The sequence below is a fragment of the Aliirhizobium sp. YIM B11859 genome (genome assembly GCF_057163345.1).
On record NZ_JBXHAY010000009.1, the window covers coordinates 115,344 to 173,014 of the forward strand.

50 protein-coding genes (2 of these 50 cut by a window edge) are annotated in these 57,671 nt (G+C 58.3%); 24 read left to right on the forward strand and 26 right to left on the reverse strand.

Features of this window, described 5'->3' with window-relative positions; genetic code table 11:
* The 3 genes from AC2GXZ_RS27055 to htpX all read right to left on the reverse strand — a co-directional run.
* Positions 1 to 266, reverse strand: partial view of a heparinase II/III family protein gene (locus AC2GXZ_RS27055; protein WP_483762416.1) — the beginning only. 1,417 nt of this gene lie to the left of the window's left edge; only the first 266 of its 1,683 coding nucleotides appear in the window; the start codon lies at positions 264 to 266; its stop codon lies beyond the left edge, outside the window.
* Between the two features lie 97 nt (positions 267 to 363).
* Complete coding sequence (locus AC2GXZ_RS27060) at positions 364 to 1,755, reverse strand: RsmB/NOP family class I SAM-dependent RNA methyltransferase (protein ID WP_483762338.1); 1,392 nt, start codon at positions 1,753 to 1,755, stop codon at positions 364 to 366.
* The gene (gene htpX / locus AC2GXZ_RS27065; protein ID WP_483762339.1) at positions 1,752 to 2,729 is read right to left on the reverse strand and encodes a zinc metalloprotease HtpX; all 978 of its coding nucleotides are present in this window, start codon (positions 2,727 to 2,729) and stop codon (positions 1,752 to 1,754) included. Before htpX ends, AC2GXZ_RS27060 begins: the two co-directional genes overlap by 4 nt.
* 134 nt (positions 2,730 to 2,863) lie before the next feature.
* Between htpX and AC2GXZ_RS27070 the strand changes: the two genes are divergently transcribed.
* Both AC2GXZ_RS27070 and AC2GXZ_RS27075 read left to right on the forward strand, forming a co-directional pair.
* Positions 2,864 to 3,082, forward strand: a complete 219-nt coding sequence (locus AC2GXZ_RS27070; RefSeq protein WP_483762417.1) for a DUF1674 domain-containing protein — start codon at positions 2,864 to 2,866, stop codon at positions 3,080 to 3,082.
* Positions 3,083 to 3,149: 67 nt separating this feature from the next.
* Complete coding sequence (locus tag AC2GXZ_RS27075) at positions 3,150 to 3,593, forward strand: thermonuclease family protein (RefSeq protein ID WP_483762340.1); 444 nt, start codon at positions 3,150 to 3,152, stop codon at positions 3,591 to 3,593.
* 12 nt (positions 3,594 to 3,605) lie between these two features.
* On the opposite strand, the gene acs is transcribed toward AC2GXZ_RS27075, so the two are convergent.
* Positions 3,606 to 5,561 (reverse strand): acetate--CoA ligase, encoded by a 1,956-nt coding sequence (gene acs / locus AC2GXZ_RS27080; protein ID WP_483762341.1) that lies wholly within the window; start codon positions 5,559 to 5,561, stop codon positions 3,606 to 3,608.
* A 250-nt stretch (positions 5,562 to 5,811) separates the two neighbouring features.
* Here acs and AC2GXZ_RS27085 point away from each other — a divergent pair, with 250 nt between their 5' ends.
* Complete coding sequence (locus AC2GXZ_RS27085) at positions 5,812 to 6,522, forward strand: DUF1013 domain-containing protein (RefSeq protein ID WP_483762342.1); 711 nt, start codon at positions 5,812 to 5,814, stop codon at positions 6,520 to 6,522.
* Positions 6,523 to 6,573: 51 nt separating this feature from the next.
* Here the strand turns inward: AC2GXZ_RS27085 and AC2GXZ_RS27090 are convergent, their stop codons facing one another.
* Both AC2GXZ_RS27090 and AC2GXZ_RS27095 read right to left on the reverse strand, forming a co-directional pair.
* The gene (locus AC2GXZ_RS27090) at positions 6,574 to 8,508 is read right to left on the reverse strand and encodes a propionyl-CoA synthetase (RefSeq protein WP_483762343.1); all 1,935 of its coding nucleotides are present in this window, start codon (positions 8,506 to 8,508) and stop codon (positions 6,574 to 6,576) included.
* 89 nt (positions 8,509 to 8,597) lie between these two features.
* Positions 8,598 to 9,257 (reverse strand): YggS family pyridoxal phosphate-dependent enzyme, encoded by a 660-nt coding sequence (locus AC2GXZ_RS27095; protein WP_483762344.1) that lies wholly within the window; start codon positions 9,255 to 9,257, stop codon positions 8,598 to 8,600.
* A gap of 181 nt (positions 9,258 to 9,438) precedes the next feature.
* Here AC2GXZ_RS27095 and leuS point away from each other — a divergent pair, with 181 nt between their 5' ends.
* The 3 genes from leuS to holA are packed head-to-tail and all read left to right on the forward strand — an operon-like array spanning position 9,439 to position 13,644.
* The gene (gene leuS, locus AC2GXZ_RS27100; RefSeq protein ID WP_483762345.1) at positions 9,439 to 12,072 is read left to right on the forward strand and encodes a leucine--tRNA ligase; all 2,634 of its coding nucleotides are present in this window, start codon (positions 9,439 to 9,441) and stop codon (positions 12,070 to 12,072) included.
* On the forward strand, positions 12,065 to 12,622 hold the full coding sequence (locus AC2GXZ_RS27105) for a hypothetical protein (protein ID WP_483762346.1): 558 nt from the start codon (positions 12,065 to 12,067) through the stop codon (positions 12,620 to 12,622). The genes leuS and AC2GXZ_RS27105 overlap by 8 nt, the downstream gene beginning before the upstream one ends.
* Positions 12,610 to 13,644, forward strand: coding sequence for a DNA polymerase III subunit delta (holA, locus tag AC2GXZ_RS27110; RefSeq protein ID WP_483762347.1), 1,035 nt, complete (start codon positions 12,610 to 12,612; stop codon positions 13,642 to 13,644). Before AC2GXZ_RS27105 ends, holA begins: the two co-directional genes overlap by 13 nt.
* Here the strand turns inward: holA and AC2GXZ_RS27115 are convergent, their stop codons facing one another.
* The 8 genes from AC2GXZ_RS27115 to hemE form a co-directional block, all read right to left on the reverse strand.
* Positions 13,645 to 14,523 carry a ParB/RepB/Spo0J family partition protein gene (locus AC2GXZ_RS27115; RefSeq protein WP_483762348.1) on the reverse strand — a complete coding sequence of 293 codons (879 nt, stop codon included), beginning with the start codon at positions 14,521 to 14,523 and terminating at the stop codon, positions 13,645 to 13,647.
* A gap of 28 nt (positions 14,524 to 14,551) precedes the next feature.
* Complete coding sequence (locus tag AC2GXZ_RS27120) at positions 14,552 to 15,346, reverse strand: ParA family protein (protein ID WP_483762349.1); 795 nt, start codon at positions 15,344 to 15,346, stop codon at positions 14,552 to 14,554.
* A gap of 13 nt (positions 15,347 to 15,359) precedes the next feature.
* The gene (gene rsmG, locus AC2GXZ_RS27125) at positions 15,360 to 15,977 is read right to left on the reverse strand and encodes a 16S rRNA (guanine(527)-N(7))-methyltransferase RsmG (RefSeq protein WP_483762418.1); all 618 of its coding nucleotides are present in this window, start codon (positions 15,975 to 15,977) and stop codon (positions 15,360 to 15,362) included.
* On the reverse strand, positions 15,977 to 17,854 hold the full coding sequence (gene mnmG / locus AC2GXZ_RS27130; RefSeq protein WP_483762350.1) for a tRNA uridine-5-carboxymethylaminomethyl(34) synthesis enzyme MnmG: 1,878 nt from the start codon (positions 17,852 to 17,854) through the stop codon (positions 15,977 to 15,979). Before mnmG ends, rsmG begins: the two co-directional genes overlap by 1 nt.
* A gap of 25 nt (positions 17,855 to 17,879) precedes the next feature.
* Positions 17,880 to 19,172, reverse strand: coding sequence for a tRNA uridine-5-carboxymethylaminomethyl(34) synthesis GTPase MnmE (gene mnmE, locus AC2GXZ_RS27135; protein WP_483762351.1), 1,293 nt, complete (start codon positions 19,170 to 19,172; stop codon positions 17,880 to 17,882).
* Positions 19,173 to 19,257: 85 nt separating this feature from the next.
* Positions 19,258 to 20,523 (reverse strand): transcription termination factor Rho, encoded by a 1,266-nt coding sequence (rho, locus tag AC2GXZ_RS27140; RefSeq protein ID WP_483762352.1) that lies wholly within the window; start codon positions 20,521 to 20,523, stop codon positions 19,258 to 19,260.
* A 181-nt stretch (positions 20,524 to 20,704) separates the two neighbouring features.
* Complete coding sequence (gene hemJ / locus AC2GXZ_RS27145; RefSeq protein WP_483762353.1) at positions 20,705 to 21,250, reverse strand: protoporphyrinogen oxidase HemJ; 546 nt, start codon at positions 21,248 to 21,250, stop codon at positions 20,705 to 20,707.
* Entirely contained in the window at positions 21,237 to 22,280 is a 1,044-nt protein-coding gene (hemE, locus tag AC2GXZ_RS27150) for a uroporphyrinogen decarboxylase (RefSeq protein WP_483762354.1), read from the reverse strand. Before hemE ends, hemJ begins: the two co-directional genes overlap by 14 nt.
* A gap of 401 nt (positions 22,281 to 22,681) precedes the next feature.
* On the opposite strand from hemE, the gene AC2GXZ_RS27155 reads away from it, so the two are divergent.
* The 5 genes from AC2GXZ_RS27155 to dnaQ are packed head-to-tail and all read left to right on the forward strand — an operon-like array spanning position 22,682 to position 26,288.
* Positions 22,682 to 23,503, forward strand: a complete 822-nt coding sequence (locus AC2GXZ_RS27155) for a pyruvate, water dikinase regulatory protein (protein ID WP_483762355.1) — start codon at positions 22,682 to 22,684, stop codon at positions 23,501 to 23,503.
* Positions 23,504 to 23,539: 36 nt separating this feature from the next.
* A complete protein-coding gene (locus AC2GXZ_RS27160; protein WP_483762356.1) occupies positions 23,540 to 24,127 on the forward strand; it encodes a Maf-like protein in 588 nt (195 codons plus the stop codon).
* Entirely contained in the window at positions 24,120 to 24,983 is an 864-nt protein-coding gene (locus AC2GXZ_RS27165; RefSeq protein ID WP_483762357.1) for a shikimate dehydrogenase, read from the forward strand. Before AC2GXZ_RS27160 ends, AC2GXZ_RS27165 begins: the two co-directional genes overlap by 8 nt.
* Positions 24,980 to 25,585 carry a dephospho-CoA kinase gene (gene coaE / locus AC2GXZ_RS27170; protein ID WP_483762358.1) on the forward strand — a complete coding sequence of 202 codons (606 nt, stop codon included), beginning with the start codon at positions 24,980 to 24,982 and terminating at the stop codon, positions 25,583 to 25,585. Before AC2GXZ_RS27165 ends, coaE begins: the two co-directional genes overlap by 4 nt.
* Complete coding sequence (gene dnaQ, locus AC2GXZ_RS27175) at positions 25,578 to 26,288, forward strand: DNA polymerase III subunit epsilon (protein WP_483762359.1); 711 nt, start codon at positions 25,578 to 25,580, stop codon at positions 26,286 to 26,288. Before coaE ends, dnaQ begins: the two co-directional genes overlap by 8 nt.
* Before the next feature lie 157 nt (positions 26,289 to 26,445).
* Here the strand turns inward: dnaQ and secB are convergent, their stop codons facing one another.
* Positions 26,446 to 26,922 carry a protein-export chaperone SecB gene (secB, locus tag AC2GXZ_RS27180; protein ID WP_483762360.1) on the reverse strand — a complete coding sequence of 159 codons (477 nt, stop codon included), beginning with the start codon at positions 26,920 to 26,922 and terminating at the stop codon, positions 26,446 to 26,448.
* Positions 26,923 to 27,000: 78 nt separating this feature from the next.
* A complete protein-coding gene (locus AC2GXZ_RS27185) occupies positions 27,001 to 27,537 on the reverse strand; it encodes an FxsA family protein (RefSeq protein WP_483762361.1) in 537 nt (178 codons plus the stop codon).
* A gap of 120 nt (positions 27,538 to 27,657) precedes the next feature.
* Here AC2GXZ_RS27185 and AC2GXZ_RS27190 point away from each other — a divergent pair, with 120 nt between their 5' ends.
* The 5 genes from AC2GXZ_RS27190 (at position 27,658) to gyrB (ending at position 32,971) form a co-directional block, all read left to right on the forward strand.
* A complete protein-coding gene (locus tag AC2GXZ_RS27190) occupies positions 27,658 to 28,362 on the forward strand; it encodes a Tim44/TimA family putative adaptor protein (RefSeq protein WP_483762362.1) in 705 nt (234 codons plus the stop codon).
* Positions 28,359 to 29,480, forward strand: coding sequence for a murein transglycosylase A (gene mltA / locus AC2GXZ_RS27195; protein WP_483762363.1), 1,122 nt, complete (start codon positions 28,359 to 28,361; stop codon positions 29,478 to 29,480). Before AC2GXZ_RS27190 ends, mltA begins: the two co-directional genes overlap by 4 nt.
* Entirely contained in the window at positions 29,477 to 30,037 is a 561-nt protein-coding gene (locus AC2GXZ_RS27200; RefSeq protein ID WP_483762364.1) for a Smr/MutS family protein, read from the forward strand. Before mltA ends, AC2GXZ_RS27200 begins: the two co-directional genes overlap by 4 nt.
* On the forward strand, positions 30,034 to 30,390 hold the full coding sequence (locus AC2GXZ_RS27205) for a helix-turn-helix domain-containing protein (RefSeq protein WP_483762365.1): 357 nt from the start codon (positions 30,034 to 30,036) through the stop codon (positions 30,388 to 30,390). The genes AC2GXZ_RS27200 and AC2GXZ_RS27205 overlap by 4 nt, the downstream gene beginning before the upstream one ends.
* Positions 30,391 to 30,535: 145 nt before the next feature.
* Positions 30,536 to 32,971, forward strand: coding sequence for a DNA topoisomerase (ATP-hydrolyzing) subunit B (gene gyrB, locus AC2GXZ_RS27210; RefSeq protein WP_483762366.1), 2,436 nt, complete (start codon positions 30,536 to 30,538; stop codon positions 32,969 to 32,971).
* A 222-nt stretch (positions 32,972 to 33,193) separates the two neighbouring features.
* On the opposite strand, the gene AC2GXZ_RS27215 is transcribed toward gyrB, so the two are convergent.
* Complete coding sequence (locus AC2GXZ_RS27215) at positions 33,194 to 33,793, reverse strand: nitroreductase family protein (RefSeq protein ID WP_483762367.1); 600 nt, start codon at positions 33,791 to 33,793, stop codon at positions 33,194 to 33,196.
* A 192-nt stretch (positions 33,794 to 33,985) separates the two neighbouring features.
* On the opposite strand from AC2GXZ_RS27215, the gene AC2GXZ_RS27220 reads away from it, so the two are divergent.
* From AC2GXZ_RS27220 to AC2GXZ_RS27230, 3 genes are all read left to right on the forward strand, one after another.
* Positions 33,986 to 35,284, forward strand: coding sequence for a polyhydroxyalkanoate depolymerase (locus tag AC2GXZ_RS27220; protein WP_483762419.1), 1,299 nt, complete (start codon positions 33,986 to 33,988; stop codon positions 35,282 to 35,284).
* A 135-nt stretch (positions 35,285 to 35,419) separates the two neighbouring features.
* Positions 35,420 to 35,839, forward strand: a complete 420-nt coding sequence (locus AC2GXZ_RS27225) for a DUF2852 domain-containing protein (protein ID WP_483762368.1) — start codon at positions 35,420 to 35,422, stop codon at positions 35,837 to 35,839.
* A 93-nt stretch (positions 35,840 to 35,932) separates the two neighbouring features.
* Entirely contained in the window at positions 35,933 to 36,694 is a 762-nt protein-coding gene (locus AC2GXZ_RS27230; RefSeq protein ID WP_483762369.1) for a M48 family metallopeptidase, read from the forward strand.
* Between the two features lie 32 nt (positions 36,695 to 36,726).
* Here the strand turns inward: AC2GXZ_RS27230 and AC2GXZ_RS27235 are convergent, their stop codons facing one another.
* The gene (locus AC2GXZ_RS27235) at positions 36,727 to 37,851 is read right to left on the reverse strand and encodes a cell wall hydrolase (RefSeq protein WP_483762370.1); all 1,125 of its coding nucleotides are present in this window, start codon (positions 37,849 to 37,851) and stop codon (positions 36,727 to 36,729) included.
* A gap of 228 nt (positions 37,852 to 38,079) precedes the next feature.
* Here AC2GXZ_RS27235 and AC2GXZ_RS27240 point away from each other — a divergent pair, with 228 nt between their 5' ends.
* The 5 genes from AC2GXZ_RS27240 (at position 38,080) to AC2GXZ_RS27260 (ending at position 43,233) form a co-directional block, all read left to right on the forward strand.
* A complete protein-coding gene (locus AC2GXZ_RS27240; RefSeq protein ID WP_483762371.1) occupies positions 38,080 to 38,736 on the forward strand; it encodes a phosphoribosylanthranilate isomerase in 657 nt (218 codons plus the stop codon).
* A gap of 11 nt (positions 38,737 to 38,747) precedes the next feature.
* Positions 38,748 to 39,968, forward strand: coding sequence for a tryptophan synthase subunit beta (gene trpB, locus AC2GXZ_RS27245; protein WP_483762372.1), 1,221 nt, complete (start codon positions 38,748 to 38,750; stop codon positions 39,966 to 39,968).
* Positions 39,969 to 39,970: 2 nt separating this feature from the next.
* A complete protein-coding gene (gene trpA, locus AC2GXZ_RS27250; protein WP_483762373.1) occupies positions 39,971 to 40,810 on the forward strand; it encodes a tryptophan synthase subunit alpha in 840 nt (279 codons plus the stop codon).
* 145 nt (positions 40,811 to 40,955) lie between these two features.
* Positions 40,956 to 41,852: an acetyl-CoA carboxylase, carboxyltransferase subunit beta gene (accD, locus tag AC2GXZ_RS27255; RefSeq protein ID WP_483762374.1), complete on the forward strand. Its 897-nt coding sequence runs from the start codon at positions 40,956 to 40,958 to the stop codon at positions 41,850 to 41,852.
* 37 nt (positions 41,853 to 41,889) lie between these two features.
* Positions 41,890 to 43,233, forward strand: coding sequence for a bifunctional folylpolyglutamate synthase/dihydrofolate synthase (locus tag AC2GXZ_RS27260; protein ID WP_483762375.1), 1,344 nt, complete (start codon positions 41,890 to 41,892; stop codon positions 43,231 to 43,233).
* Positions 43,234 to 43,754: 521 nt separating this feature from the next.
* On the opposite strand, the gene trxA is transcribed toward AC2GXZ_RS27260, so the two are convergent.
* From trxA to AC2GXZ_RS27300, 8 genes are all read right to left on the reverse strand, one after another.
* Positions 43,755 to 44,075 carry a thioredoxin gene (gene trxA / locus AC2GXZ_RS27265; RefSeq protein WP_483762376.1) on the reverse strand — a complete coding sequence of 107 codons (321 nt, stop codon included), beginning with the start codon at positions 44,073 to 44,075 and terminating at the stop codon, positions 43,755 to 43,757.
* 73 nt (positions 44,076 to 44,148) lie between these two features.
* Positions 44,149 to 47,706, reverse strand: a complete 3,558-nt coding sequence (addA, locus tag AC2GXZ_RS27270) for a double-strand break repair helicase AddA (RefSeq protein WP_483762420.1) — start codon at positions 47,704 to 47,706, stop codon at positions 44,149 to 44,151.
* A complete protein-coding gene (gene addB / locus AC2GXZ_RS27275; RefSeq protein ID WP_483762377.1) occupies positions 47,699 to 50,902 on the reverse strand; it encodes a double-strand break repair protein AddB in 3,204 nt (1,067 codons plus the stop codon). Before addB ends, addA begins: the two co-directional genes overlap by 8 nt.
* Before the next feature lie 3 nt (positions 50,903 to 50,905).
* The gene (locus tag AC2GXZ_RS27280; protein WP_483762378.1) at positions 50,906 to 51,652 is read right to left on the reverse strand and encodes a nucleotidyltransferase family protein; all 747 of its coding nucleotides are present in this window, start codon (positions 51,650 to 51,652) and stop codon (positions 50,906 to 50,908) included.
* 12 nt (positions 51,653 to 51,664) lie between these two features.
* Complete coding sequence (tsaE, locus tag AC2GXZ_RS27285; protein WP_483762379.1) at positions 51,665 to 53,176, reverse strand: tRNA (adenosine(37)-N6)-threonylcarbamoyltransferase complex ATPase subunit type 1 TsaE; 1,512 nt, start codon at positions 53,174 to 53,176, stop codon at positions 51,665 to 51,667.
* Complete coding sequence (locus tag AC2GXZ_RS27290; protein ID WP_483762380.1) at positions 53,173 to 55,740, reverse strand: ATP-binding protein; 2,568 nt, start codon at positions 55,738 to 55,740, stop codon at positions 53,173 to 53,175. Before AC2GXZ_RS27290 ends, tsaE begins: the two co-directional genes overlap by 4 nt.
* Positions 55,741 to 55,949: 209 nt before the next feature.
* Positions 55,950 to 57,350 (reverse strand): adenosylhomocysteinase, encoded by a 1,401-nt coding sequence (gene ahcY / locus AC2GXZ_RS27295; RefSeq protein ID WP_483762381.1) that lies wholly within the window; start codon positions 57,348 to 57,350, stop codon positions 55,950 to 55,952.
* Positions 57,351 to 57,500: 150 nt separating this feature from the next.
* Positions 57,501 to 57,671, reverse strand: partial view of an HPr family phosphocarrier protein gene (locus tag AC2GXZ_RS27300; RefSeq protein WP_483762382.1) — the 3' portion only. Its footprint extends 105 nt past the window's final position; 171 of the gene's 276 nt are visible here — the last part of the coding sequence; the start codon falls outside the window, past its right edge — the gene reads right to left on this strand; its stop codon occupies positions 57,501 to 57,503.

The window sequence follows — 57,671 nt, forward strand, 5'->3', positions numbered from 1 at the left end:
GAACGCGATGGCAATTCGAGCTCGAAGGGCGAATCGCCGAGCGTTTCGAGAACCCGGCCGGCCAAAGGAAACCGCCCGTCGAATATTTCGTGCGCGATAAACGGATCCACGGCGCGCAGATCTGTCGGAGCGACGATCAGGCGCTCAGGCACGGGAGATAGCGGCGCGGACAGCGCAACGCGATAGGGTGCCATGCGCAAGCGCAAGCGCCTCCGCATTTCCCGCATGCCGAAAGCCACAAGCCTTCGGCGATCGGCAAGCCGCATGGTCACCCTGGTTTCTCCGCCGGAATGGCTGTCTGCTGTATCAGCTGAATCAATTTTAGTTGAATCGCAATTATCGGTTGCGATGGTGAATAAAATCTTACTTTAGGATCAGCACGCTGGCAAAGAAACCATCCATGCCACCTGCAAAGCCGTCTGATGGGGGCAGCATTGCCGGGGTCGTGCGGAAGTCACCCTTGGCTGTAATTGCATCTTCGAGACCCGGCCAGGCTGCGGGGTTAATCGCCAATCGCGCAAGTGACGGGACATCGGCCAGAACGCGTTCCACAAGGTCCTCGCCTTCAAGCGGATCGAGCGAGCAATTTGAGAAAACGACGATGCCGCCGCTTTTCACCAGCGTCACCGCGTGACGCAGCATACGCTCCTGCAGGGCGGCAAGCTTCTCGATATCCTGCATGCCTTTGGTCCACAACACATCCGGATGCCGACGCGTCGTGCCGGTAGACGAGCATGGTGCATCCAGAAGCACGCCGTCGAACTTTTCCTCGGGCGAATATTGAAGGAGATCTCCACCCACCAGATCGGCCTTCATGTGCAAGCGCGCCAGATTTTCCTTGAGGCGCTCGATGCGATTGGATGATTGCTCGATCGCCGTCACCTCGGCACCGGCAGCGATCAACTGCGCGGTCTTTCCACCGGGAGCCGAGCAGAGGTCAGCGATACGCTTGCCCTTGAGATCACCGAAAAGTCTGGCTGGAATACTGGCAGCGACGTCCTGGACCCACCACTCGCCTTGGTCGAAACCGTCAAGCCCTGTCACCGAACCTTCGAATGAACCGAGCCGAATGCTTCCGGTCGGCAATAGCTTGCCGCCAAGCTTTTCTGCCCAGGCCTGCGGATCGCCTTTCACGGTCAGATCGATCGAAGGTGGCGTAAGTTGCGCCTCGGCAATACGCGCCGCCTCCGCTTCGCCATAGGCAATGCTCAGCCGTGCACGGAACCAGTCCGGCACAGGAGACACTGAAGCGGTAGCAGCAAGAACATCTTCCTTCTCACGAACCAGACGGCGCAACACCGCATTCACGAGCTTGGCAAAACGCCGATTGCGCGGATCGCGATTGGCCTGTTCGACGGCAAGATCGACAGCCGCGTGAGAGGGCACGTCAAGATGCAGGATTTGCGCAGCAGCGACAATCAACACATGATGAAGCGCACGTGCGCCATCCGGCAAGGGGGTATCGATCAGCGATGCGATCGCAGCCTCAAGCCGAGGCAGATGCCGCAAAGCCGTCGTGAGTATCGCTCTTGTCAGTGCACGATCGGCATCATTGAGCGCTTTGTAGGCCGGATTTCCGTGCTTGAGATCCAACATCCCATCAAGGGAGATCTTTCGATCGACGGTGGCACCAAGCAGCTTGGCCGCCGTTGCCCGGACTTCAAATCCGGGCTTCCTTGGCTCCCTGCTCGAGGAAGCAACGGCCTCCCCGTGGACAGGACGTTTGAAAGACTTCTTGTTTTTCGTCTCGTTCAAGACCAGGGACCTTTGCGCGGTTCATCCGATCCGCGACCCCATGGATTGTTTGCACCGGTATTTGGGACGGAGCGCGCGGTGCGGTGCGGTCTAGCAGCCGAAAACGATCCCGTCGACCCACCACCGCGGAACTCGCTCGCCATCTGCCGAAGCGCGGCGATCCGGTTTTCGGTATTCGGGTGAGTGGAGAACAGATTGTCCATCCGTTCGCCCGACAGTGGGTTGATGATGAACATATGTGCCGTTGCCGGATTACGCTCGGCTTCGTAGTTGGGGATTGCCTGAGCCGAACCAGCGATTTTGGCGAGAGCCGAGGCTAGCCACATCGGGTTGCCGCAAATCTCGGCACCCCGGCGGTCAGCCGAATATTCGCGCGTCCGGCTGATCGCCATCTGTACAACTGCTGCCGCAAGCGGTGCAACGATCATCGCTGCCAGAACCCCGATGAAACCGAGGGGATTGCTGTTGTTCTCGCGATTTCCGCCGAAGAAGAAGGCAAAATTGCCAAGCATGGAAATGGCACCGGCAAGCGTCGCGGTGATTGTCATCGTCAGCGTGTCGCGGTTCTGCACGTGTGCCAGTTCATGGGCCATGACGCCGGCGACCTCCTCATGCGAAAGACGCTGCAGCAGGCCGGTCGATGCTGCAACGGCGGCATTCTGCGGGTTACGACCTGTCGCAAAGGCATTCGGCTGCGGGTTGTCGTAGATATAAACCTTCGGCATCGGCAGCCCCGCATTGGCTGAAAGATCACGGATCATCAGATAGAATTCGGGTGCGCTGCGCTCATCCACCTCTTGGGCATGATAGGCCGAAAGCACCATCCTGTCTGAATTCCAGTAGGAAAAAAGGTTCATGCCGGCAGCGATGACCAGCGCGATCATCATGCCACCTTTACCACCGATCAGGAACCCGACCCCCATGAACAGAGCGGTCATGAAGGCCAGAAGCATGGCGGTGCGCATCACATTCATCGTCATCTCTCCATTGCCGTTTTCGTTCCTCTGACAAAACCAGGCATGTCCAAGGGTTTTCCAGCGGTTGCAAACAGCCTATCATGTGGTCAATTCAACCAGAGTTTTCAATAAACCTTCCGGTGATGCAAAAGATGCAAAGCGCTGACAACGATAATTCGGATTTCGCCTCCGAGAACGAGGCTGCAAAAAAGCCGCTTTCGGCGGCGGCACAACGAGCCTTGAAGGAGGCCGAAGACCGTCGGCAGGCGTCAGAAAAAGCGGATATGCCTGAAGAGTTTGGCGGTCGCGGTGGCGCCGACCCGGCTCGTTTTGGTGACTGGGAAATCAAGGGTCGGGCGATCGACTTCTGATCGACCATCTTCGAAATAAGATAAAATTCCTATTGACTTCAGCCCTTCTCCGGAATTTATTCCTTTCATGGCAAAGGCAATATTCCTCATTGCGGGTATGGTTTCGGTGTTCTCCACTGGAGCTGTCGCACGCGATGAAATATCTGGACCGGTCTCAGCCGAAATTATTCGCGTCGTTGACGGGGACACTATCCTTGTCGAAGCTCAACCTTGGCCGCAGCAGAAGATGGAAGTTTATGTCCGACTTCGCGGCATAGACGCGCCGGAACTGAAATCAAAATGCGCGGCGCTAAGGTCAGCAGGGCTGGATGCTCAGCACGCCCTGGAAGCGATGGCATCACAATCGCCGCAGATAAAACTTATCCGCATTTCGGGGGACAAATATTTCGGCAGGATCGTCGCTGACGTGATCCTGCCGAACGGTGAAAGCGCAGCAGACAATTTGCTGCTCGCAGGCTTGGTCCGGACCTACGACGGCGGCCGCAAGCCCAGGGAAGTATGCGCTAGTTGATACGGCAAAACTTCAGGCACCCGCCTTGTTCTGTCGGTTGGCAATCAGATCATCCACCACAGCTGGTTCGGCAAGCGTTGACGTATCGCCCAGTGACCCGAAATCGTCTTCGGCAATCTTGCGCAAGATGCGCCGCATGATCTTGCCGGATCGCGTCTTTGGCAGGCCTGGCGCAAACTGGATCTTGTCCGGTGCAGCGATCGGGCCGATTTCGTTACGGACGTGTTTGGTAAGTTCCTGACGCAACTCATCGGTGCCGGCATTTCCCGCCATCAAAGTCACGTAACAATAGATACCCTGGCCCTTGATGCCATGCGGATACCCCACGACGGCCGCTTCGGAGACCAGGTGATGCGACACCAGCGCGGACTCCACCTCCGCCGTGCCGAGCCGGTGACCGGACACGTTGAGGACGTCGTCGACCCGGCCGGTGATCCAGTAATAACCGTCCTCGTCACGCCGGCAGCCGTCGCCGGTGAAATATTTGCCCTTGTAGGTGGAGAAATACGCCTGCACGAAGCGATCGTGGTCGCCATAGAGCGTGCGCATCTGCCCCGGCCAGCTGTCGGTAATGCAGAGATTTCCGTCGGCCGCCCCTTCAAGCACATTACCCTCGTTGTCGACGAGCTGCGGTTTTACGCCAAAGAACGGTTTCGTCGCTGATCCCGGCTTCAGGTCCGTGGCGCCGGGCAAAGGCGTGATCATGTGGCCGCCGGTTTCCGTCTGCCACCAGGTATCGACGATCGGGCATCGCTTTTCGCCGACGACGTTGTAATACCATTCCCAGGCTTCCGGATTGATTGGCTCACCGACCGTCCCGAGCAAGCGAAGGCTTTCCCGCGACGAGCGCTTTACGAAATCGTCGCCGGCACCGATCAGCGAGCGAATAGCCGTCGGTGCAGTATAGAAGATATTGACCTTGTGCTTGTCGACAATTTCCCAGAACCGCCCCTGGTCTGGGAAATTCGGCACGCCCTCGAACATCAGCGTCGTTGCGCAATTCGCCAGCGGCCCATACACGAGATAGGAATGGCCGGTGACCCAACCGACATCGGCCGTGCACCAGTAGACGTCGCCATCCTGATAATCGAACGTGTATTCGTGCGTCATCGCCGCATAAACGAGATAACCGCCGGTCGTGTGCAGGACACCCTTGGGTTTGCCGGTCGACCCGGACGTGTAAAGGATGAAGAGTGGATCTTCAGCCTTCATCTTCACCGGTTCGCAATGTGGCTTAACGGTCGCAATTTCCTGATGATACCAGATATCGCGGCCCGGCGCCCAATTGGTCTTGCCCCCGGTGCGGCGCACGACGAGAACCTTGTTCACCGTCACATATTGGCGGGCTGCAATATGGATGGCCTTGTCGGTATTTTCCTTGAGCGGCACCGGTTTGCCGCCGCGCACGCCCTCATCGCAGGTGATCACGAACGTCGACTGGCAATCGACGATACGGCCAGCCAGCGCTTCCGGCGAAAAACCACCAAACACAACCGAATGCACCGCGCCGATGCGAGCGCAGGCGAGCATGGCATAGGCTGCCTCGGGGATCATCGGCATATAGATGGTGACCCGGTCACCTTTTTTGACACCGTGCTTCTTCAGCACATTGGCCATGCGGCAGACCTGATCATAGAGCTGGTTATAGGTGATTTTTTTGTCGATATAGGGATTGTCGCCTTCCCAGATGATGGCGGTACGTTCCCCATGTGTCTTCAGATGCCGGTCGATACAATTGTAGGAGACATTCGTCAGTCCGTCCTCGAACCACTTGATCGAGACCTTGCCCTTGAAGGAGGTGTTCTTGACCTTTGTATAGGGCTTGAACCAGTCGATTCGTCGACCATGCTTGCCCCAGAATTTGTCCGGATCCTCGACGCTTTCCTCATACCACTTTTCGTATTTTTCCTTGTCGATGAGCGCCTTAGCCTTGGTAGGCTTGAGAACCGGATAGATTTTTTCGGACATGTAATTCCTCCCTCACTGGCACCGCCGACCTGACGTTCATCGTCGGTGCGACATTTTGGCATTCATAACAATTGGGGCGGAGGCGGCAATTAGACAAATGGCTGTGAGGTCTGGGAAACGATCGACAGTGATGACGTTTCAAAGAATTGCATTTCTGTCCTAATTCGATTATACGGCGATAAATTCCCGGAAATTGTGGTTGATACCCACGCCCGCGACACCGGCGCGGACGGACAGAGGAACTATATCCATGGCTCAACAATTGCTCATGCCGAAGGCGACCGCAGTCTGGCTCGTCGACAATACCGCGCTTTCGTTCGACCAGATTGCCCAGTTCTGCAAACTGCATCCGCTGGAAGTGAAGGCGGTTGCCGATGGCGAAGCTGCACAGGGCATCAAGGGCCTCGATCCGATCGCAACCGGCCAGTTGTCCCGCGACGAAATCGAACGCGGCGAAAAAGACATCAACTACAAGCTGAAACTGTCCGAGCCCAAGGTTCGCGTCCCTGAATCGAAGCGCCGCGGTCCCCGTTACACGCCGGTCTCCAAGCGTCAGGACCGTCCGAATGCCATCCTCTGGCTGGTTCGCAACCACCCGGAACTGAAGGACGCACAGATTTCGCGCCTCGTCGGCACCACCAAGTCGACGATCGAGCAGATTCGCGAGCGCACCCACTGGAATGCCGCCAACCTGACGCCGATGGATCCGGTCACGCTTGGCCTCTGCTCGCAGATCGACCTCGATCTCGAAGTGGAAAAGGCATCCAAGGGCCGGCCGCTTCCGACCGCAGCCGAACTCGGCGCATCGCTTCAGCCAGCTTCCGAAACCGAAAACTTGGGCTTTGGCGATTATCGCAGCGAGCGCGAGGAAGAAAAGGAAATTGACGCGGACGCAGTCTTCGCCAAGCTCTCTTCGCTCAAGTCGACCCGTACCGAAGAAGACGAAGAAGACAACTTCTAAGCCGCTTCAAGCCGGATTTGATAAAGCCCCGTTTCGGGGCTTTATTTTTTCCTACGTGGCGGGCGTGGCCGTGCTCCTTTCATCATGAGCAAAGCCGTGTTTCCACAATGTCTCCCTGATCACATCCAAAGTCGCCGGATCTTCGATTGTGGCAGGCATTGTCCAGGGCAAGTCATCGGCAATCTTCTGCATCGTACCGCGGAGAATCTTACCCGAGCGCGTCTTCGGCAATTTCGGCACCACCATGACGGTCCTGAACGCAGCAACAGGGCCAATCTGCGCCCGAACCATATCAGCCACCTCACGGGCGATATCGGAGGTTTCCCGTGAAACATGGTTTTTCAAAACGAGAAAGCCGCAGGGTATCTGCCCCTTCACCCGATCTTTCACTCCGATCACTGCACATTCGGCAACATCCGGATGTCTGGCGCAGACTTCCTCCATTGAGCCGGTCGACAATCGATGTCCCGCGCAGTTGATGATGTCATCGGTGCGCGCCATCACGAATACATAACCATCTTCATCGATCAGACCCGCATCGGCCGTTTTGTAATAGCCTGGAAACGTGTCGAGGCAGGCTTCGCGAAAACGGGCATCGGCGTTCCAGAAGGTTGGCAGGCACCCTGGAGGCAAAGGGAGCTTGAGGACGATATTGCCAAGCGTGCCGCACGGCACCGGGTTGCCGTCATCGTCAAACACATCGGCTGCATAACCGGGCATCGGCCGCGTTGGGGAACCATGCTTGAACGGCATCAATCCCAACCCGACCGTATTGGCTGCGATCGGCCATCCGGTTTCCGTCTGCCACCAGTGATCGATCACCGGCACCTTCAGTTTCTGCTCCGCCCATTTCAGCGTTTCAGGATCAGCCCGTTCCCCCGCGAGAAACAGCGCCCTCAGGCCGAGCAGGTCATGATTGTCCACTAGCTCGCCATCGGGATCATCACGCCGAATGGCGCGAAATGCCGTCGGCGCAGTGAACAAAACCTTGACGTCATGGTCGGCGACCACCCGCCAGAAGGTTCCGGCATCGGGCGTCCCGACCGGCTTTCCTTCAAAAATGACGCTCGTATTGCCGTTCAGCAATGGCGCATAGACGATATAGGAATGCCCCACGACCCAGCCGATATCGGAAGCAGTCCAGAACACTTCGCCGGGCGCCATGCCGAAAATGTTCGGCATCGTCCATTGCAGGGCCACCATATGCCCGCCATTGTCACGCACGACGCCCTTCGGCTGTCCCGTCGTTCCGGATGTATAGAGGATGTAGAGCGGGTCGGTGGATCTGACCGGCACGCACGGAACGTCACGCCCGCGTGCTTTACCGACCAGCTCCTCGAAGTCTAATTCCCCGCGCTCTGGGCAAAGCGGCACGACAAGCTGCGGACGTTGCAGGATGAGGCAATGATCGGGCTTGGCATCTGTAAGTTCGATCGCCTTGTCGAGCAGCGGCTTGTAGGCCACCACCCGCCCCGGCTCCAGTCCACAGCTGGCCGAGATAATCAGTTTCGCTTGCGAATCGTTCAGCCGGGCTGCAAGTTCCTGTGCCGCAAAGCCACCGAAAACGACGGAGTGGACAGCTCCCAACCGTGCGCAGGCCAGCATGGAAAACACCGCTTCCGGCACCATCGGCATATAGACGATTACCCGGTCACCCTTGCCGATCCCCAGGTCCTGCAGCACGGCCGCAATCGCCTTCACCTCGGCAAGAACTTCAAAATAGCGAAAGCTTCTACGTTCGCCAGTCATCGCACTGTCGAAGATAAATGCGCGCTGGTCACCGCGTCCGGCAGCAATATGGCGATCGAGGCAGTTAAAACAGGTATTTGTCTCGCCACCGACAAACCACCGGCCATAAACACCCTGGTCCGGATCGAAAACCCTGTCCGGCGACTTGAACCAGTCGATCGCGCGGGCTGCCTCTCGCCAGAATTCTTCCGGGCGCTTTTCCCAGGCCTCGTAGATGTCGAAATAGCGGCTTTGCATATGCACCTCCCGTTACATGAGCCTAGCCTTATCAAAGCAATCTAGGTCGTGCAGGAAGACGCGGAAACCCCGACGAAGGGGTAAGTCGCTCAGCGCGTTCCGAAGATCGCCGAGCCCACCCGGACACTGGTCGCCCCGAACTCGACGGCTGTCTCGAAATCGCCGGACATGCCCATCGAGAGTTTTTCGACACCGCACTCTCGGGCGAGTTTGGCAAGCAACGCAAAATGCGGACCCGGATTTTCTCCCGAGGGAGGAATGCACATCAATCCGTCAATGACGAGGCCAAGTTGCTTTCGGCAGAGATCCACGAATGCCGCCGTTTCCTTTGGCGCGATGCCGGCCTTCTGCGGCTCAAGACCGGTATTGACTTGCACATACAGTTTAGGAGACCTGCCCTGTCTTTCCATCTCGGCAGCCAGCGCTCGCGCAATCTTCTCGCGATCCACCGTCTCGATTACGTCGAAAAGCGCCACAGCATCGGCCGCCTTGTTGGACTGCAGTGGACCGATGAGATGTAATTCGATACCGGATGTCTCCGCTTTCAGCTCCGGCCATTTGGTCTGGCTTTCCTGAACCCGGTTTTCGCCGAAAACGCGCTGGCCGGCAACGATCACAGGTCTGATATCATCAGCCTCGAAAGTCTTGGAAACGGCAACCAGCGTCACGCTGGCCGCCTGGCGCCTAGCATAGTGTTCGGCCTTGGCGATCTTGTCCTTGACGTCCTGCAATCGTTCTTCGACAGTCATGCCCGGCATCCTTTTCCGCATTTCTTGTGGGACTAGCGATTAATGCCCATATGAAGCTCTGCCAAGGGCATTCCGCATCAAAGTTTGGCAGCCGGCAGGCCTCAAAAACTTGACGCTTGCAGCCATTCATGATGAAGGTCTGCCCGACTCTTTTATCCTGATTTCCCGGAATATCATCCTGATGGCGACTGAACGTTATAACCCGCGCGATGCTGAACCTCGTTGGCAGCAGAAGTGGAACGAGACGAAGGTTTTCGAAACCGATAACGCCGATCCACGGGAAAAATATTACGTCCTCGAGATGTTCCCCTACCCATCCGGCCGCATCCATATGGGCCATGTGCGCAATTATGCCATGGGCGACGTCGTGGCGCGCTACAAGCGTGCGCGCGGATTCAATGTCCTCCATCCGATGGGATGGGATGCCTTTGGCATGCCGGCGGAAAATGCGGCGCGCGACAACAATGTGCATCCGAAGACCTGGACCTACCAGAACATCGCTTCGATGAAAAAGCAGCTGAAGGCCATGGGCCTGTCGCTGGACTGGTCGCGCGAATTTGCCACCTGCGACGTGGAATATTACCAGCAGCAGCAGCACCTTTTCCTCGACATGATGGAAAAGGGCTTGGTTTACCGCAAGCAGTCCAAGGTCAACTGGGACCCGGTCGACCAGACGGTTCTGGCCAACGAACAGGTTATTGAAGGGCGCGGCTGGCGTTCCGGCGCGCTGGTCCAGCAGCGCGAATTGGTTCAGTGGTTCTTCAAGATCACCGATTTCAGCCAGGATCTGCTGGATGAGCTGGATCATCTGGATCAGTGGCCGGAAAAGGTCCGGCTGATGCAGAAGAACTGGATCGGTCGCTCTGAAGGCATGGCATTGCGCTGGGAGATCGTCTCGTCAACGGCACCTGCGGGTGAGACGGAAGTCACGGTCTACACGACGCGCCCCGACACGCTGTTCGGCGCCTCCTTCCTTGCGATCGCCGCCGATCATCCGCTGGCCAAGGCGGCCGCGGCCAAGAATCCGGCTATCGAATCCTTCGCTGAAGAGTGCCGCCGCCAGGGAACCTCGCTCGCCGCATTGGAGACGGCCGAGAAGAAGGGCATCGACACCGGCGTCCGCGTCAAGCATCCATTTGATTCCAAATGGGAATTGCCGGTCTATGTGGCAAACTTCGTGTTGATGGAATATGGCACGGGCGCTATCTTCGGCTGCCCGGCCGGCGACCAGCGCGACCTCGACTTTGCCCGGAAGTATGACTTGCCGGTCGTTCCTGTCGTCATGCCGAAGGATGGCGATGCGGCAAGTTTCGCAATCGGAGACACGGCTTTCGTCGACGACGGTGTCATGATCAATTCACGCTTCCTTGACGGTAAGACCACCGACGAAGCCTTTCAGCTGGTCGCCGACAAGCTGTCTTCCGAGACCCTGGCTGGCGCGCCGCAAGGCGAGCTCAAGGTGAATTTCCGTCTGCGCGACTGGGGCATTTCCCGTCAGCGTTATTGGGGCTGCCCGATCCCGGTCATTCATTGCGAAGTCTGTGGCGTCGTTCCGGTGCCGAAAAAGGACCTGCCGGTCAAACTGCCCGACGATGTCACATTCGACCAGCCGGGCAACCCGCTCGACCGTCACCCGACATGGCGCCATGTCTCGTGCCCACAATGTGGACACGATGCCCGTCGCGAGACGGACACGATGGACACGTTCGTCGATTCAAGCTGGTATTTCACCCGCTTCACCGCACCATGGGAAGGCAATCCGACCGATCCGGCGGTCGCCAATCGCTGGCTGCCGGTGGATCAGTATATCGGCGGCATCGAGCATGCGATCCTGCATCTTCTCTACTCCCGCTTCTTCACACGTGCCATGCGCGAGACAGGCCATGTGAACGTCAAGGAACCTTTCAAGGGCCTGTTCACCCAGGGCATGGTGGTTCACGAGACCTATCGCTTGGGCGCCGGCGGTCAGAACGGCGAATGGGTTTCGCCGGCAGATATCCGCATTGAGGAGATTGACGGCAAGAGACAGGCAGCCCTGCTGAGGACCGGCGAAGAAGTAACCATCGGCTCCATCGAGAAAATGTCGAAGTCGAAGAAGAACGTTGTCGACCCGGACGATATTATCGCGTCCTATGGTGCCGATACTGCGCGCTTCTTCGTTCTGTCCGACTCGCCGCCGGATCGCGACGTGATCTGGTCCGAAGCAGGCGTCGAAGGCGCACATCGATTTACGCAGCGTCTGTGGCGGCTGATTTCGGAAGCCGCAGATAATCTGAAGGACATCGATCCGGCGCCGGCCAGGGAAGGAGACGCATTGGCGATCTCCCAGCTTGCTCACAAGACATTGCAGGCCGTTCAGGGCGATCTCGACAAGCTTTCCTTCAACAAGGCCGTGGCACGCATCTACGAGCTGGTAAACGCCCTGGCAGCGCCACTGACGGATGTTGCGGCAGGCAAGGGCGATAGTGCCTATCGCGCCGCTGTTCGCAATGCTGCAGAGATTCTCATCCAGATCGTCGCACCGATGACGCCGCATCTGGCCGAGGAATGCTGGACAGTGCTCGGCAATGACCAGATGATCTGCAAGACGGAATGGCCGAAATTCGATCCGGCCCTGGTCGTCGAAAATGATGTGACGCTGCCGGTCCAGATAAACGGCAAAAAACGCGCCGAATTGACAATCTCGCGCGACGCGGATCAAACTGCCGTCGAAGCTGCGGTTTTGGCACTGGATGCAGTCAAGGCGGCTCTTGATGGCCGCGCGCCGAAGAAAGTCATCGTCGTCCCACAGAGGATCGTGAACATTGTTGCCTGACCGCTCATCTCTGCCGCGCCGCACCGCTCTCCTGCTCGGACTGGCGCTTTGCGCCGGTCTCGCCGGATGCCAGGTTCGCCCACTTTATTCCGAGGCCGGTGGCGTTCTGCCAAAACTGGCGTCGGTAGGCTTTGCCGACCCCACAAACCGGATTGAGCAGGTGGTGCGCAACGAGCTTGTGTTCCTCGCTGCAGGCGGCGCTGGCGAGCCGTTGAAGCCGGCCTATGACGTGACCTTGCATGTATCCAGCACCGCGTCGAACGTCCTCGACGATGACGGGCTGGTTGAAGCAAGCGTCCCGGTAGCCGGCCGCGTGCAGGTGACAGGCTCCTATACGATTACCCGCATGAGCGACAGCAGGGTTCTCAAGCGTGGCGAACATTCCAGCGTCTCGTTGATCGACGTATCGCGCCAGAGTTACGCTAAACTTCGCGCCATCAGAGATGCCGAGAACCGCGCCTCGCGTGAACTGGCCGAGTTCATTCGCGCCGACATCGCCATCGTGCTGGCCAAGGAACCGCCACAACAGCAAACCGTATGGCAGAAATAAAGTCCCATGAGTTCGAGCGCTTTCTGGACAAGGGGGCGGAACTCTACCGGTTCTACGTCATATACGGGCCTGACCGCGGCCTGGTGTCCGAGCGTGCCGGTCTCCTCGCCAAGCGTAGCGGCGTGCCGTTGGACGATCCCTTCGCGCTTCTGAAACTTGATGTCGCAGACCTCCAGGGATCACCCGGACGTCTTCTCGACGAGGTGAACGCGCTCGGCCTTTTCGGCGGCGACAAGCTCGTCTGGTTACGTGGTGTCAACAACGAAAAACCGGTACTGGATGCGGTTCAGGCCATCCTGGAGCAGGGCGCTCCCGCCAACACGCTTCTCATAGAAGCCGGCGATCTGAAAAAAGGCAGCGGCCTTCGCAAGATCGTCGAGCCCTCCAGGTCCGTCGCGGTCATTCCCTGCTATGCGGATGACATACGGGCTCTCAACGCCCTGATAGACGCCGAACTGGCACTGGAGCAGCTCACCATCGCCAGCGACGCGAGGAAACAGCTTCTCGATCAGCTGGGCGGCGACCGTGTGGCGTCCCGCAATGAGATCCGCAAGCTTGCTCTCTACTGCCGCGGCGTGGGCAGGATAGAGGAGAGCCACGTCAGCGATATCATTGGTGATGCAAGCAGCGTCTCTGCGGATGATGCCGTGGACGCGATCCTGATCGGCGATCTGCCGGCCTTCCATAAGGCGTTTCAGAAAATCCTGACATCCAAGACGCCGCTTTTCCTCATCCTGCAATCATGTCTGAAACAGTTTCAGCTTCTCGACTCGATGAAAATCGAGATGGAGGAAAAGCGGACATCATCAAGCCAGGTCATGCTCACGCTCGGGCGACATATTCACTTCAAAAGAAAGCCGATATTCGAAAGAGCACTCAATGCCTGGCGGCCAGAGGCCGTCACGCGGGAGGCAGAACGGATACAATCGACCGTTCTCATGTCACGCCAAAGGCAAAGCCTGGAACCAAGCATCGTCTTCCACGCCCTGCTTGCTGCAGCCGTTCAAGCCGCCCGGCGCTGATTACCGCCTTTCAAGAAGTCTGCAGATCTCCTCAAGCTGCTCGAGGCTCTTGTAGGAAATTTTGATCTGGCCGGGGCCGCCCTTGTGGCTGATCTTGACCTCAAGTCCAAGCGAATCCGTCAGTGTGCGCTCCAGGGCCAGCGTGTCAGAATCCTTTTCCGGCTTGGCGGCAGCCTGTGGCTCCGTTTGCGCGCGGATATCGCTTTGCGCCAGACGCTCGGCGTCGCGAACGGACATTCCCTTGGCGATCACGGCCTTCGCGAGCGCCGTTGGATCCGAAGTCGGAATAAGTGCCCGCGCATGCCCGGCGGACAAGGTACCGGACGACAGCATGTCACGAACCGGGGAGGGCAACTTCAACAAACGCAGACTGTTCGCCACATGGCTGCGGCTTTTGCCGATAATGTCGCCAAGATCGTTCTGGGTATATCCATGTTCAGCAATAAGCTGCTCGTAGCCCAGCGCTTCTTCAAGTGGGTTGAGATCCGACCGCTGGACATTCTCGACGATGGCGATTTCAAGCGCAGTCCTGTCGTCGACATTGCGAACGATGACCGGAACTTCCACCAACCCCGCCAGCTGAGCGGCACGCCAGCGCCGCTCGCCGGCGATGATCTCGAATTGACCTTCAGCCAGAAGCCGCGTGACGACGGGTTGGACGATGCCATGCTGGCGGATAGAGCTGGCAAGATCCTGCAACTCGCTCTCATCGAAGTGACGACGCGGGTTGCGTGGGTTGCGCGTAATGTTTTCGATCGGTACCAACCGATCGGCACTGACGCTGGCCGACGTAGTCTCGCTTGGCATCGGCTGATCCATCTCGCCGATCAGTGCTGCAAGACCCCGCCCAAGGCGCCGCTTTGAAATATCATCACTCATACGCTTCTACCCTCGCTTGGCCTGCGCCCTACGCAGCGATCTTCCGCATTCGTTCCCGCTGTATTACTTCCGAGGCCAGCTGAAGATAAGCTTGGCTGCCTGCGCATTTCAGATCATAAAGAATAGCCGGCTTACCATACGACGGCGCCTCCGACACGCGAACATTTCGGGGAATGAGAGTCTGATAGACCTTTTCCCCCAGATAGGTTCTGACATCGTTGACGACCTGTTGCGCCAGATTGTTGCGCGCATCGAACATGGTCAGCACAATTCCCTGGATATCCAGATGAGGATTGACTGTGCGCCGAACCTGATCAACCGTTTCGAGCAACTGGCTCAATCCTTCAAGCGCGAAAAATTCGCATTGAAGGGGAACGAGCACGGAATCCGCGGCCGCCATAGCATTCATAGTCAGCAGGTTGAATGATGGTGGGCAATCAACGAGGATATAGCTAAATTCCTCCGCGCCGGACGTTACAAGCGCCTTTTTGAGCCGGTAGGCCCGATCGGGAGCCTGCGAAATCTCCATCTCAAAGCCCAGCAGGTCCATCGTTGAAGGTACGATGGAAAGGTTGGGAACGGCGGTTTGAACAGCAGCCTCTCCAACCGACATAGCATCGATGAGAATGTCGTAGGACGAGATCTTGCGGTTGCGCCGGTCGATACCGAGCCCCGTGCTCGCATTGCCCTGAGGATCAAGGTCGATGATCAGCACACGCTCGCCGATCGCCGCCAACGCCGTAGCAAGATTTATCGCAGTCGTCGTTTTTCCAACGCCGCCTTTTTGATTTGCGATTGTAATGATCCGACGTTTGCCAAGCATCTTGCACCCGATCCTACAGTGACCTCCGTCGGAGGTTTCCGATCTCGAGGATTACCGAATCCGTCTGAATTGAACTCTGGTGTTTTACCAAATCAAAATCCCAACCGCCATGCGCTTTCCGCAATTCCGTCTCGTAATCCCGGCCTTTATGAAAAAAAGCCGTTGACGGGCGATCGATCATCCACGGTGACGCGTAATTCAGAAGCTTGTCGAGGTCGGCCAGAGCCCTCGCCGAGACGTAATCACAGTCGGCAACTATCTCTGGCGCTTCCTCAATCCTCACCGGATGTACGGATCCACGCGCACCGGTTGACGCAAGGGCAACACGCAGAAATGACGCTTTTTTCTGATTGCTTTCGATCAGATGCACCCAGCCTGTCTCGAACTCGGCGAGCATAATCGCGGTAATGATACCAGGAAAACCACCACCAGAGCCCAAATCGACCCAGCGACCTGGTTTGGCAGCCAGGTTAAATAGCTGTGCGCTATCCCATATATGCCGATTCCACACATCCTGTTTGGTGGAGGGAGCGACCAGATTAATGGCTTTAGCCCATTTGAGAAACAGCTCCGCAAAGATATCGAGGCGCTCGCGCGTTTCACGTGAAACGTTGTGGATGCTCATATGGATTATGACGCCTCACTCAGAATACGGCTGGATTTTCTAACCAGAACAAGCAGCAAGGTAACCGCTGCCGGAGTCATGCCTTCAATCTTCGCAGCTTGGGCGATACTACGCGGCTGAAGACGGACAAGCTTCTGCTTCAGTTCGTTGGAAAGCCCGGATATCGATTGAAAATCAAAGCCTTCGGGGATTTCCAAGGCCTCGTCACGTTGGGCCGAACGAATATCATTGGATTGCCGATCCATATAGACGGCATATCCTGCTTCGATTTCCAGCGCTTCGGTGATCAAAGGCGATAGCGAGGCCAGTTCCGGCCAGACATGATAAAGACCGTTTAAGGAAGCTTTGGGGTAGGAAAGAAGTTCATAGGCGGAACGCCTTTGGCCATCCTTGTTCAGCTTCAATCCGCGACCCTCTGCCTCGTTCGGCGTCAATGTAAGAGACTGCAATAGGGCGCGCCCGATTTCCATTTCGTTCCTGAAAGCGTGAAATTTGGCGGATCGCGCTGTGCCGACCAGACCGAGAGATTCACCCAATCCAGTCAAACGCATATCGGCATTGTCCGCACGCAGCGACAGCCGGAATTCGGCGCGCGAGGTAAACATCCGGTACGGCTCAGTTACACCTCGAGTGACCAGATCATCGATCATCACCCCGATATAGGAATCTGTCCGGCTGAAAATGTGGGGATCAAGTCCCTGCGCTCTTCTTGCAGCATTCAACCCACCGACCAGACCTTGCGCACCGGCTTCCTCATAACCAGTCGTTCCATTGATCTGCCCCACCAGGAACAGCCCCTTGATAGCCCTTGTCTCAAGCCACGGCCTCAACTCTCGGGGATCAACATGGTCATATTCGATGGCATAACCGGGATGAAGAATTTCGACCTGTTCCAGGCCGGGTATGGTTCTGATGAACTCTTCCTGCACTTCCGCCGGCAGCGAAGTCGAGATACCGTTCGGGTAGACCGTCGCATCGTCCAGTCCTTCTGGCTCAAGGAAAATCTGATGCCCGTCGCGCTCGCCGAACCGGACGATCTTATCCTCGATCGACGGGCAATAACGCGGACCAACGCCCTCTATCTGACCGGAATACATCGCAGAGCGGTGAATGTTATCCGCAATGATCTGATGTGTTCTGGCAGTCGTGCGGGTCACCCCGCAGGCAATCTGCGGATTTGTGATCCTGTCGGTCATGAAGGAGAAAGGCGAAGGGACCTCATCTGCTTCCTGCCGATCGATCGACGACCAATCGATCGTCTTCCCGTTCAGTCGCGCCGGGGTCCCGGTCTTGAGACGGCCCAGAGACAGGCCAAACCGTTTGAGCGTGGCTGACAAGCCCAGTGAAGGAGCTTCACCTGTTCTGCCAGCCGGTATCTTCTGGTCACCGATATGGATCAGGCCTCGGAGAAACGTGCCGGTAGCCAAAACAACCGATCTGCAGACGATGTGACGGCCATCAGCGAGGATTATTCCGGTAAGCTCGGAACTGCCGTCCACGCTGATATCGAAAGCGTCGCCTTCGATAACTGTCAACCCGGCATGCTCAAAGATCTCAGCTTGCATCGCTTCACGATAAAGCCGACGGTCAGCCTGTGTGCGAGGTCCGCGAACGGCGGGTCCTTTTTTGCGGTTCAGCAACCGGAACTGGATACCCGCAGCGTCGGCAACACGGCCCATCAAGCCATCAAGCGCATCGATCTCTCGCACAAGATGACCTTTTCCCAAGCCGCCAATAGCGGGGTTGCAGGACATTACGCCGATCGTATCGCGTCTATGGGTAATCAGGGCAACTGTCGCACCGGCTCTGGCGGCCGCGCTCGCAGCTTCACATCCGGCGTGACCCCCGCCAACTACGACGACATCGAAACTCATTCCAGCCATTGTAACCCCGGATGTTTCACGTGAATCATTTACCGATGCAGAACTTGGAGAAGATCACATCAAGCAGATCTTCGACATCGACGCGTCCGGTGATCCTGCCCAGCTCGTCGCCCGCAGCACGCAAGGCGTCGGCCTTCAGTTCTAATCGAGTTTCGTCTATTGCATTTTCAATGAATTTGGAAGTCGATCTTATATACGCAAGATGCCGTTCTTTGCCGGCAATGTCGACCATGCCGGCCGCGGCACCTGCTCTCGCCACAATGGCCGCACGCAGATCATCGAGACCAAGACCGCTTTCGCTCGATATGCACAGGTCATAATCGTCTCTTGCGCCATAGACATCAATCTTTGTGCCGATCGTCAATGTCGTTACCGGAATGTCGGTATATCGTTCCGGAAGCGAATCGGATTGCGTCAGGTGAAGAACGAGATCTGCGTCCAATGCCGCCGAGCGGGCTCTACGAATGCCCTCACGCTCAACAACATCTTCAGCCTCGCGAATTCCGGCCGTATCATGGATACGAACCAGATACCCTCCCATATCCACGTCAACCGACAGAACATCACGGGTGGTCCCTGCTATATCTGTCACGATAGCGACTTCACGCGCGGCTATTGCATTCATCAGGCTCGATTTTCCCGCATTCGGCGCACCGATGATCGCTACTTTGAAGCCGTTACGAATAATCTCTGCCGAAACGGTAGCTTTCGTGGCTTTGGCCATCTCTTCAAGAAGAGCCTCGAGATCATTGGAAATCAAATCGGCTGCCGAAGACGGCGCGTCCTCCTCGTCGGCGAAATCCAGCTCTGCCTCTATCATTGCCCTGGCATAGGTGAGCCTCTCGGCCCAGCTGGAATAACGCTGTGAGAGCGCACCCAGCCCGGTCTGCAATGCCAGCTTTCGCTGCATCTCGGTTTCGGCAGCCACAAGGTCCGCAAGTCCCTCCACCTCGACCAGATCGAGGCGACCATTTTCGAATGCGCGCCGGGAGAACTCACCTGGTTCAGCGTGTTGCAGTCCAAGGTCCAGAAGATTGCGGCTTATTGCATCGATAACGGCGCGACTGCCATGCACCTGCAATTCCGCACAATCCTCGCCGGTAAACGAGAAGGGACCAGGGAAGTGGAAGACCAGCCCCTCATCCATAAGCTCGCCATCGCGTGCGCGAATCTTCCTTAGAGCCGCCTGCCTCGGTTCGGGCAGAACAGTCACCAGCGATGTCAGCGCACTGATCGTTTCGGGACCGCTCAGACGGATGACCGCAATACCAGCAGGAACGTTCCCGCTTGAAAGCGCAAATATCGTCCGCTGTGTCATCGGCTTTACGTCCAGTAGTTTCAAAGACAAAAGGCGCCCGACAAATCGGACGCCTCAAAATTCATGTGATGAATCCGGCTAAGGATCACGTATTCATCGAATCGAAGAAATCGCCGTTGCTTTTCGTCTGCTTCAGCTTGTCGATCAGGAACTCGATGGCGTCGGTCGTGCCCATCGGTGCAAGGATGCGGCGAAGCACGAATATCTTCTGAAGATCCTGACGCGGCACGAGCAGGTCTTCCTTGCGTGTTCCGGACTTGAGGATATCCATGGCCGGGAAGATACGCTTGTCGGCCACCTTGCGGTCCAGCACGATTTCCGAGTTGCCGGTACCCTTGAATTCTTCGAAGATGACTTCGTCCATACGGCTGCCGGTATCGATAAGCGCCGTGGCTATGATCGTCAGCGATCCGCCTTCCTCGATGTTACGGGCAGCACCGAAGAAGCGCTTCGGGCGCTGCAGCGCGTTTGCATCGACACCACCGGTCAGGACCTTACCGGAGGAAGGAACGACGGTGTTATAGGCCCGGCCAAGGCGGGTAATGGAATCAAGCAGGATGACAACGTCACGTCCGTGTTCCACGAGACGCTTGGCCTTTTCGATGACGATTTCCGCGACCTGGACGTGGCGAACAGCCGGCTCGTCGAAGGTCGAGGATACCACTTCACCCTTCACCGAACGCTGCATGTCCGTCACTTCTTCCGGACGCTCGTCGATCAGCAGAACGATCAGATAGCATTCGGGATGATTGTTGGTGATGGAGTGGGCAATATTCTGCAAGAGCACGGTCTTACCCGTGCGCGGCGGCGCAACGATCAGACCGCGTTGACCTTTGCCCAGCGGGGCAACAAGATCGATGACACGAGACGACAAGTCTTTCGACGTAGGAATTTCGAGCTCCATCTTGAAGCGCTCATTCGGATAAAGCGGCGTCAGGTTGTCGAAATGAACCTTGTGCCTGATCTTTTCCGGATCATCGAAGTTGATCGTATTGACTTTCAGCAGAGCGAAATAGCGCTCGCCTTCCTTCGGCCCGCGGATGGGACCTTCCACCGTATCGCCGGTCTTCAACGAGAAACGTCGGATCTGCGATGGGGAAATATAGATATCGTCGGGGCCGGGAAGATAGTTGGCATTCGCCGATCTCAGAAACCCGAAACCGTCCTGCAGCACTTCCACGACACCTTCGCCGATGATTTCCACATCCTGGCTTGCCAGAACCTTCAGGATTGCGAACATCAACTCCTGCTTGCGCATGGTGCTGGCGTTCTCGACCTCCAGCGACTCTGCGAAGGTCAGCAAATCAGTCGGAGATTTGCTTTTGAGTTCTTGAAGCTTCATTTCAGACATGAAGGGGAGACCACTTGAGAAAATAATGGGAAATGGGCGTGTCGGTGAGAAGTTCGTTACCGCGGAGCAAAATCCGGGGAAAACGACAGATTACACGCATGCCACGAGATGGAGCTGAACTGAAAATAGCGATTCCCTTATCTGCCCGCAAGGGGCATCTGCAGAAAAAGCAGGATGCGGATCAGAACGGCTTCACGATGACCAGGATGACGATGACGATCATCAATACGGTCGGCACTTCGTTCCATATGCGCCAGTGCCTTGCGGGCTTTCTCGGCCGGTCTGCGGCAAAATCGCGAACCGCCCGGCTGAAAAGAACATGCACCAGGGTCAGCCCGACCACCATGGCGATCTTCAGATGCAGCCACCCACCTTGAAATCCGTAAATATCCCAGGCGAGGTAGAGCCCCAGCACCCAGCTGACCATCATTGCCGGGTTCATGATGACCTTGAGCAGGCGCCGTTCCATCATTTTGAACGTTTCAGACCGATCGGATCCGATCGGCGCATCGGAGTGATAGATAAACAACCGTGGCAGATAGAGCAGGCCAGCCATCCAGGACATCACGGCGATGACGTGAAAGGCCTTCACATAGAGGAAGAAATCGTCCGGACGAAGCACATAGGTGCCGGCAAGGATGAACAGGAAAATCGAAAGCGCGACGAAGGCACGCGCCTTTGCCTTCGCACCCGCATCCTCGGGCCGAGATCCGTCATGCGGCGCCATCAGTGTCTCCCCTCACACGCCTGACCAGTGCCGCGACATGTTCCGGATCCGCATTAGGGGTGATGCCGTGACCGAGATTGAAGATCAGCGGCCCGTTGCCCAAAGCCTGCAAAATCGCGTCGATCCCCTCGGAAAGCGCCTTTCCTCCGGCAACAACCCGCATCGGATCGAGATTGCCCTGCACCGGGCCATCCTTCTGCAAGTCGGCAGCAAATGACAGAGGTACGCTCCAGTCCAATCCGATCGCATCCGCACCCGTTCTCTGCCGATAGTGCCGAAGATTGAAGCCAGCCCCCTTGGCAAAGGCGATGATGCGCGCCTGAGGCCGCTTGTTACGGACGATATCGATCATTCTGGCAACCGGCTTGATAGCAAATGCCTCGAACTCTTCCTCACCGAGCACACCCGCCCATGAATCGAAGATCTGCACCGCATCCGCGCCGGCATCGATCTGCGAAATAAGATAATCCGCTGAAATCTCGGCCAGAAAAGCCAGCAGGTGTTCAAGCGCCTTACGATGACGATAGCCGAACAGGCGAGCCGGTGCCTGATCTGGCGTCCCGTGTCCCGCAATCATGTAGGTCGCAACGGTCCACGGCGCCCCACAGAAGCCCAGCAGAGCTGTTTCCGCAGGAAGTTCGGCCCGCAACCGCGTCACTGTCTCGATGACGGGAGACAGATGCTGGAGAGCGCCTGTGGCATCCAGAGCGTAGATCCCTGCTTCGTCGATGGGATCCATCTGTGGGCCTTCGCCGGGTGTGAAGCGTACCCCTCTTTTCAGGGCATCGGGAATGACCAGGATATCGGAAAACAGAATGGCAGCGTCAAACCCGTAGCGCCTGATTGGCTGGAGTGTAACCTCAACTGCCAGATCAGGCCTGTAACAGAGATCGAGGAAACCACCCGCCTCCGCGCGTATCGCTCTGTACTCCGGCAGATAACGTCCTGCCTGTCTCATGAGCCATAGAGGTGGAGGGGTTATCGTCTTGCCTTCCAGCACCTCAACGATCTTGCGTCGCATGGCCGCCAATATCATTTCCTCATCTAAAAAATCTATTTCTATAAGGTTTCTATTTCTTAGACTCGGTGAGTATCAAGGATTAAAGTCGACCCACAGATTAACCAGATCGTCCTGCGCCTTCCGCCAGATAGTGGACAACAAGAAAACGAGGACTGGGATTTCTCTAAAAAATCTATTTTTCTCGTTAAAAATCAATATTTTAATTGATTGTTTTGTTGAATCCCATCGGTGGACAACATGTGGATAAGTTTTGAAACAATGATCTTTATCCACGCAACTCACAGCTTCGTCGGGCGACAATCAGATCAAACGCCTTTTGTGGAAAACTCGGCAGTTTTCCCAGACCCTGCTAGCCTCGGGTATCGCGTCGATCGGCTGTCCCGACTTATCAACAAACGGTGAAGAATAACGTGGAGAATCGAAAAAACTTCTTCCACTTGCATCTCGTTTCTGACTCGACCGGCGAAACATTGATCTCGGCCGGAAGGGCCGCCGCCGCACAGTTCCAAAACAGCTATGCGCTGGAGCATGTCTATCCGCTGATCAGGAATCGTAAGCAGCTGGCAGCGGTTCTTGATGCGATCGACGCCGAACCTGGGATCGTTCTTTATACCATTGTCGATCAGGATCTCGCCTCGCTCATCGATCTCCGCTGCCGCGAGATGAGTGTTCCATGCGTCAATGTCCTGGAACCGGTGATCACCTTGTTTCAGGCTTTCCTTGGCGCGCCATCGCGCCGTCGGGTCGGCGCACAGCATGCCTTGAACGAGGATTATTTCGCCAGAATAGAGGCGTTGAACTTCGCGATGGATCATGACGATGGCCAGATGACGGAAACCTACGACGAAGCCGACGTGGTTCTGGTCGGCATCAGCCGCACGTCCAAAACCCCGACCAGTATTTATCTGGCAAATCGCGGAATAAAGACGGCGAATATCCCGATCGTTCCCGGTGTCGAACTCCCCGCTGCGCTTTATCTCGCCACACATCCGCTGATCGTCGGGCTGATCGCCACCACCGATCGGATTTCGCAAGTGCGTGAAAACCGTGAACTCGGCAGTTCCCAGGGCCTCGATCACAACACCTATACAGACCGCGCGAGCATCAATGAGGAACTGAAATACGCCAGGGCGCTTTGCGCGCGAAACAACTGGCCGATTATCGATGTGTCCAGGCGATCCATAGAGGAGACCGCGGCCGCAATTCTTGCACTGCGCCCAAGGCTCAGATAAGCCCGGCCTCAGCAAAATCTGGAGATCGTACCCGACGTGCCCCTTGTCCTTGCCTCGTCTAGCCCGTTTCGCCGCATGCTGCTGGAAAACGCCGGCCTGACGTTTGAATGGCGCGCCGCAGATATCGACGAGCGGCAGATCGAAGCCTCGATCGATGGCGCAAGCCCGGATAAGGTGGCTGCTGTCCTTGCCGGAGCCAAAGCACTGGATGTATCGCGACACTTCCCTTCGACCTTGGTCATCGGTTCGGATCAGACCATGTCATTGGGCGACAGGGTCTATCATAAGGCGCGAAACCGGGCTGAAGCCAAAGAGACACTTCTGTCGCTTTCCGGCCGGACCCATCGATTGAACAGCGCTGTCGCGATTGTGGTGGACGGAGAGATAGTCTGGGAACATGTATCCCACGCTCAACTCACTGCCAGGATCCTCGATGAGGGTTTTGTCGAAAGATACCTTGATAAGGTGGGGGAGAAGGCAATGACGAGCGTCGGCGCCTATCAGCTGGAAGGCGAAGGGATCCATCTTTTTTCCGAAATTGACGGTGATTATTTTACCATCCTCGGCCTGCCCATGCTGCCGCTGTTGCGGGAACTGCGTCACCTGGGAGCGATCGATGGCTGATTTACTTCAAACAACGGCGCCGGCAGCCTTTGTTACCGGCTGGCCCATCAAGCATTCACGCTCGCCGATGATCCATCGACATTGGTTGAAACACCATGGGCTCGATGGCCGGTATGAGCCCATCGCAATTGCCCCGGAAGATTTCGCGTCCTTCATCACCTCGCTGAAGGATGGCGATGGCGGTTTCCGCGGTGGCAACGTCACCATCCCTCATAAGGAAGCCGCCTATATCATGTCCGATCGCGCCGATGCATTGGCGCAGGAACTGGGCGCGGCCAATACGCTCTGGCGCGATGATGACGGCCAGATCCATGCCACCAACACGGATGGTTATGGCTTTGTGGCCAATCTGGATGATCGCAGCCCGGGCTGGGACCGGGTTGATCGGGCGGTGATATTGGGTGCCGGCGGGGCAAGCCGCGCCGTAATCCAGGCCGTCCGCAACCGCGGGATCGGCGAGATTCATGTCGTCAACCGGACCTTCGCACGTGCCCGGGAGCTGGCAGACCGTTTCGGCCCTAAGGTTCACGCTCACGGTCTGGACGCGCTGAGTGAAGTCATGAACGGAGCAGGCCTGTTTATCAACACGACGTCGCTTGGCATGGATGGCCAGCAATCCGTCGAGATCGATTTCTCCGGAATGCATACGGACGCTCTGGTGACCGACATCGTTTATGTTCCGCTTGAAACCCCGATTTTGAAGAAGGCCAGCGAACAGGGCTACAAAACCGCCGATGGCCTCGGAATGCTCCTGCATCAGGCGGCACCCGGCTTCGAGAAATGGTTTGGTTATCGCCCTTCTGTCGATGAAACGCTGCGTGACCTCATCGTTAAAGACATCCAGGCGGCGCCATGATCGTGATCGGTCTGACTGGCTCGATTGGAATGGGCAAGTCGACGACGGCCGGCATGTTTAAAGCACTCGACATTCCGGTCAATGATTCCGACGCCGTCGTGCATGACCTCTACCGCAACGAGGCAGTTGAACCTGTCGGCGCTGCGTTCCCGGGGACAATCCGTGATGGTGCAATCGACCGGGCGGAACTATCCCGCCAGCTGGCCGGTCGGCCGGATGGTTTCAGGCTTCTTGAGACAATCGTTCACCCGCTGGTTCGCGAGCGCGAAAGACGGTTTATCGAAACGCAGCGCGCGGCTGGCGCCGATATCGTGTTGCTGGATATACCCCTGCTTTTCGAAACGGGTGGGGAAGACCGCGTCGATGCTGTTGTGGTTGTAACCTGCGATGCGCGGATACAGAGAGAACGTGTCCTTGCCAGACCGGGCATGACCGAGGAAAAATTCGAATTGATCCTCAGCCGCCAGATGCCTGACGAGCAGAAGCGGAAACGGGCGGACTTTCTGATTGACACTAGCGATGGTTTGGACGCGGCAAACGAAAGGGTCGGGCAGGTTGTCGGCCTTCTGCGTTCAGGAATACGGAGCGAGAAACATGCGTGAAATCATCTTTGATACGGAAACGACGGGACTTGAATCCAAGCAGGACCGGATCATCGAAATCGGTGGGGTGGAGCTGATAAATCACTTCCCGACCGGTCGGACGCTGCATCTCTATATCAATCCGGGCGACCGCAAGGTTCATCCGGATGCTCTGGCGGTGCATGGCATTACCGATGAATCCCTGAAGGACAAACCTCCGTTTGCCGATGTCGTTCAACAGATCCTGGAATTTTTCGACGGGGCGAAGTGGATCGCCCACAACGCCACATTCGATATGGGCTTCATCAACGCTGAACTTGATCGCTTGGGCCTGCCGCCTATCCCGGGCGATCAGGTGGTGGACACACTTTCGATGGCCCGCCGCAAGCATCCCATGGGCCCGAACTCGCTCGATGCGCTCTGCCGCAGATATGGGATAGACAACGGGCATCGTACCAAGCACGGCGCCCTGCTCGACTCCGAACTTCTGGCGGAAGTTTATATCGAGATGAACGGTGGCCGCCAGGCCGCGCTTGGCCTCGGTGGTGTCGAGCAGACGGTGGCGGTTGAGGATGTGGAAGATGACGTGATTGTCACCAATCAGACGAGGCCTCGGGCATTGCCCAGTCGTGTCAGCGATGATGACGCTACGGCTCATGCCTCGATGGTCGAGTCCATGAGAGGCAAGGCGATCTGGCAGAAATATCGCCCGGAAGACGCCTAGAGCAATTCCAGCAAAAGTGGGAACCGGTTTCGCGTCCGGAATTGCGTTGCAACAGACAAATAGTGAAGTTTCGCGTTTCGAAGAAAGGCGGAAATGCTCCAGCAAGCAGGATACATTTAATAAAAAGCCCGGGAGACCCGGGCTTTTCAGATTGCTATCAGCTGTTCAGCGGCTGGACCTGAGCGCGTGTCTGCTCTTCCGCCATGCGCTGGGAAAACATCTGCGCGAAATCGATCGGGTCGATCATCAGTGGCGGGAAGCCGCCGTTACGGGTCACGTCTGCGACGATCTGGCGCGCGAACGGGAACAGCAGGCGCGGGCATTCGATGAACAGCACCGGCAGCATGTGTTCCTGTGGGAAGCCGGTGATACGGAAGACGCCACCATAAACGAGCTCGGTAGCGAAGACGACCTTATCGCCTTCCTTCGCTTCGGCATTCAGAGACAGAACAACATCGAAATCGTTGTCCGACAGCGGGTTGGCGTTGACGTTCACGCCGATATTGATGTTCGGAGCCTTGTCACGAGCTTGCAGCGAGCGCGGTGCGCCCGGATTTTCGAATGAAAGGTCCTTGGTGTACTGGGCGAGAATGTTGATCGAAGGGCTCGCCGACTGCGTGTTTTCGTCTGCCATGGAATATCCTCGGAACTTGTGTGTTGAGGCCGTCTAACATCTAGCCATTTCGCTTACAACCCGTACCAGCCGGCAGGATCAAGACGGATCGCGATCGATACCTTTTGACCAGGGTGAGGACGGCCTGTCATCCGGCGTGCGTCGAAACTCGTCCTCATCGAGATCGACAACCTTGGTTCCGGCGTCGGAGCGGTTTTGCGAAGGCCCGCCTTTATTGTCCGATGGCCGGCTGCGGTTGTTCCGCCCCCTCGATCCGACAATCACGACGCGCTTGCCGATCATCGACCAAAGAAATTGCCTGACGAGGGGGATGAACAGCGCCATTCCGACGAGGTCGGTGATGAAACCGGGCAGGAGCAACAATATACCGGCAACAACGATCATCGCGCCGTCGACCAGTGAACTTGGCGGAATCTGGCCGCCCCGGCTTTGTTGGGAAAGCGTTCTCAGGAGATGCAGACCCTGCTGCCTCAAGAGATAGGCCCCGAGAAGCCCGGTGAGAATGACCAGGGCTAAAGTCCACCAGAGACCGAGCACACTTCCGACAACGACGAAACCTGCGATTTCGGCCAGGGGCCAGGCAAGCAATATGACAAGGGCAAAAATCGGGCGCATGATCCAATCATCGATAAACGAGGCAGCTTCGCAGTCTCACACCTTCGCTATTTGAAGATGCCTGAATGCAGACTATATGATGAAGAGCATTCAACTTTTAAACGGTAATCGCGGGTTAAAATGGGTTCCAACGACTTCATTACACTCTTTTTCCTTGTTGCCGCAGTCCTGATCTTTCTGCAATTGCGCAGCGTTCTGGGCCGGCGGACGGGAAATGAGAAGCCGCCTGTGGATTCTTACAGCCCGCGGGATGTGGCAAAGAACCCTGCTCCGGGGACGGACGACGGCAAGGTCGTGACCTTGCCTCGGCGTGAGGCAGCGGAAGAGGACCAGCGTTTCGCTGATGCGGATACGTTGGCTCCGGCCGGCAGCGACTTGAACGAATCGCTCAAGGCTTTGATCAAGGCCGACCTGTCCTTCAACCCGAAGGAATTTCTGAATGGCGCCAAGATGGCCTACGAGATGATCGTCATGGCCTTTGCCGATGGCGACCGCAAGACGCTGAAGGGCCTGCTTTCCAAGGAAGTCTTCGACGGTTTCGATGCGGCTATTCGCGAACGGGAAACAAGAGGTGAGGTGATAAAATCCACCTTTGTCGGTATCGGCAAGGCTGCAATCACTCACGCGGCACTCAAGCAGTCCGAAGCGCAGGTGACCATCCGCATCGTCAGCCAGCTTATCTCCGCCACGTTCGACAAGGATGGCAAGCTGATTGACGGAGACCAGGAAACGGTTGCCGAAGTGACGGATATATGGACCTATGCCAGGGACGTTCGATCCAAGGATCCAAACTGGAAACTGATCGCGACCGAATCCGAACAATGACCTCGTCTTCGCCGGGATTCCGCCTGTCACCAGTATCCTTCGGCGATCTTCCGGGCTGGAAGACTGATGATCCTCGACCTTTGTTCGAGGGAATGTCGCGATGTCTCTCTTATATTCGCGGTGTAAAACCTTATCGAACCGGGGCACTGGGCCTTTCCGCCGAGGATCTTGAACCGCTGCTGGAGATGGTTGCCGACAGGCAGCCATCGACTGCCGTTGAAGCGCGAACCTTCTTCGAAGACAATTGTGTTCCGTTTCTCATCACCCGCGACGATGGCGGACGTGGGATGGTGACCGCTTTTTATGAACCGGAGGTCGACGTTTCGGCCCAACCTGACGGGAATTTTGCACACCCGTTCTATTATCGGCCTGACGATCTCATCGATCTTGACGACGCCAACAGGCCGGCCGATCTCGACTCCGGCTACATGTTTGGTCGGCAGACACCGTCCGGGATTGAAGGTTATGTCGACCGGCGGGCTATCGACCAAGGGTTCCTGCAGGGCCGGGGTCTGGAAATCGCCTGGGCACGGTCCAAGGTCGACGTCTTCTTCGCTCACGTCCAGGGGGCCGCAAGACTGCGTTATCCTGATGGCAGTATTCGCAGAATTACCTATGCAGCCAAGGCGGGTCATCCGTTTTCGCCGATAGGAAAGCTCCTCATCGACATCGGCGAGATCGAGCGAGAAAAAATCTCGATGCAGTCAATCAGGGAATGGTTGGCGAGGAATCCGGCTAAGGTTGATGAAATCCTCTGGCATAACCGTTCCTACATATTCTTCCGCGATGCCGATGTGTCGGAAGACAGCCTTGGCCCGATCGCTGCGGCAAAAGTTCCGCTGATGGCCGGCCGGTCGCTGGCCGTCGATCGGTTGATCCATACATTCGGCTATCCGTTTTTTGTCCACGCGCCCACACTGACCCATCTCGATGCGGGTGCGCCCTTTTCAAGATTGATGCTTGCGCTGGATACCGGGTCTGCAATCGTCGGCCCGAGCCGTGGCGATATCTTTACCGGCTCGGGTTATCACGCCGGCGAACTTGCCGGCACGGTGAGGAATGAGGCGGATTTCTACATCCTGGTTCCCAGAGCGGCGGCGGGCAGGTATGGGCCATGAGCGGCGGGCGCAAACTTAATCCCGAGGAGCGGATGTTGTGGGGAAAGGTCGCGACGTCGACCCGTGCCCTTCCCGATCGCCGGCGTGATCTTTTGCAGTTCGAAGCAGAGGAAACGGCAAGACAGGCGGAAACACTGTCCAGGCCGGCGCCGAAGGACGTTACCGAGAAGCAGGTCGTTGGACATGTGCCGGTCGGACGAAAGTCGAGCGGTCTCCACCACCCGTTGGAGCGCCCGACGAAACAGAAGCTGGCAAAGGGCAAGCTCGCGATCGAGGCGCGGCTTGATCTTCACGGTCTTTTTCAGTCCGAGGCGCACGACCTTTTGCTTGATTTCATCTACCGGGCCCATGAGCGGGGACTTCGTCACGTTCTGGTCATCACCGGCAAGGGCAGTTCCATGGGAAGTGAGGGGGTTTTGCGTCGGGCGGTTCCTCTCTGGTTTTCCAAGGCGGAGTTTCGCTTCCTGATCTCGTCCTACGAATGGGCCGCGCGCCATCATGGTGGTGACGGTGCACTTTACGTGAGACTGGCTCGCGGTGAGAGGATCGGCTTGTGACCCCTTTTGGGCGGGCGATGCGCGAACTGCGCGAGCGTAGGGGCATTACCCAGCGCGCCCTGGCGCAGGCAATCGGCGTGACGCCGGCCTATCTTTCTGCGCTGGAACACGGCCGGCGTGGACGCCCGACCTTCGAGCTTCTTCAGCGCATTGCCGGTTATTTCAATATCATCTGGGATGAGGCCGAGGATCTGTTTCGCCTGGCCGATGCGTCGGATCCTCGTGTAGTGGTTGATACCGCCGGTCTCGCCCCCGAATACACGTTGTTGGCCAACGAACTGTCCAAACGGATTAGCACTTTGCCACCGGACGTGGTAGATGAGATCATCAAGCTCTTGAAGCGTCCACAATAGCCGCTTTTTCTGGGAAACATCCACGGCTTTTGCTGCCATTTTGGCCTGCCCAACCTTTAGGATCAGCCCGGTATTTCCTATATTCACATCGGAAACAGCGGTGATTCGTGCGTCACTGACAAAGAACCAACCTGGAAGAAACTGAATGACCGATATACCCGCAAGCGAAAACGGTGCGAGTGCAGAATATGGTGCCGATTCGATCAAGGTACTGAAGGGCCTGGATGCGGTCCGCAAGCGCCCCGGCATGTATATCGGCGATACCGATGATGGATCCGGTCTCCACCACATGGTCTACGAAGTGGTGGACAACGCGATCGATGAAGCGCTTGCCGGCCATGCGGATATCGTGACAGTCACACTCAACGCTGACGGATCCGTGACCGTTACCGACAACGGCCGCGGCATCCCGACCGACATCCACAAGGAAGAAGGCGTCTCTGCAGCGGAGGTCATCATGACCCAGCTGCATGCCGGCGGTAAGTTCGATCAGAATTCCTACAAGGTCTCTGGCGGTCTGCACGGCGTCGGCGTCTCTGTCGTGAACGCGCTTTCGGTCTGGCTTAAGCTCAGGATCCGCCGCAATGGCAAGCTTCACGAGATTTCGTTCACCCATGGCGTTGCCGATGGTCCGCTGAAAATTGTCGGCGAATATGAAGGCCGCTCCGGCACGGAAGTCACATTCCTTGCCAGCACTGAAACCTTCACCATGACGCAGTTCGATTACAATACGCTCGAACACCGCTTGCGCGAACTGGCCTTCCTGAATTCCGGTGTCCGAATTCGGCTCACCGATCGCCGCAAGCCGGACGTCAAGGAAGAGGAAATGATCTATGATGGCGGCCTCGAAGCCTTCGTCAGCTATCTGGATCGCGCGAAGAAGCCGCTCGTTGAAAAACCTGTTGCCATCAAGGGCGAGAAGGATGGCATGACGGTCGAAGTGGCAATGTGGTGGAATGACAGCTACCACGAGAACGTCCTCTGCTTCACCAACAACATCCCGCAGCGCGACGGCGGCACCCATATGGCCGGTTTCCGTGGTGCATTGACCAGACAGATCACCTCCTATGCCGATACGTCAGGCATCATGAAGCGTGAAAAGGTCTCCTTGACCGGTGACGACTGCCGTGAGGGTCTGACGGCGGTCCTGTCGGTGAAGGTTCCCGATCCGAAATTTTCATCGCAGACGAAGGATAAGCTGGTTTCCTCGGAAGTCCGTCCGGTTGTTGAAAGCCTCGTCAACGAAGCGCTGAGCTCGTGGCTGGAGGAACATCCTGCGGAAGCCAAGGTTCTTGTCGGCAAGGTCGTCGAGGCCGCGGTTGCCCGCGAGGCAGCCCGCAAGGCCCGCGAACTCACCCGACGCAAAGGGGTACTCGATATAGCATCGCTGCCGGGCAAGCTTGCAGATTGCTCCGAGCGTGACCCGTCCAAGTCCGAAGTTTTCCTCGTCGAAGGTGACTCCGCCGGCGGTTCGGCCAAGCAGGGCCGTTCGCGCGAGAACCAGGCAATCCTTCCGCTGCGCGGCAAGATCTTGAACGTCGAACGCGCACGCTTCGACAAGATGTTGTCCAGCCAGGAAATCGGTACACTGATTACCGCGCTCGGCACATCGATCGGCAAGGACGAGTTCAACGCTGACAAGCTGCGTTATCACAAGATCATCATCATGACGGACGCTGACGTGGATGGCGCGCATATTCGCACGCTCCTCCTCACATTCTTCTTCCGTCAGATGCCCGAACTGATCGAACGCGGCCATATCTATATCGCCCAGCCGCCGCTCTATAAGGTCGCTCGAGGCAAATCCGTGCAATACCTCAAGAACGAGGTCGCTCTGGAAGAGTACCTGATCAGCATGGGTATCGAGGAAGCCACCCTGACGCTCGGCTCCGGCGAAGTGCGCGCTGGCCAGGACATGCGCGAGGTCATCCATGATGCCCAACGCATTCGTTCTCTGATCGATGGCCTCCATTCCCGTTACAGCCGGTCGATCATCGAGCAGGCGGCGATCGCCGGGGCTCTCAATCCGGAACTCACGGACAATCGCGAGCGTGCTCAGCAAACCGCGGACGTGGTCGCCCAGCGTCTGGACATGATCGCGGAGGAGACTGAACGTGGCTGGTCCGGCCATGTGACGGCTGAAGGCGGCCTGAGCTTCGAACGCATGGTTCGTGGCGTTCGTGAAGTTGCCTTCCTCGATAACGCGCTGATCGGCTCGGCAGATGCACGCTATATCGCCCAGATGTCGACGCGACTGCAGGAAATCTACAGCACGTCGCCGGTTCTCGCCCGCAAGGAAGGTTCGCAGGAGATTTCCGGACCCCGCGCGCTTCTCGACGCGATCTTCGCTGCAGGCCGAAAGGGTTTGTCGATGCAGCGTTACAAGGGCCTGGGCGAAATGAATGCCGAACAGCTCTGGGAAACCACGCTCGATCCGAACGTTCGCACACTTCTGCAGGTCAAGGTCAATGACGCGACGGATGCGGACGGGCTCTTCTCCCGCCTGATGGGTGACGAAGTCGAACCCCGGCGCGAATTCATCCAGGATAACGCCTTGAGCGTGGCCAACCTCGATATCTGAGGTCGGGCATTCGGGATCCTGTTAGAACCGACACGGGGCCGATTGGCCCCGTTGTCTTGTCCGGCTAATGGTTCACGTGAAACGCTTGTTCGCAGAGTGTTTCCGGCGAAGGTGTCAGACCGCTCCACGTACGCAATCGGCTGGAAACCGGAAGCCGGATTAGGTTATCGCATTCATTGGCATATTAAATCAGCGAGCGGCTTTTGTGAGTTGGTAAACCCGTTACGGCTCACCGGAGAACTTTCCTTCAAACGCAATCTCCGACACCGGCTTGCGGCCGCTTGGCACTTCCCGCTCCTGCAAATCAGCAGGTAACGTGCTTTTGTGCGCGATACGCCCGATGGCCGCCGCCGCCTCGACGCGGAAACCTTTCGGTAATCCCATAACGTTGATCGCCTTTTCCTTGTCGAAACCTTCCATTCCATGAGCATGGTAGCCGAGCTTCATTGCCTGGCAAATCACCGAAAACCATGCCGCTCCGGTATCGAAGGAATGGGTATAGGCCGGTCTGTCTTCGCCCTTCGAGGAAACACGATGAGTCTTGGAGGTTATGATCATCAGTGCCGCTGCATTTTTCGCCCATCGCCGGTTTCCCTCCACGAGAAGATCCAGAATTGCGTCGAATGCCGGAGTGCCGCGCAGACCGTAGATGAACCGCCATGGCTGGTTGTTGCCGGAAGAGGGTGCCCAGTGAGCGGCATCGAGTATGGTAAGCAGCGTGTCCTGATCCATGGTTTCGTCTGTGAAGGCGCGTGGTGACCAGCGGTCGAGGAAGACGGCGTCAATGGGGAATTCTGATGTTCTGGAATTGCTGCTGGTCATCGCCGATCTCCTTTTCGTGTCACGAATAAGATAGGTGCTGCAGCGCCTGTGGCAATCGAGGAACTCGGGCGCGCAGGTGACAAGTGGACATTCGTAGGTCATAGATGGCTGGGGAGGCGCGTATGGCGAATGTCATGCGCGAAGGACGCTTTAAATGGCAGGAGGAGCGCGGCCATGAAGGGCAGCTCGATCATGTTCTACCAGTTCTATGAGTTGAACCACGCCGCCATGGCGCCATTTCGTGCCGGCGCCGAGGCGCTGCGGTTTGTTTCGGGCAATCCGCTCAATCCGCTTTCCCAGACAGTGTTGGGTCGAACGCTGACAGCCAGCCTTGAGGTATTCGAACGGGCGACGCGTCGTTACGCCAAACCCACTTTTGGTTTGAGCGAAACAAGAGTCGATGGCGAGCATGTTGCCGTGACCGAGGAAGTCGTATGGGGAAAACCCTTCTGCGATCTCCTGCATTTCAAACGCGATCTACCGGTATCTCGGCCGCCGGATCAGAAGATATTGCTCGTCGCGCCGATGTCCGGCCACTATGCGACATTGCTGCGTGGCACGGTGGAAGCCTTGCTGCCGAATGCCGATCTCTACATCACAGATTGGATCGACGCCCGGATGGTGCCGGTCACCGAGGGCAATTTCGATCTGGATGACTATATCGACTATATCATCGAGATGCTGCACCACCTCGGTTCAGGGGCACACGTGATTGCCGTCTGCCAGCCGTCAGTGCCGGTTCTTGCGGCCGTTGCGCTGATGGAGCAGAAGCGGGATCCGACTCTCCCCGCCTCCATGATCCTGATGGGCGGTCCGATCGACACGCGCATCAACCCGACGGCGGTCAACAAGCTGGCCAAGGAACATTCGCTCGATTGGTTCAAGGACAACGTCATCATGACGGTACCTTTTCCGCAGCCGGGTTTCATGCGGCCTGTCTATCCGGGTTTTCTTCAGCTCTCCGGCTTCATGTCGATGAACATGGACCGGCATATGCTGGCACACCGGGAGTTTTTCGAACACCTGGTCAAAAATGATGGAGAGCCGGCGGAAAGACATCGCGACTTCTATGACGAATATCTGGCCGTCATGGACCTGACGGAGGAGTTCTATCTCCAGACGGTAGATACCGTTTTCATTCGCCATGCGTTGCCGAAAGGTGAGATGATGCATCGTGATACTCCAGTCGACACAGGCGCTATCCGTAACGTTGCCCTAATGACGGTTGAGGGAGAAAATGACGACATTTCGGGTCTGGGCCAGACCCAGGCGGCCCATACGATCTGCCCCAACATTCCCGGCAAGCTGCGCCTCCATTACGTGCAGCCGGACGTGGGCCATTATGGCGTTTTCAACGGAACTCGTTTTCGCAAGGAGATCGCTCCGCGCATATTGGAGTTCACCACTTTGCACGCCCAGGTTCAGACCGCTGACACTCCGGCACCCAAACCCAAACGGACGAGAAAGAGCAGCTCAACCGGAGCCAGGTAGATTGAATTCTCCCATATATGTCAGTGCCTTGTAGAATTTAATCTTTGATCTTCTTGAAGGCGCAACCGGGGCTCACCAAATCGATTCCGTCGGGTCGGCATGTGGCCTCCCGCTGCAACCTTAAGGGTGTGACCCATGAATCAGTCTGCCTTGATCCGTCCTGGTTGGACGCCGGCCACCATCGCTCTCATGGTACTCGGTTTTATCGTCTTCTGGCCTCTCGGCCTGGCAATGCTCGCCTATATCATTTTCGGAGATCGGCTGAACGGCTTGAGGAGCGATGCCGATGGCCCGGGCAAATGGTTTGCCAGCTGCCGGCGCGGCGGGCGTCATTACAAGACGACTTTCTCTACCGGCAACGTTGCCTTTGACGACTGGCGTCGTGCCGAACTGGACCGACTGGAAGAAGAGCGTCGCCGGCTTGATGAGATGCGGGAAGATTTTGACACTTACGCGCGCGAACTCCGCCGTGCCAAGGATCAGGAAGAATTCGATCGCTTCATGCGCGATCGGAAGAACCGGCCTTCCGGCGGTGAGCCTGTCGTCGACGTCTGATTTTCCCATCAGTCAATCAAATAGAAGCTGATGTCTCGCCGACATCAGCTTTTTTCGTGCCGAAAATCCAAGGGAATCGGGTAAGGAACATGCATGTTCGCGCTTCTGAAAAAGCCTGTCCGCCGTTCGACGAAACCGCTCGAGACGGTCAAGCGAACCCTCGACGTCGGTAATCGCACGATACCGCTGACGATCAGGGAGAACAGCCGCGCGACACGCATCACGCTCAGGATCGAGCCAGGCGGCAGGGCGCTTAACCTCACCATCCCGGTCGGTCTCAGGCACTATGAGGTGGATGACTTTCTCGCGCGGCACGAGGGCTGGCTCGAAACCAAGCTGGCAAAATTTTCGCTCGACAATCCTATTCGGCCCGGCGGCCTGATCTCCATCCGCGGCGTTGAGCACCGTATCGAGCATACCGGATCCCTGCGTGGCGTTACTGAGGCGTTGGTGATCGATGGTCAGCCCGTCTTGAAAGTAAGCGGGCTCGACGACCATATGGGCCGGAGGATTTCGACCTTCCTCAAGAAGGAAGCCCGCCGCGATCTCGAATCACTGGCCCGGCAGCATGCTGCATCGATCCGCAAGCCCATCGCGTCTGTCTCGATGAAGGATACGCGCAGCCGCTGGGGCTCCTGTTCCTGGGATGGAAACCTGAGCTTTTCCTGGCGCATCGTCATGGCGCCGCCCGTTGTGATCGATTATCTGGCGGCACACGAGGTGGCCCACCTAAGCGAAATGAACCACGGACCGAAGTTCTGGTCATTGTGCAAGCAACTCTGCCCGAGAATGGAAGAAGCGCGTCGTTGGCTGAAGCTGCATGGCTCACAGCTTCACGCGATCGATTTCAGCTGATTATTTTGGTTTGGCTGACGGGCCCCGGCCGTTTATTGCCAGTCGCTCGTTCGCATCGTCCAGTTTTCCTGGCTCGGCACGGACACAGGCTCGGCCATGGCCATTCCGGCTCCGGGGCGTTTCTGGATATTCGGACGTGCCGCGGGCACGGGAACGCTCACGCCGTTCGCAAGGCTTGCCTGATAAAGGTGCGCCTGCGTGTATGACGAGTTCTGAGGAACTGAATAGGCTGTGTCAAACGCTTCCGCCATGCTGGCATGGGCGATAGCTGCCGTGATAACGGGCGCAAGCGGCGGCCTGGAAACAGGCGAGGCCTGCTGCGGCTGTGCGGCGCTGCTTACTACTGCTGTTGCCGGCGAGGCGACGAGGGCCTGGGCGGAGACAGCCGGCGTGGATGCCATTGCGACCTGCGTGCCCGCGGATGCCGCGGCACTTGCAGCCTCGGCGATAACCGAAGACGACAGGGCAGGGTTCTGTTCGGGATCATTGGACGCGTAGGCGAGAATATAGCTGTTGGCGGATTTCGGTTCTGCCGTTTCCAGATTACCGTCTTCGTCACGCTTTTCGTAAAAAACGTTGCCACCGGCAGCAGCCACGTAATGCATGTTGTTGTAAGGGAACTTATACCCCTGGGTATGGAAGAACATTGCGCTCTTCACATCCGGATGACGGGCACCCTTCAGCACTGCGTCCGCTGCTTCATTGAGATCAGGTGCCGTCGCCTCATCCATCTTGCGGGTCATCACACCCGGAGCGAACTGGTTCTTCTGTGCCACCACACCGCAGATCGTCGGCGCATAGATGCCAGAGGTCAGGCGGTTCATGATCACGCTTCCGACGGCAAGGAAGCCTTTTTCGCTGGAGCGCTCGGATTCGAAATACATCGCGCGCTTAAGGCATTCACGATCTTTGTTCGTGTAGCTGTATACAGCCTTCTGGGGACCGGCTTGCGCAGCAGCCAGCTTCGTCGACTTGGCCTTGGAATCCACGGAGGAAACCGTCTGTGTGCTGGTGCACGCCGAGAGCAGGCCTCCAGCAGCCAGACATAGAGCTGCGCGCGAAACAGCTACCGTTATCCTCGTCATCATACCCCGCCAAAAAATTCCAAAAAACACTGCGGCACGGAATAAGCTACCCCAATTCGCTGCTTTAATCAATTATCTTTCACGATGCTGCAACCTGCGGAAATTCCATTCCTTTTTCTGTTTGCGAATGCAAAAACGTTCATGAGCGTATATTCATATATCAGCCATTTATGAACCGTGAGCGGATCGCGATTCGGAGGCTTGGCGCGGCTTCTGGCGATCCTTCCTCACGCTTACGCAATCTGCGTATCAATGCAAAAGAGCCTCGACTCTGCCGACATTTCGTGTCACTTCGCCGTCATGAAACTCGACGTCAAGATCTGTGGATTGAAGACTGCTGATGCCGTGGACCTGGCGGTCGCGCGCGGCGCCAGCCATATCGGATTCATCTTTTTCGAAAAGAGCCCGCGCAACATTTCGCCAGAGGTTGCCGGCGAGCTTGCGGACAGGGTTCGCGGTCGTGCCAAGATCGTTGCCGTCACCGTCGATGCGGGCGATGAGGAACTCGACGATATAATTTCTTTTCTGAAGCCGGACATATTGCAGCTTCATGGCCACGAGAGCCCGGAGCGCATCCTTCATATCAAGGCATTATACGGTCTGCCGGTCATGAAGGTTTTTTCAGTCCGGGATCAGGATGATCTTGATCGCATCGACCCGTTCATCGGGGTTGCTGATCGCTTCCTGTTTGATGCCAAGGCGCCGAAGGGATCGGAATTGCCGGGTGGCAATGGCGTTTCCTTTGACTGGAGCCTGATGCGCTCGCTTGACGAAGGCGTCGATTACATGCTTTCCGGTGGGCTGAACAAGGATAATGTCGCGTCTGCGCTCGCATCCACGCGCGCGACGGGTATCGATATATCGTCCGGGGTGGAACGCGCCCCGGGTGAAAAGGACCTTGGAATGATTGATGCGTTTTTTGACGCGGTCGTCGATGCGACGCAAAGAAAACGCTGAAGGAGCAGAAAGTGAACCAGACGCCAAAACCCAATTCCTTCCGTTCCGGTCCCGATGAGGACGGTCGTTTCGGCATCTTCGGCGGCCGCTTTGTCGCTGAAACGCTGATGCCGCTGATCCTGGATCTCCAGGGTGAATGGGAAAAGGCGAAAAACGATCCGGAGTTCCAGAAGCAGCTCGCGGATCTCGGCACGCATTATATCGGCCGCCCGAGCCCGCTTTATTATGCGGAGCGGCTCACCGAGCATCTCGGCGGCGCCAAGATCTATTTCAAGCGTGAAGAGCTGAACCATACCGGTTCGCATAAGATCAACAATTGCATCGGCCAGATCCTGCTTGCCAAGCGGATGGGCAAGACCCGCATCATCGCCGAAACCGGTGCTGGCCAGCACGGCGTGGCCTCGGCCACGGTCGCTGCCCGCTTCGGCCTGCCATGTGTCGTCTACATGGGCGCCACCGATGTCGAGCGCCAGTCGCCGAACGTGTTCCGCATGAAACTCCTTGGCGCCGAAGTCGTGCCGGTTACGGCTGGCAGCGGCACGCTGAAGGACGCCATGAACGAGGCCTTGCGTGACTGGGTCACCAATGTCGACGATACCTATTACCTGATCGGCACCGCCGCTGGCCCGCATCCCTATCCGGAAATGGTCCGCGATTTTCAGGCCGTGATCGGCAAGGAAGCCCGCGAGCAGATTCTCGAAGCCGAAGGAAAGCTTCCGGATGTCGTCATCGCCGCCGTCGGTGGCGGATCGAATGCCATCGGTATCTTCCATCCCTTCCTCGACGATGAAAGCGTCAAGATCGTTGGCGTCGAAGCCGGCGGTCATGGTCTTGATGGCAACGAGCATTGCGCCTCGATCACCGCTGGTTCACCCGGCGTACTGCATGGCAACCGCACCTATCTTCTGCAGGACAAGGACGGTCAGATCCTCGAAGGTCATTCGATTTCGGCCGGTCTCGACTATCCGGGCATCGGTCCTGAGCACAGCTGGCTGAACGATATCGGCCGCGCGGAATACGTGCCGATCATGGACAACGAAGCGCTGGAAGCTTTCCAGCTTCTGACTCGGCTCGAAGGCATCATTCCGGCGCTGGAGCCGAGCCATGCGATTGCCGAGGTCATCAAGCGCGCGCCGAAGATGGGCAAGGACCAGATCATCCTGATGAACCTGTCCGGTCGCGGCGATAAGGACATCTTTACCGTCGGCAAGATCCTCGGAATGGGGCTGTAATCATGACATCCAGAATGGACACTCGTTTCGCCAAGCTGAAGGCGGAAGGTCGGCCGGCGCTGATCACCTATTTCATGGGTGGCGATCCGGATTTCGACACATCGCTTGGTATCATGAAGGCGCTTCCCGCCGCCGGGGCCGATATCATTGAGCTCGGCATGCCGTTTTCCGATCCGATGGCTGATGGCCCTGCCATCCAGCTCGCCGGCCAGCGCGCCCTGAAGGCCGGTCAGACGCTGGCAAAGACGCTTGAACTCGCAAAGCTGTTCCGTCAGGACGACGCCGAGACCCCGATCGTTCTGATGGGGTATTACAACCCGATCTATATCTATGGTGTCGACAGGTTTCTCAATGACGCGCTCGCAGCCGGCATTGATGGCCTGATCATCGTCGATCTGCCGTCCGAAATGGATGACGAACTCTGCATCCCGGCGATCGCCAAGGGCATCAACTTCATCCGCCTGGCAACCCCGACAACCGATGAGAAGCGGCTTCCCGCCGTGATGAAGAACTCGTCCGGTTTCGTCTATTATGTATCGATGAATGGCATCACCGGTTCGGCTCTACCGGATCCGTCGCTGATCTCGGGTGCGGTTGCACGCATCAAGGGGCATACGGATTTGCCTGTCTGCGTCGGGTTCGGAGTGAAGACGGCCGACCATGCCAAGGCCATCGGCGCTGCAGCCGATGGTGTGGTCGTCGGGACTGCGATCGTGGCGCAGGTTGCCGGCAGTCTCACCAAGGATGGTGCCGCGACGCCGGATACGGTTTCAGCCGTTTCGACCTTCGTCCGCGGCTTGTCGACCGGCGTGCGTTCTGCACGCCTTGTTGCCGCCGAATAACTGGCCCACATAAGGCATACCTCCCGAAACGGGCCACCGGTTTCGGGGAGAAGGTATGTCTGAGAAAAAAGAACTGAAGCGTGGCGGGCGATCCAGGGGATCACGCACGCTTCAGGCCTGAACACTAGATATCGGAGTACGCCAAGTGAACTGGATCACCAATTACGTCCGGCCGCGTATCAATTCCATGCTCGGCCGCCGCGAGGTTCCGGAAAATCTCTGGATCAAGTGCCCGGAAACCGGCGAAATGGTCTTCCACAAGGATCTGGAAGAGAACAAGTGGGTCATTCCCGCATCCGGTTTTCATATGAAGATGCCGGCAAAGGCACGCCTGAGGGATCTCTTCGATGGCGGCGAATATGAAGCCCTGCCGCAGCCCAAGGTCGCTCAGGATCCATTGAAGTTCCGCGATTCCAAGAAATACGCTGATCGCCTGAAAGACAGTCGTCTGAAGACCGAGCAGGAAGATACGATCTTGTCCGGGCTTGGGCAGGTTCAGGGTGTCAAGCTTGTTGCCGTCGTGCATGAATTTAACTTCATCGGCGGATCGCTCGGCATGGCTGCCGGCGAAGCGATCGTGAAGGCGGCGGAACGTGCGCTCGCCGAAAAATGCGCGCTGGTTATCTTCCCGGCCTCGGGTGGCGCCCGCATGCAGGAAGGCATTCTGTCGCTGATGCAGCTACCACGCACGACGATTGCCGTGGACATGCTCAAGGAAGCGGGCCTGCCTTACATCGTGGTCCTCACCAATCCGACGACCGGCGGCGTCACGGCGTCCTATGCAATGCTGGGCGACGTTCATATTGCCGAACCGGGCGCCGAAATCGGCTTTGCTGGCAAGCGGGTCATCGAGCAGACGTTGCGCGAAAAGCTCCCGGAAGGTTTTCAGACTGCGGAATATCTGCTGGAACATGGCATGGTCGACATGGTGATCAAGCGCCACGACATTCCGTCGACGCTTGCCCGCGTGCTCCGCATTCTGACCAAGCAGCCTGTGCAGGAAGCGCTTCCGGCGCCGATGCCGATAGCGGTCGGCGCCTGAGCCGTACCCAGAAAGCCGAAGCTTCGGGATGACGATGATGAACAAGCCCGTCGCCAGCGCGGCCGAGCAGGAGATCGAGCGGCTGATGACCCTTCATCCGAAGGGTTTTGATCTGTCGCTCGACCGGATTTCCAGGCTTCTGGAAACGCTTGGCAATCCGCACCTGAAATTGCCGCCGGTCATCCATGTTGCCGGAACCAATGGCAAGGGCTCATGCACCGCCTTTTGTCGTGCGCTTCTGGAAGCCGGTGGTCACGCCGTTCATGTCCATACCTCGCCGCATCTGGTGAACTGGCATGAGCGTTTCCGCATCGGTGTGAAGGGTGGCCCCGGGCAACTGGTCGAAGACGCTCTCCTCGCCGAGGCGCTGCGTCGAGTGGCGGCAGCCAATGCCGGCCAGACGATCACCGTCTTTGAAATCCTGACTGCCGCAACATTCCTGCTTTTTTCGGAACAGCCGGCGGATGCCGTGATACTCGAAGTCGGCCTAGGTGGCCGCTTCGATGCAACCAACGTCATTACCAGCCCTGCCGTCTCCGTTATCATGCCGATCGCGCTTGATCACCAAGCCTATCTCGGCGACCGGGTGGAGCTGATCGCGGCAGAGAAGGCCGGCATCATGAAACGCCGCCACCCCGTCGTTATCGGCCAGCAGGAATTCGAGGCCGCCCGCGAGGTCCTGATTTCCACCGCCGAACGGCTCGGCTGTCCCGTCACTGTCTACGGCCAGGATTTTTCCGCCCATGAGGAATTCGGCCGTCTCATATACCAGGATGACGATGGCCTGCACGACCTGCCGCTGCCGCGTTTGCCCGGTCGGCATCAATATGCCAATGCCGCTGCCGCGATCCGCGCCGTCAAGGCTGCCGGTTTCGTGGTCACCGATGCGATGATGGAAAAGGCGATGACGAGCGTCGTATGGCCTGCTCGCTTGCAGCGCCTGACCGAAGGCAAGCTCCTGACCGTCGCACCGAAGGGATCGGAACTCTGGCTCGATGGTGGTCATAACCCGGCCGGTGGCGAAGTGATCGCCGAGGCGATGGCAGCGTTCGAGGAGCGCCAGCCGCGCCCACTCTATCTGATCACCGGCATGATCAACACAAAAGATCCGGTCGGTTATTTCCGCGCTTTCGCCGATCTCGCCGAGCATGTTTTCACTGTGCGGATTCGTGACAGCGAGGCCGGGCTCGATCCCGTTGTTCTCGCCCATGCAGCGTTTGATGCAGGATTGGTTGCCGAGCCCGCCAACTCGGTCGCCGAGGCTTTGCAGGAAATTGCCATCCGTCAAATTCCCGATCGGCCGCCACCCCGCATCCTGATCGGCGGCTCCCTTTATTTCGCCGGAAATGTTCTGGCCGATAACGAGACCCCGCCGGCCTGAGATATGCTCGTCGCATCATCCGCTTGCCGCCATGCTCCTGCCGCCTGCGCGGCGGACGATCTGGGTCGCATCCCCGCCCTTCCGAATCATGCCTACAACCACCTGTCCTGCTTCTGCTACACCGGTTCGCATTGCCGGCGAGGTGGGATCGGTGATCGCATGGACCGCAGTAATGCAGGCGGGACAGCGCAGAAAATGGTCTGCCTCTCCTGACCAAGGGGCGTGCGTGTGTCGCACACATACCGGTTTAGGCCAACCCGCAAGGGCATAGGGCCCGGATCACCGCAGACGGACCGGAGTTGTGCGGAAAAACGAACCGAGCAGGGCACGCCGTGTGTCATTCTATAAAAATTCGATTCGAGGCACCCGACGTGTCCCGGCCGAACTGAAAAACCGAGATCGCCAAGGGCGCATTCCGTCCTCCGGCGGGGGGCAACGACAGGGAACTGTGACGGCCAACAAAAAACCGGCTGGGTGACCAGCCGGTTTTTTGGATTCACGTGAAACACTTTCTTAAGCGTTTATGCGGCGCTGGAAATCCATGCGGCAAGGGCAGTCTTCGGAGCCGCACCAACCTTGATGTCGGCCACTTCACCGCCCTTGAACATGGCAAGCGTCGGAATCGAACGGACACCGAACTGGGCAGCCAGTTCCGGGTTCTCGTCGATGTTCAGCTTTGCGACCTTCACCTTGCCCGAGAGTTCGGTAGCAATCTCTTCGAGGCTTGGAGCAATCATCTTGCACGGGCCACACCACTCGGCCCAGAAGTCCACGACAACCGGCTCAGCGGAATTCAGCACTTCGGCCTGGAAATTATTGGCGTCGACTTTCACGGTAGCCATCGGGCTCTCCTTAGCGATTTGTAGGTTATTGCAGATGTGAGATCGGCATTGATCGTTTTCAATATCCGTCATGTCACTTTGTCTTGAGCTCTGCAAGCGAGCGCTCCATCAGCTCTATAGGTAGTGTGATGATCGCTGCCGTCTCGGTGTAGATAAGCACGCAATCGATATCCTTGCCGGGATAAAGCGGCGCCAGTATTTCGCGGTAGATGGCAAGCTGCGCCCGATGCGCCAGCGGTACCGTTTCCGGCTCCGCGGGCGGCATGCGGTTGGTCTTGTAGTCGAGAATGATCACGGTGTTGTCGGTCTCGACCAGCCTGTCGATGCGGCCCGAAATTGCAAAGTCCTGACCGTCCAGTGTCAGCGTGCCCATGATCGACACTTCCGATTGACTCCGGGCCGAAAATACCGGAGCGAGCTGAGGCTGCAGAAGCACTGTCATGATACTGCCGACCAGCCTTTCTCTCTCCACCGGCGGCCAGAAGCGGGCGGCGCGTTCCACGTAGCGACGGGCAGCTGCCTCTCGCTCGGTTTCAGGAAATTCGGTCAGCATCTGCAGCATCCGGTGAACGAGCTTGCCCTTCTGCAGGGCAAGGCTGCCCGAAGGTTTTTCTCCGAACAGCGGCGAGGTGACGATCAGATCGTCGGCGTCGTCATCGATCATGGTACCGGCGCCCGAAGGGCTGAGCGGCCGCGGCAGGATTTTTTGCGGCGGCAACGGTCGTGACAGGGCAGGGGGCAATACCTGCTTCGCTGAAACCTCGACGGTCCTGTCGCTCGCCTTGGGAACCGCCTTGCCCCCGGTCACCGGCAACCGCCATCGAAGCCCGCTCCATTCCCCCGACGGTCCGCTGAAGGTCGCAGCGCTGCAATGATCTTTATCCAGCAGCAGCGCACGCGAAATGATGCCCTGCCAGCTGTCGGGATTATCGCGCATGCCCCGATATCCGCAGACGATCAGCCAGTCGGCCGCCCGGGTCATGCCCACATAGAGCAGCCTTCGGTTCTCCTCTTCGGCGGAAACCTTCAACCGTTCATCGTCAGTGGCGGTCAGCGTGTTGGAAAGATCCTTTCCAGCGAGCCAGGCCGGGACATCGCCATGCGCTGTCTTGAGCAGCCGGAACTTCGCCACATGCGACGGGTTGAAGGCTTTCGAATTGCTGTCGACGAGGAAAACGACTGGCGCCTCCAGCCCTTTGGAAGCATGTACCGTCATGATCCGCACTTCGTTGCGGCCGCCATCCTGTTCGCGCTTCACTTCCGGAGATTCCAGTTCCAGCGTCGAGACGAAGGCCTGCAGTCCGGGAAGGCCGGAGGTTTCGTGATCCAGCGCAAAGGTCAGGAACTCGTCGAGAATGTCACCCGCCTCTGTTCCCAGCCGGCCGAGGAATTTTCGTCGCCCGCCATACTGGCCGAGCAGCCTTGCATAGAGATCATGCGGGCTGAGCAACCGGGAGAGGGACAGAAGATGCCGAAGCCGGTCGGCCGTATTGCCAAACCGCACCGGTTGATCTTCGGCAAGCCGGGCGAGATGTAACCAGGCACTGTCTCCTTCTGGGCGAAGTGCGGCGACTTCGAAGACGTCTTCTTCGGTAAGATCGAAGAGCGGGCTCTTCAACAGCGCTGCAAGCGACAGGTCATCTTGTGGCAGAAGCAGGAAGCGGCCGAGTGCCAAAAGATCCTGCACGGCAATATGGCTCGTCAGCCTCAGGCGGTCGGCACCGGCCACGGGAATGTTGCCACCCCGCTTCAATGCCCGTGTCAGGGCGTTGACGAAGGCATCCCGTTTGCGCACCAGAACCAGGATATCTCCCGGTTCGATCGCCCGCTGTGCGCCCTTGTCGATGATCGTTTCACGACCGACCATCTCGCCGATCCGCGCCGCGATCCGGCTTGCGAGGATGGCAACCGGCGCCTTGTCGGGTGTCGAATCGAACGGTGCGGTCCAGTCCTCCTCCTGTTCGGAAACGTCCGGCGCGACGACCTCCCACAGGTCCACCGCACCGGCATGTCCCATCCGGTTGGAACGGTGCTGCACAGGATCGCCATCGGCGCTCAGCCCATTGGCATTCTCGTCGATCGAGAAGACCTGGTCGACGGCGGAAAGAATATCGGCTGTCGAGCGAAACGACAGTGGTAGTCGTATGGCGTGAAACGCCTGGCCGCTGCCGGTGACCTGAGCCTGGGTTTCGCTTCGCTCTTCGGCAAACCGTTCCGGCCGGGCGCCCTGGAACGAATAGATCGACTGCTTCTCGTCGCCGACGGCAAAGATCGTCCGAAGTGTCTCGCGGGCGCTGTTGCCCGAATAGAAATCCTCCGCCAGCGACTTGATCACCGTCCACTGGATCGGGCTCGTATCCTGTGCTTCGTCCACCAGAATGTGGTCTATCCCCTGGTCGAGCTTGTAATGCACCCAGGCGCCCACGCTGTCGCGGGTCAACAGATCGGCGGTGCGGGCGATCAGGTCTTCGAAATCGAGCAGGCTGCGCTGTCTTTTCAGATCCTCGTAATCGTCGTTCAGTCGCGCTGCCAGTGTCAGCGCAGCCTTGGTGGCGGCAAACATATGCATCAGCCGCAGCCGGTCCCGGCAGGCGAAAACGTGGTTGCGCGCCGCATCGATGGCATCGGCGAGCTCCGGTGCGATCTTGATCATTGCCGCCGCGATCAGGCTGCGATCGGCCTTCACCGTGCCCTTGGCGGTAAGGAAGATCGATTCGAGATGCTCGACCCGCTTCAGAGGGTCCGGCTCCTTGGCGACGACGCGCAGCCCGTAGGCGATTTCCTGCACCGTTGCGCTGCCCTTCTGGTCGGCGAGCGACAGATAGAGATCGAGCGTGAGGCCGCACAGGCCCGGCAGCGGCCAGTAGTCGCCGGCAACGCTTTCCTCCGTCGCCGCCTCCCCAATCTGCAGCAGGCGTTTCAGCCACGGCCCGATCCCGCCATGCCGCTCCGCATCACTCATGAATCGGCGGATCGCGGTCCGGTTGGAAACGATATCCGAGAGCAGACTGTCCAGCCCGAATTCGTCGCCGAGATCGAGCACATGGGCGAATGCCTCGGCCAGATCCGGATCATCCTCCGCCGATGTGGCGGTCAGCAGCGATCGCCGCGCTTCGGCGAGAAGCGCGGAAGCGTTGCGGTCGTCGAGCACGGAGAAATGGCCGGCGACATTGGCCTCGAGCGGAAACTGATGCAGCAAGGCCTCGCAGAAGGCGTGGATGGTCTGAATCTTCAGGCCACCCGGCGTTTCCAGCGCCTTGGCGAAAAGTCGCCGTGCTTCTGCCAGCTTCAGCGCGTTTGGTTCGGCACCTTCGATCGTCGCGATCCGCTTTCGCAGATCGTCGTCTGAAAGCACCGTCCATTCTGAAAGCCGCTGGAATACGCGGTTTGACATTTCCGATGCCGCCGCCTTCGTATAGGTGAGGCACAGAATGGACGATGGCCGGCAACCGGCCAGCAGCAGGCGGATCACCCGCTGGGTCAGCACATGCGTCTTGCCGGAACCGGCATTGGCCGATACCCAGGCCGAACTGGCCGGGTCGGACGCACGTGATTGCTGCACCGTCGTCCAGTCGATCCAGGTCTTTGCATCGTCGCCCTTGGGCAGGTCTTCGGTCAGAAGGTCACTCATCGCCGTCTGCCTCCCCGTCGTCATCAGCGGTGGACCATTCGGCGACGCGGGCCATATGGTCATACTCGCCGCCGAAATCGCCTTGGGCGAAGGGCACAAGTCGCGAGGCAAAGCCGGCTTCGCCCTTGCGAAGCTTGATGACGAATTTGGTCAACTGATCGATGGAATCCTGCGCCAGGTCTATTGCCGATTTCGGCTGCCGTTTCGCGGTTGCAGCCTTTTCTTCGTTGTTGACGCGGTCCTCTGCGAACCGGTCGCCCGGTCGAAGCCGGACATAAATCAGATCGCCCGGCCGCTGTACGCCCATCGACTTGAACGCTCCGGCCTGCAGTGCCGCAGCCTCCAGCGCCAGCTGCGGATCAAGCAGGGAGCGGGCCTGTGAGGCGGTTGGGCTGAGGCCTGTCTTGTAGTCGATGATATCCGCTTCGCCGGATCCCTTGAGATCGATCCGGTCGGCGATGCCGGTGATGCGGATGCCCGCCGCTTCCACATCGAAGCCGGCGCCGGCTTCCGTCACCGTGCTGCGGACGTCGGGCGCGCGCCGCTCCTCCCATCGAAGGAAGGCACGGGCGACCTCTCGGAAGCGCGGACGCCATACCCGATCGATATGCGGCGGCAATTGTTCGGCGTCGAAGAGCTGTTCGGTAATACGCTCCATTGATTCACGTGAAACAGGCGTGCCCGGCTTGTTGCCCTCACGCGTATAGCGGTCGATGATTGCGTGATAAAGCGTGCCGCGCTGAGCCGCGCCGGGATCCTCGTTGAACGGCGCCAGCGGATCGAGCTTCAGGATCCGGCGCGCATAGATCGAGTAGGGATCGCGCCGCAACCGTCCCACTTCGCTGAAAGAATATTTCACCGGTTGAAGCTCCGCCGGGGGCCTTGGGGCAGGACGTTTTGCAGTCTGTTGGCTTTCACCTTGATCGATCAACGCGGCCCAATGCCTGAATTCTTCTCCGCGTCCTTTCAGCTCCTCGGAAAAGCCCTTGCCGCCAAGCGCCAGCAGCCTCTGCAGCCAGCGGGAAGCGACCGTTGGTGTCGACCCCTGGCGCAGCGCGCGCGAAAGGATCAGGTTGCGGCTGCCGCAGGCCATTTCGAAATCATGGGCCAGCTGGCCGATCCGCCGCTCCGGAGGCTCCAGCCCCATATCGGTTTTCATCGATCGCGACAGGAACGGATTGTTGACGGTCTGGCCCGGCCAGGATCCTTCGTTGAGCCCGCCAAGGATCATCGTGTCGACACTCTGCAGCCGCGCTTCCAGCGTCCCGAAGATGAAGACCCGTGGATGGGCAAGCGAACGGGGTTTAACCGCTTCGCCGGTTGTCAGCGCCATCACTATATCGATCCATTGCGGCCCGTTCGCCTCGAGCTGGCCGTCGGTTTCGATCACTTCGGCAAGCAGTCCGGACAACCGGTCGCCCGCTTCGCCCGACCACAACCCGGCGAGATCGCCGCGTTCGTCGATCGCAATCGCCTCAAGCGCCCGCCCGGTTCGGGCCGCCCAGTCCGACAGGGTCAATCTGGCGGTCAGCCCGCGACCAGCGGAACCGTGGGAAACAAATGCGCCGACCAATGGTTCGACGGCGGCCGCAATACGCCGTGCTGCATCGCGCGCCTTTTCCGCCGCTCCCTCCGGCAGAGAAGCGCGCCATTGCGGCATGTGACGGTTGTCGCGCATTGCAGCCAGCTGCACGTCGAGAAGCGGCTCGAGCGCGGAAATGTCCATATCGCCCACACCGCCACGCAGAGACAGGACTTCGAGCGCATCGACGGCGGCACGAAGATCGTCGGCCGGCAGGCCGAGCCGCATCAGCGGATGTTTGAGCAGTCCGACGATCGCCACCGGATCGCCGGGTCTCAGCGTCGCTTCAAGCAGAAGCTGGGTGAGGGTACCCTGTGGCGATCCGGACAATGACGCGCCGGCGGAATCGTCGGCGAGGATACCGAAACGGGCAAGCTCGGCCGCCACGCGCCGTCCAAGCGCTCGATCCGGCGTAATCAGGGCAGCCTGTGCATCGCCGCCATTGCGGCCCGGTTTTTCCAGTGCCAGGCGCAGCGCGATTGCGATTGCCACCGCTTCCTCGCGCTCGCTTGCCGCTTCGATCAGCGTCACGTCGGCAAATGCCTGATGAAGTTTCTCCGGCTGGGCCATGTCCCGCCACACACTCCAGCTGTCCGTCGCCTTGGCCGGTAGCAAAGCCTGCGAGATGACCTTGGCCCGAAAATCGAGATCGCCGTCGACGGTGCCGATCACCTCGATCTCGCTGCGGGCGACACCGATCTTTTTCAGCAGTCGCGACAGGCCGAACTGCGAATGGCTGCGGCCGGCAGTGTCGGCTTTGCCGTCGAAGATTTCTTCATCGACCATCTTCCATTGATCGTCGGGCATCGACATATCGAGCCCCGGCAACACGACGGTGCCGTTCGGTAGGCGGGAAATGGCCGCGATCAGTTCCGCGGCGGCAGGCACGGAGCCGGTCGAGCCGGCAACGATCACCGGCCCTTTGTGGTCCCGGTCTCCGATGCGCCTCGCCTCGGCAAGCAGGATGGCGGCGCGGTGCTTCGCCGGTGAAGACCGTTTCAGCTCCTCCAGCCTTGTTGGCCAGAACACGCTGGCGATCTTCAGGAATTCGGCTGTCAGTTGCCACCAAAGCGCATGTTCGCCGGTCTGCAGGTTTTGCAGATCGGCCCAGCTTCGGTCCTCGGTCTCGACCGCATCAATCAGCTCCGCCAGGGCGCGGGCGAGCCAGATCGCGTCTGCCGGGCTGGCGGGTGCCACCAGCGGTGATTCGGAATGGATATCGAGCACGATCTTCGGCAGCTGATTGCGCCAGGCGAGGATCAGCCGTCCAAGTTCAAGCAGTCGAGCCGTGCCGCCGATCGGCATGGCCAGATCCATCTCCTCCGGCGCAGTGAGATCGAAAAAACCGCTGTCGTCGTCGGTTTCGCCGAGAGGCCGGATGACCGGAAGGATAGCGGCCCGGCCCCCCAGAAGATCGACGAATTCGGAACGCAGCACACGCGCCGAACGGCGCGTCGGCACGAAGATGGTGACATCGGCCAATGCCATCGGATCGGCCGCATCGAAGCGGAAGCTGTTATCGAGTTTGCCCTCGCAAAGCCCCGCCGCGAGTGTCTTCAGGAAGGGCGCGCCTGGAGGAATGGTGAAGATGCGATTTCGCTGGACGTCCGGCATGGGTCAGGCCTCTACCGAATGGCGCGCGATGACGGCTTCCGCCTGCGGCAGCGCCTCGGGCGTCCCGACCGTGATCCACTCACCATCCATCATGACGCCGAAGAGCCGGCCTTTCTCGATTGCCCGGTCGAAATAGATATTGAGGTTGAAGGCATCATCCGCTGCATCGTCGAGCAACCGCGATTGCATCACGATGGCGCCGGCATAAACGACCGGATTGTCGCCACCCTCGATATAGCGCGACAGCCTTCCGTCTTGCCCGAGCTGGAAATCCTTCTTGCCGTTATGTCCCGTGGTGCGATCCAGCGATACGCAGAGCAGCGCCATGTCCATGGTCCCGGCATCGAAAAAGTCGGACAGCCGTCGAAGATTGCTGGGCCGGTCATGTGCCTCGCCGATCCAGAACAGATCCGCGTTCATCACATAGACGATACCCGGATCAAGCAGGGCGAGGCCTTTTTTCAATCCGCCGCCGGAATTCATCAGGCCGCCGCGTTCGTCCGATATCGCAATTTCAAGATGCGGATATGCCGCAAGATGCGCTTCCATACGGTCGGCGAAATGATGCACGTTGACGACGGCACGGGTAACGCCCGCCTCGGCCAATGCGTCGAGACCATAGTCGATCATCGGCTTGCCGGCGACCGGCACCAATGGTTTGGGCATGGTGTCGGTGATCGGTCTCAGACGTGTTCCGAGCCCGGCGGCAAGCACCATCGCCTGGGTGATGGGGGCCTTTGTCTTGGTCATTGCACGCCGTATTTATGATTCGGGAAGTTCTATTCCAGCCCGCCGGCACCAATCGCGCAAGGGGGCGAGTGCATCATGGGCCAGTGACGTGGACAGATGCCGCAACGTACGGGGCATATGCTTGAGATATTGCGGCTTCCCGTCACGCTCCTTCAGCCGTACCCAGAGACCGGCAAGCTTGCAATTGCGCTGCGCAGCCATGATCGCCCAGGCCTTCAGGAAACGCGCCTCGTCGAAATCCCCGAGCGCCCGGCGCAGCGTGACATAGTCGATCATCATCTGGTCGGCGAGCGGCTTTGCAATATCGACGCGGGCATCCTGAACGATCGAGGCGAGATCATAGGCTGTCGGCCCGATCATCGCGTCCTGAAAATCGATCAGCCCGACGCGACGAACCCCCTGTTCCTCCGGGCGCCAGATGATGTTGGGTGAATGAAAATCCCGCAGCAGCAGGTTCTTCTCGGCATCGGCAAGGTCGCCGATCAACCCGTCCCAGATGGCAAGATAGTCCTGCCGCTCTTCTTCGCTGGGCGGCGCGTCCCGCCTCCAGGGCAGGTACCAGTCGAGAAGCAGCCGGGCTTCCATCTTCATCGCGATCGGATCGAAATCCGGGACATGATGGACAGGCCCGTCTCTGATCGGCAGATCCTGCTGCATCGGGTGGCCGTGAAGGAAGGCGAGCGCTACGACGCTTTCCCGATAACGTTCCTCGATCGGTTGTCCTTCGTCATCGAGCACGCCCCCGCTGCCGAGATTCTCGATCAGGAGAATGCCCTGACCGTAATCCACATGCAGGACATCCGGTGCGACAAGTCCGATGCCGCGCAGGTATTCGGATATCGCCACGAACGGATAGGCATCCTCTGCGATATGGGCAACTTTCGGATAGGGCTTGCCATCCAGAACCGGCGGGCCTTCGGCGCGCCTTGGCCAATCCATCAGGATCAGCGTTTCGCCACTTGCCGTGAGGATGCTCTCATAGGCCCGCATCGAGGCATCGCCGGTGAGAAAACGGCGTTGCGCATCACCATAGCCATGCAGCTGGAGAAAATCGCGGATCGCCAGGACACGCCGAACCCGGACAATCACCGCCTCGGGTGCCGTGATCGTTGCGCGCCGGCCTGAGCCCTCCTGCTCGAGTTTCAGGATGATCCGATCTCGCGGCAAAAGGTCCGCCGCCATTTCCGGCCATTCGACAAGACAGATCCCGGAGGAAAGCGCCTCGTCGAAGCCGAGTTCATCCAGTTCGGATGAATCCGCCAGCCGGTAGAGATCGAAATGGGCGACGGGAATGCGCAGCTCGTAAGCCTGGACGAGAGTGAAGGTCGGGCTCGGCACCTCCAGAGAGACATCATCGGCGACCGCACGGATCAGGGCCCGCGCAAGTGTCGATTTGCCGGCACCGAGATCACCTGAAAGCGCAACGCAATCGCCGGGCTTTAGTGCCAGTGCCAGATCTTCGCCGAATTTTATCGTCTGCGCTTCGTCGGCAAGGACGAGGGTCAGCACGGGGCTGTCCGTCATTCTGCCGCGACCGAATGGGCTGAAGATCCGGCGGGAATGCGGCATGTCACGGTCGTGCCTTCACCGGCCCGGCTGTCGATGCTGACATCGCCATTATGCAGATGCACGAAGCTTTCGACGATCGAAAGGCCGAGGCCTGCACCGCTGCGCTTGCCATCCTTCGCCTGTGCGCGGAACCTGTCGAACACAGTCTTGAGCATGTCCGGAGGAATGCCCGGTCCGCGATCGCGGACGGAGAAGAAGACATTCGTCTGGTCTCGCCAGCAGTTCAGCGTGATGGTCGAGTTTTCCGGAGAAAAATTGGTGGCATTGGTCAAAAGCTTGATCAGGATCTGCTTCAGCCGCTGCTGGTCGGCGACGATCGTGCCCATTCCGGCGGGGGCGATGATCTCCAGCGTCATGTTGTTTTCCTGCAGCCGGTCGGCGATCTGCATCGCGACGTCGTCGAGCAGATCCTCGATTGCCATTTCCGAATAGTTGAGCTGCATGATGCCGGCATCAACGGTGGCGAGATCCAGGATGTCGTTGACGATGGTCAAGAGCACGGAAGACGATGTCGATATGTGGTCGATATATTCGGCCTGCCGTTCGCTCAGCGAGCCGATGCCCGGCGTCTTGAGAAGATCCGTAAAGCCGATGATGTTGGTCAAAGGCGAACGGAGTTCGTAGGAAACATGCTGGACGAAATCATTTTTCAGTTCGTCTGCCTTGCGCAAGGCTTCGTTCTTTTCCTTCAGCGCCTTTTCGGCCCTGGCACTTGCCGTCATGTCGACGAAGGTTAGCATCGTCTGCGCGTTCGGCAGCGGGGTAACGGCGTAGTCGAGGATAAGGCCGGAATAGAGATCGAACGTGCCCTGGAGCGTCGCTCTCTCATCGTCGAAATTGGTCAGTGCCTGGGCGAACCTGCGCCAGCCATCTGGCTCGGCATAGGAAGGCGCGCAGGCGGTTTCGATCTTCTTGATATGGGTGCCGGGTTCGGCTTCTTCCGCAGTAATGCCCCAGAGCGCGCGAAATGCAGGGTTTGAAAGCCGGATCCGGCCATCGGGACCAAACACCGCCACACCTTCCGAAAGGTGATCAATTGTCTCGCCCTGGACACGCACGAGCGTGTTGTAGCGCGCTTCGAGATCCACCTGTTCGGTCAGGTTCTCGAACACCCAGGTCGCCCCGCCTTGCGGATGGGCCGTCGCGATCACCCTCAGCGTCTGGCCGTTCGGCAGGTGCCAGGTATCCGTCCTTGTATCGAGCGACTGGTAGACGGCAAGCGCCGTCTCCTTCCAGTTGCGCCAGTTCAGCTGCTCCGGCAGTTTGCCATTGCTGCGCAGTCGATCGAGAAGTTCGTTATTGTCCGGCTTCGATTCGAGGAAGACCAGGTCCAGTCCCCAAAGCTGCACGAAAGCCTGGTTATAAAATTGTAGCCGGCGGGCGCTGTCGAAGATGGCGACCGGTGTGGCGAGGTGATCGAGCGTCTCCGCATGACTTTTCAACGTGCGCTTCAGCTCTTCGCGGGTCGTTTCGGCTTCCGACACGTCGATCGCCATTCCCGCCGAGCCGTTCTGCACCACGACGTCGACGACTTCGAGCACGGCCCGGTTGCCATGCACTACGGTGGAGAGGCGGTCGTGGAACGGAGAGGTCGCCGTCGCCTTTGCCCTGATCATTTCGCGACTGACCGTGCCAAGCAATTCGCGGCCTTCTTCCACTGCGCGCGCCGGGCTCACGGCATCGACGGCATCGCCATAGGCATGGTTGACCCAGGCGAGCTTGCCTTGGCCGTCACGGCGCCAGACGGGCTGTTCGATTGCGTCCAGCAGGCCTTCGAACATCGAAATGGAACTTGTCAGCCGTTCCCGCTCGATCTTCAGCTCGGCAAGCTCCGCCCGGAGATTGTTGAGCGCGAGGAACCGGACGAAGGCCTTGCCCCCGGATACGCGGCCCTGGACCTCCAGCAATTCATCCCTGCTCGTCTCCACCACCATGTCGAAGCTTCGGGCATTGGTTCGCAGTTCGTCGATCGCTTTTTCCAGCTCGGCGGCAGAACTTGACCTCAGCCATCGCCCAAACGCGAGGAACTCACGATCCGCCTGCGGCGCGCCGGTCTCGGCCGGGATCTGGCCAAGAAATTCCGCCTTCGATGATCCGCTTTCCCAGACGATGATCCGGCGGTTCTTGTCGGCGATAAGCGCTTCGTATTTGGAGATCCGCTGCTGCGCATCCGATAGGGCGCTGCGCATCTCCAGGCTTTCGGCTTCCATATTGCCGCGCTGGCGCACCAGCCATATGGCCGACAGAAGGGCAGCGCCCAGCGCGCCCATGACGACGGCCGAGACGATCATTTCCGCGGAGGAAAACAGACGGGATGCTCCTGAACTCTGCGCCAACGCAGCGCTCGGCACTGTCGCGAGTGCGGTGGCCGAAAGCAGGAACCGGACAAATCTTGGCAGCCGAATAGACGTGGTCCTTCCGTGTCCGCCGTTGTCGCAAAACGGTTTGTTGAGTGCGCGCATTCCCGCGCGGAAAATTGGATCGGCCTGTTTGAGCAGGCTCGTTGTTTTTACCGCCATGACCGGTGTGTCTCCGTCCAATTGCCGCTCATCGACAAGACATACCACATCGCACCTTGCCCGAAGCCGAATGGCCCGAACCGGTTCGAATCAAGTCCCAAAACAATACGTGTTCGGTCAAAAGGCGGGAAGGGATGCAAGCAAAAAAGAAGCCCCAGCCTTTTGTCAAGGCTGGGGCCACAAGATGTTGTGGATTAACCGGCTAGCAATTAGTAGCGGTAGTGGTCTGCCTTGAACGGACCCTCAGCCGGAACGCCGATATAAGCTGCCTGCTCGTCAGAAAGCACGCTCAGCTTCACGCCGAGCTTGGCGAGATGCAGTCGGGCGACCTTTTCGTCGAGGTGCTTCGGCAGGATGTAGACGTCGTTCTTATATTCACCTTCCTTGGTGAACAGTTCGATCTGCGCCAGCGTCTGGTTGGTGAACGAGGCGGACATCACGAAGGACGGGTGACCGGTCGCATTGCCGAGGTTGAGCAGGCGGCCTTCCGACAGAAGGATCATCCGGTTGCCCTTCGGGAACTCGATGATGTCGACCTGCGGCTTGACGTTGGTCCACTTCAGGTTCTTCAGCGCGGCGACCTGGATCTCGTTGTCGAAATGGCCGATATTGCCGACGATCGCCATGTCCTTCATCTCGCGCATATGCTCGATGCGGATGACGTCCTTGTTGCCGGTCGTGGTGATGAAGATGTCGGCAGACGACACGACGTCTTCGAGCGTGACGACTTCAAAACCGTCCATTGCGGCCTGCAGCGCACAAATCGGGTCGACTTCCGTGACCTTGACGCGGGCGCCGGCGCCGGCGAGCGAAGCGGCCGAACCCTTGCCCACATCGCCGTAACCGCAAACGACGGCAACCTTGCCGGCCATCATCACGTCGGTGCCGCGGCGGATGCCGTCGACCAGCGATTCCTTGCAGCCATACTTGTTGTCGAATTTCGACTTGGTGACCGAATCGTTGACGTTGATCGCCGGGAAGGGCAGCAGGCCCTTCTTCGACAGTTCGTACAGGCGGTGAACGCCGGTCGTGGTTTCTTCGGTAACGCCCTTGATCGCGTCGCGCTGCTTGGTGAACCAGCCCGGCGATGCGGCAAGACGCTTCTTGATCTGGGCGATGAGGATCTCTTCTTCTTCCGAGGTCGGGTTGGAGAGAACGTCCTCACCGGCTTCGGCGCGGGCGCCGAGCAGAATGTACATGGTGGCATCGCCACCGTCGTCGAGGATCATGTTGGACAGGCCGCCATCGGCCCACTGGAAGATCTTGTCGGTATATTCCCAGTATTCGGTGAGCGTTTCGCTCTTGACGGCGAAGACCGGGATGCCGGCGGCAGCGATCGCGGCAGCGGCGTGGTCCTGGGTCGAGAAGATGTTGCACGACGCCCAGCGGATCTCGGCACCGAGTTCCTTCAGGGTCTCGATCAGCACGGCCGTCTGGATCGTCATGTGCAGCGAACCGGTGATGCGCGCACCCTTGAGCGGCTTGGACGTGCCGAATTCCTCGCGGCAGGACATCAGGCCCGGCATTTCGGTTTCGGCGATGTCCAGTTCCTTGCGGCCGTAGGCTGCAAGGTTGATATCCGCGATGATGTAGTCTTTTTCGCTGCTCATAAAGCTCTCCAGATCTCGTTGCATGACCAATGCGGCCCGCCACACGCCACAGGGCAGCGGCAAGCAAACCGGCTCGCGGTGTAGCAGGAGTCACGTCCGCTTGCAATGTTGATATAAAGAAGTCTTTATATGTTTATATCGCTAATGCGATCAGGCTTCTTCGCCGAACTTGTTGGCGATCAGCCCTTCAAGCGCATCGAGTGCCTCGGTTGCCTGAGGCCCCTCGGCTGCGACATCGATGGAACAGCCCGTGCTGGCTGCCAGCATCATCAACCCCATGATCGACGTGCCACCGACGCTCATACCGTCCTTCGACACGAT

Bases quoted from the DNA above. Each gene is read 5' to 3' on its own strand.
- htpX (WP_483762339.1), bottom strand. From the start codon at position 2,729: ATGAATGTGATGCGCACCGCCATGCTTCTGGCCTTCATGACCGCTCTG.
- AC2GXZ_RS27070 (WP_483762417.1), top strand. From the start codon at position 2,864: ATGCAAAGCGCTGACAACGATAATTCGGATTTCGCCTCCGAGAACGAG.
- AC2GXZ_RS27075 (WP_483762340.1), top strand. From the start codon at position 3,150: ATGGCAAAGGCAATATTCCTCATTGCGGGTATGGTTTCGGTGTTCTCC.
- acs (WP_483762341.1), bottom strand. From the start codon at position 5,561: ATGTCCGAAAAAATCTATCCGGTTCTCAAGCCTACCAAGGCTAAGGCG.
- AC2GXZ_RS27085 (WP_483762342.1), top strand. From the start codon at position 5,812: ATGGCTCAACAATTGCTCATGCCGAAGGCGACCGCAGTCTGGCTCGTC.
- AC2GXZ_RS27090 (WP_483762343.1), bottom strand. From the start codon at position 8,508: ATGCAAAGCCGCTATTTCGACATCTACGAGGCCTGGGAAAAGCGCCCG.
- AC2GXZ_RS27095 (WP_483762344.1), bottom strand. From the start codon at position 9,257: ATGACTGTCGAAGAACGATTGCAGGACGTCAAGGACAAGATCGCCAAG.
- leuS (WP_483762345.1), top strand. From the start codon at position 9,439: ATGGCGACTGAACGTTATAACCCGCGCGATGCTGAACCTCGTTGGCAG.
- holA (WP_483762347.1), top strand. From the start codon at position 12,610: ATGGCAGAAATAAAGTCCCATGAGTTCGAGCGCTTTCTGGACAAGGGG.
- AC2GXZ_RS27115 (WP_483762348.1), bottom strand. From the start codon at position 14,523: ATGAGTGATGATATTTCAAAGCGGCGCCTTGGGCGGGGTCTTGCAGCA.
- AC2GXZ_RS27120 (WP_483762349.1), bottom strand. From the start codon at position 15,346: ATGCTTGGCAAACGTCGGATCATTACAATCGCAAATCAAAAAGGCGGC.
- mnmG (WP_483762350.1), bottom strand. From the start codon at position 17,854: ATGGCTGGAATGAGTTTCGATGTCGTCGTAGTTGGCGGGGGTCACGCC.
- mnmE (WP_483762351.1), bottom strand. From the start codon at position 19,172: ATGACACAGCGGACGATATTTGCGCTTTCAAGCGGGAACGTTCCTGCT.
- rho (WP_483762352.1), bottom strand. From the start codon at position 20,523: ATGTCTGAAATGAAGCTTCAAGAACTCAAAAGCAAATCTCCGACTGAT.
- hemJ (WP_483762353.1), bottom strand. From the start codon at position 21,250: ATGGCGCCGCATGACGGATCTCGGCCCGAGGATGCGGGTGCGAAGGCA.
- AC2GXZ_RS27165 (WP_483762357.1), top strand. From the start codon at position 24,120: ATGGCTGATTTACTTCAAACAACGGCGCCGGCAGCCTTTGTTACCGGC.
- coaE (WP_483762358.1), top strand. From the start codon at position 24,980: ATGATCGTGATCGGTCTGACTGGCTCGATTGGAATGGGCAAGTCGACG.
- dnaQ (WP_483762359.1), top strand. From the start codon at position 25,578: ATGCGTGAAATCATCTTTGATACGGAAACGACGGGACTTGAATCCAAG.
- secB (WP_483762360.1), bottom strand. From the start codon at position 26,922: ATGGCAGACGAAAACACGCAGTCGGCGAGCCCTTCGATCAACATTCTC.
- AC2GXZ_RS27185 (WP_483762361.1), bottom strand. From the start codon at position 27,537: ATGCGCCCGATTTTTGCCCTTGTCATATTGCTTGCCTGGCCCCTGGCC.
- AC2GXZ_RS27190 (WP_483762362.1), top strand. From the start codon at position 27,658: ATGGGTTCCAACGACTTCATTACACTCTTTTTCCTTGTTGCCGCAGTC.
- mltA (WP_483762363.1), top strand. From the start codon at position 28,359: ATGACCTCGTCTTCGCCGGGATTCCGCCTGTCACCAGTATCCTTCGGC.
- AC2GXZ_RS27200 (WP_483762364.1), top strand. From the start codon at position 29,477: ATGAGCGGCGGGCGCAAACTTAATCCCGAGGAGCGGATGTTGTGGGGA.
- gyrB (WP_483762366.1), top strand. From the start codon at position 30,536: ATGACCGATATACCCGCAAGCGAAAACGGTGCGAGTGCAGAATATGGT.
- AC2GXZ_RS27215 (WP_483762367.1), bottom strand. From the start codon at position 33,793: ATGACCAGCAGCAATTCCAGAACATCAGAATTCCCCATTGACGCCGTC.
- AC2GXZ_RS27220 (WP_483762419.1), top strand. From the start codon at position 33,986: ATGTTCTACCAGTTCTATGAGTTGAACCACGCCGCCATGGCGCCATTT.
- AC2GXZ_RS27225 (WP_483762368.1), top strand. From the start codon at position 35,420: ATGAATCAGTCTGCCTTGATCCGTCCTGGTTGGACGCCGGCCACCATC.
- AC2GXZ_RS27230 (WP_483762369.1), top strand. From the start codon at position 35,933: ATGTTCGCGCTTCTGAAAAAGCCTGTCCGCCGTTCGACGAAACCGCTC.
- AC2GXZ_RS27240 (WP_483762371.1), top strand. From the start codon at position 38,080: ATGAAACTCGACGTCAAGATCTGTGGATTGAAGACTGCTGATGCCGTG.
- trpA (WP_483762373.1), top strand. From the start codon at position 39,971: ATGACATCCAGAATGGACACTCGTTTCGCCAAGCTGAAGGCGGAAGGT.
- AC2GXZ_RS27260 (WP_483762375.1), top strand. From the start codon at position 41,890: ATGAACAAGCCCGTCGCCAGCGCGGCCGAGCAGGAGATCGAGCGGCTG.
- trxA (WP_483762376.1), bottom strand. From the start codon at position 44,075: ATGGCTACCGTGAAAGTCGACGCCAATAATTTCCAGGCCGAAGTGCTG.
- addA (WP_483762420.1), bottom strand. From the start codon at position 47,706: ATGAGTGACCTTCTGACCGAAGACCTGCCCAAGGGCGACGATGCAAAG.
- addB (WP_483762377.1), bottom strand. From the start codon at position 50,902: ATGCCGGACGTCCAGCGAAATCGCATCTTCACCATTCCTCCAGGCGCG.
- AC2GXZ_RS27280 (WP_483762378.1), bottom strand. From the start codon at position 51,652: ATGACCAAGACAAAGGCCCCCATCACCCAGGCGATGGTGCTTGCCGCC.
- tsaE (WP_483762379.1), bottom strand. From the start codon at position 53,176: ATGACGGACAGCCCCGTGCTGACCCTCGTCCTTGCCGACGAAGCGCAG.
- AC2GXZ_RS27290 (WP_483762380.1), bottom strand. From the start codon at position 55,740: ATGGCGGTAAAAACAACGAGCCTGCTCAAACAGGCCGATCCAATTTTC.
- ahcY (WP_483762381.1), bottom strand. From the start codon at position 57,350: ATGAGCAGCGAAAAAGACTACATCATCGCGGATATCAACCTTGCAGCC.